The organism is Grimontia sp. SpTr1, assembly GCF_947387585.1.
Classification (GTDB): domain Bacteria; phylum Pseudomonadota; class Gammaproteobacteria; order Enterobacterales; family Vibrionaceae; genus Enterovibrio; species Enterovibrio indicus.
In genome coordinates, this window is record NZ_CANDOD010000012.1 from 114,503 (window position 1) to 172,173 (window position 57,671).

Genomic DNA, 57,671 nt, shown 5'->3' on the forward strand with positions numbered 1-57,671 from the left:
GCAGGCTTTGACGAGGAGAACTAACCCTTCTCCTTGGTTCCCAAAGAAACATTTTCTCATTTCCCACTCTTTTCCTTCTTAAACGCCAAAGACAGCTTTGACTGTTTGCGTTAATATTCATGTCATTGCGTCACCCGCCGTCATACGGACACTCCCATGGCAGAGAATTACGAAGTAGAACAACCAAGCCAAACGCACCAAACGCTGCAGGAAGTGAGTCGCGCCCTCGAAAACGGCATGTTTGTTCATGTCCGTCGCATGCTCGAAGACATGGAGCCCGAGGATATAGCGCACCTACTGGAAGCATCTCCACCGAAGAGCCGTCTGGTTCTTTGGCAGTTGACCGATCCTGAAGAGCAAGGCGAGATCCTCGAAGAGCTTTCTGAGGATGTGAAAGATGGCATTATGGTGCGGATGCAGCCTGAGCAGCTTGCTGCTGCGACAGAAGGCATGGACACCGACGACGTCGCTTACCTGCTTCGAAGCCTGCCTGATAACGTCTCCCAAGACGTCCTTTCACAGATGGATGCTCAGGACCGAGCACGCGTTGAACAGGCGCTCGCTTATCCGGAAGAAACCGCCGGTGGGATGATGAACACCGACGTGGTGACCATCCGTTCAGACGTGACTGTGGATGTGGTACTGCGCTACCTTCGTATGAAAGGCGAATTGCCAGAAGCCACTGACGCTCTCTATGTTGTCGATGAAAACAGCAGACTGATTGGTGAATTACCCATCACCGTCTTGCTCACTTCCCAGCCTGATACTGAAGTACTGGAAGTGATGGAAGATGTAGATGACGCCATCCCTGTCGATATGAGCGACAGTGACGTTGCCAGCCTCTTTGAGCGCCGTAACTGGGTTTCGGCACCTGTTGTCGATGAAGAACACCAGCTTGTTGGCCGTATCACTATCGATGACGTGGTTGATATCATCCGTGAAGATGCGGAGCACTCGATGATGAGTATGGCGGGTCTGGATGATGAAGAAGACACCTTCGCGCCGGTATTGAAATCAGCCCGAAGCCGCAGCATCTGGCTAGGCGCCAACGTACTCGCCGCCCTTGCTGCTGCCTCTGTCTCCAACCTTTTCGAAAATACTCTCGATCAGATGGCAGCCATTGCGGTCTTAATGACTATCGTTCCTTCCATGGGCGGTGTTGCCGGTAACCAAACAGTCGCCTTGGTTATCCGAGGTCTCGCTGTTGGTCACATTGGTGATTCCAATACCCGGTGGCTTCTAAACAAAGAAGCTTTGGTTGGCCTTCTAAATGGCGTGCTCTGGGCCTGTATCATCGGCGGAGTGGTCGTGCTTTGGAAAGGTAACTTGATGCTGGGTGGTATCATTGCTGCTGCCATGTTGACCAATCTAGTGGTTGCGGGTGTCGCAGGTGTGACCGTCCCGATATTGCTCAAGAAGATGAAAGTCGACCCAGCACTCGCTGGAGGAATGGCACTGACGACCATCACAGATATGGTTGGACTCTCAGTATTTTTAGGACTGGCAACGCTGTTCCTTGTTTAAGTTGCAACAGTTTGTTCACAAAGACCTCCTTCGGGAGGTTTTTTGTCACAAGTTTAACCAATTCATCTCTAAATAAATGAAGCTCTCCCCATAAATAAAACTTATACACTTTTTTAATTTTAAAACTGCAAAAAGTTCATGCTGTTTATTTTTTACGAACAATTAAAAATTAGGCTCCATTAATAACTTATCAAAAGTGAAGTATCCAGCCCTAGTGCTGGAGAAGGAGTTTATTATGTTCTTACAATCCATCCACAACTATAGGGCTGTTGCAATCATCGCGATTGTGATGAGTCATGCTTATGTTTATGGTTTTGAAGACACGACTGGATTGCTCTCAGTCATTAAAAATATATTAACTGGTGGCACCGCACTTTTTGTTTTTATCTCTGGTTACATGTTTCATCATATCTTCTATAAGAGATATCAGTACAGATCATTTATGAAAGGGAAGTTTGAAAGAATTATCGTCCCATATCTCATTCTTACTTCGCTCGCTATACCACTGGTTTATGTCATCAAGTCAGGCTTCTTCGCCCCTGATGCGGACTACTACAGAATTGTATTTTTCTCTCCAGATGACAGCGCATTTTCGACGACCATTAAATATTACCTAACAGGAAGAATGCTGACTGCTTATTGGTATATTCCATTTGCTATTCTTTTATTTCTCGTTTCTCCACTTCATTTTAAATTTATTGAGCTATCCCGACGCACTCAAATCATAATTATTGCCTTATTCTCTGTTGTTTCCATTTTCCTACACCGCTCTTATGAGAACATTAACCCTATACAGATGTTGGTTTACTTCACGCCATTTTATTTAGCTGGTATCTACATTTCACTTTACCGTGAAGAAATCAATAAAAACTGTGGTATGAAATCACTGGCTCTTCTCACCGTTGCCGTTTTATTGGCATTTTACCAATATACTCAGGGACACGAAGGGAGCTACTCAAAAAGTGTTTTCGAGTATGCTGGTATCGACATCATGTTTATCCAGAAAATGTTTTTATCTATTGGGCTTTATTTCTTACTGGAAACCTTCGTTTTCAAAACCAAATTAACGGATCTGATATCCGACACCAGCTTTGCGATTTTCTTTATCCACCCATGGGTGTTGACCACCATTAAAAGACTGCCATTCCTGAATCATCCGAAATCAACGAATATTCCGTACTATCTCGTGACATGTTTTGCTGTGATCACCCTAAGCATGTTGATTGCCATTGCCTTAAACAAACTCCTGACAGGCAAAGTGAAGTCCCGCTATATCATTGGCTATTAACCAACAAAAAAGCCACCGGACTAAGGTGGCTTTCTTCTCTCAGCATGTTCAGCGATGCGCTTACTCGCCGCCGACTTTCATTGATTCAATCAGGATTGAGCCGGTCTGGATTTGACTGCGGAACTCCGTATCTGCACCCACTGCCACAATCTGCTTGTACATATCCGTCAGATTACCTGCGATCGTGATTTCACTGACCGGATATTGGATTTCACCATTCTCGACCCAGAAGCCCGCTGCACCACGTGAGTAATCGCCAGTCACGATATTCACACCCTGCCCCATCAACTCAGTCACCATGAGGCCGGTACCCAGCTCTTTCAGCATTTGCTCAAATGACTGGCCAGTGTTTTTCACAAACCAGTTGTGAATACCACCAGCATGACCTGTCGGCTGCATGTTCAGCTTACGGGCCGCATAGCTGGTTGCCAGATAGGTTTGCAGCTCACCGCCTTTAATAATATCGAGATCGCGAGTCACCAGACCTTCGCTGTCAAACGGTGCACTCGCCATACCTTTCAAAATGTGTGGTCGCTCGTTGATCTCAAACCAATCAGGCAGGATCTGATGACCCAGCTTATCCAGCAGGAAGGAAGATTTACGGTAAAGATTCGAACCGCTGATACCCATCACCAAATGGCCAAGCAGGCCAGTTGCCACATCCGCAGCAAACATCACCGGGAACTGCCCAGTCGCCAAACGACGCGGTTCCATGCGGGAAAGAGTACGTTTCGCCGCCTCGATACCCACTTTTTCCGGTGCCCATAACTCATCTTTATCACGAGAAACGGTATAGCTGTAATCGCGTTCCATACCTTTGCTGTCTTCCGCAATCACGCTGCAGCTGATGCTATGGCGGCTAGAGGCATAGCTACCCAACATGCCATGGCTGTTGCCGTAAACGCGCACACCGTAGTGGCTGTCATAGCTCGCACCATCGCTGAACTTGATACGCTTGTCGTAATCCAGCGCAGCACGCTCAGCAGCAATCGCTTTTTCTGCCGCGTGATCCGGCTCTGGCTCGTCCGGGTGGAACAGATCCAGATCCGGATAATCAAACGCCATCAGCTCTTTCGGGCCAGGGCCTGAAAAAGGGTCTTCTGAGGTATAGTTAGCGATATCCAAAGCCGCTTCAACGGTTTGAGCTATCGCCTTTTCAGATAAATCAGAGGTAGAAGCACTGCCCTTACGGTTGCCGCGATAAACAGTAATACCCAGCGCACCATCGCTGTTGAACTCGACGTTTTCCACTTCGCACATGCGGGTCGATACACTGATGCCCGTGGTTTTGGTGATTGCTACCTCTGCCGCATCCGCTTTCTTGCCCGCCAACTCCATCGCACGGGTAACCGCCGCTTCCAGCTCAGTACGTTGCTGAGCAACCTGTTGTTTCACGTCCATAAGGTCTTAAATTAATGAGTGTTGCTGATAAGCATACCACTCGAAAGGGCCGCAATGCTTAAAAAACACCAGCAAAATTCGACATTCTTGATAAGATACGCCGTTATCGAAACCGTCAAACAACCTCGGGAAGAATTATGGGCCGTAAGAACAAACGTGAGCCTTGGGAAGAGGAAGAAGAGATCATTTGGGTCAGCAAGACCGAAATGAAACGTGACATGGAAGAACTGCAGAAGCTGGGTGAAGAGCTGGTTGCTTTAAAACCTTCTGTATTGGCAAAGTTTCCGCTGGACGACGATTTGCGTGCAGCCATTTCTGACGCACAACGCTTTGATAAAGAAGCCAAGCGCCGTCAAATGCAGTTTATCGGCAAACTGATGCGCGCCCGCGATCCTGAGCCTATTCAGGCAGCGTTGGATTTGCTGCGCAATAAGCACAGCCAACAGTCGATTGAGCTGCACAAAATGGAAAAGCTTCGTGATCGCGTCGTCGCAGAAGGTGATGCTGCCATTAACGATGTAGTTGCACAGTACCCAAGTGCTGACCGTCAAAAACTGCGTCAACTAGCCCGTCAGGCGAAGAAAGAGCAGGAAGGCAACAAGCCGCCAAAAGCTTACCGCGAAATCTTCCAGATGCTGAAAACGCTGAAAGCAGAGTCTGAAGACTAAAAAAGCCGGGGTTACCCGGCTTTTTTGTATTTCAGAGGCAGCAATTACTCTGTGCCACCGACCGTCATCGCATCCAGCTTAAGAGTTGGCTGACCCACACCAACCGCCACACTTTGACCTGCTTTACCACATACGCCAACACCACGGTCCAGCTTCAGGTCGTTACCGACCATAGACACCTGCTGCATGGCTTCAATACCACTGCCAATGAGCGTCGCGCCTTTCACTGGCGTCGTCACTTTACCGTTTTCGATGAGGTAGGCTTCACTGGTAGAGAACACGAATTTGCCAGAGGTGATATCCACCTGACCGCCGCCAAAGTTAGGGGCATAAAGGCCATATTCCACGCTACTGATGATGTCTTCCGGCGTGCTTTCACCTGCCAGCATGTAAGTATTGGTCATACGTGGCATTGGCAAATGTGCGTACGACTCACGACGGCCGTTACCCGTTGGCGCCACACCCATCAGATGAGCGTTATGCTTATCCTGCATGTAACCTTTCAGGATGCCGTTTTCAATCAGCACGTTGTACTGTCCCGGCACACCTTCATCGTCAATGTTCAGCGAGCCACGGCGATCTTGCAAGGTGCCGTCATCGACGATGGTACAAAGTGGGGAAGTCACCTGTTCACCAATCTGGCCGGTAAACACTGACGACTCTTTACGGTTGAAATCACCTTCAAGGCCATGGCCTACCGCTTCGTGTAGCAAGACCCCTGGCCAACCTGCGCCCAGTACCACAGGCATGGTACCTGCAGGTGCACCTTTGGCATGAAGATTCACCAGCGCCTGTCTAACTGCTTCATCGGCATAATTCATCGCAACGGTTTTACCGTCTTCTTCTGAGGTGAAGTAGGTATAGGCAAAGCGGCCACCACCACCGGCAGATCCGCGCTCACGGCGGCCGTCTTTTTCCACCAGTACGCTGACAGAAAAACGGACCAGCGGTCGGATATCAGCTGCGTAAGTACCGTCTGTTGCTGCAATCAATACCTGCTCATACACGCCCACAATGCTGACTGATACTTCCTGCACCAAAGGTTCTTTGGCTCGGACATAAGCATCGACTTCTTTCAGCAGTGCGATTTTTTCCTCTTTGGACATGCTCTTCAGCGGGTCAATCGCCTGATAAATCATTGGGTATTGACGTGAAGCAAACGCAGACACTTTTAGCTTTCCGCCTTTGTCTGCGATTCCGCGTGCCGCGGTCGCGCTTTGCATCAAAGCATCGGCATTGATCTGGTCTGAATAAGCAAAACCGGTTTTCTCGCCGGTGATAGCTCGGACGCCAACACCACGATCAATGTTGAATGAGCCGTCTTTGATGATCGAATCTTCAAGCACCAGCGATTCGTGCCAGCACGACTGGAAGTAAACATCACCATAGTCGATGTTTCTTGCCGCCAAATGCTCAAGCGTTTGGCTTAATTGACTTTTACTGACACCAGAAAGGTGCAGCATGGTTTCTTCCACGTGTTCCAGGCTCATGAATAAACTGCTCTTTAGCGCTAAAAAAGGAATGTCCCGCAATAAGGTGTATTGCGGGAGAGATATGGGTTCGAGACTGCGCTATTTCATCGCGCATTGCAACCGGGCATGCTGCATGACAGGCATTTTGCTCCGGATTGCACTGTTAGACGCCAAATCGACATCAGCCCATGCCGTGCCAATCTGCTCATTAAGGGTAGTGACCACCTGCCCCCAAGGGTCAACAATCATCGAATGGCCGTAAGTTTCACGCCCGCCTTGGTGACTGCCACATTGCGCTGCGGCTAACACCCAGCATTGGGTTTCAATCGCGCGGGCTCTCAGCAACACTTCCCAATGCGCCGCACCCGTGACTTTCGTAAATGCGGCAGGGACGATAATAATGTCTGCACCGCGCTGGCGAAGCGCTGAATAAAGCTGCGGGAAACGCACGTCGTAGCAGATAGAAAGCCCAAGCGTGCCAAACGGAGTGTCGACCAATACCAAGTTGTCGCCGGACTTGAAAGTATCAGACTCACGGTAACTGCGGTGATTGTCGGCAATGTCGACATCGAACATGTGCAGCTTCTCATAAGAAGCACGAAGGTTACCGGCGGCATCGTACACCAGACAAGTGGTACTCAAGGTGCCATCGTTATTACGAATGGGGAACGACCCCATGACCAGCCAGATACCGAGTTCAAACGCCAACTGGGAAAGCTTCTTTTGCAAAGGGCCATGACCCAGCACTTCAGCGTGCTTGTCATAGTCTTCTTTGGTGCCAAACACCAGACAGTTTTCCGGTGTCAGCACCAATCGCGCCCCTTGCGCTTTCAAATGCTTCAGCTGGCCTTCCAGTACTTCGAGGTTTACTTCGGGATCCATCCCTGAATTCATTTGTACGACGCCAAATTTGGTCATTACTCATTGCTCCTTCTGCTGTTCCCGCAAGCGCTTGGTGGCCTGCTCAGGTAACGTCACTTCGCCTGTACTGCGCGAAACTTCCCTGACGACGGGATCATCAATGGCCCCGGTTACCTGATATCGAACCTGTGTGAACGCGTCTACGACCGGCGAAAGCACTGTGGTGACAGCCAATACATAGAGTGCGGTTTGAGGGGTGACAGCAAATGCGGTTAAAACCGGAATCCCGGAGGTCAAATCAGGCACGAATCTGACGTCCGCATTAACCTGATTTTTCGCAAGATTTGCTATCCCTCTAATAAACATATCACCTGCGAGCGCATTCATCTGGATATTATCCGTGACAATCACCCCGTTAGTGATTGAGGCACTGCCGCTGATCTCATCAAAAGCAAGACCGTCCTCAAACACACCGGTAAAGTCGAGCTGCATTTTCCGCAAGATGGAATCCAGGCTGAACAGACCAAGCAATCGGCCTGCGCCACCCACACCGCTGATGTAACCATCCTCGATTTTGGTTTCGAGCATGCCGTCCAGAGTCTCAACATTCACCGACCATGGCGCACCGTCAAAGCTGAGTTCGCCAGAGGTTTTCACTGTCGCGTCCTGAATACCGCCAGTCACGGCAAAGCGTCCCATCAGATCGCTACTGTTTTTCGCGGATACATCGAAACTCAATTCAGAATGGTTAAACCCTTTTTCTGAGATGGACCAATCACCATTGGCACGAATACGGGTACCACCGCTGTCGATGGAAAACTTCGGCATGGTGATGGTTTGACCGCGCTTAAGCAGCTGGGTTTCAACTTTGCCGACACGATATCCCTGCAGCCAAAGCTCTTTCACTGTCAAATCGGTTGAAGGGATATAATGCATCAGAGCACGGTCGACATCATTGGCTAACCGGGTACCTTTGCGTTCACGCTCTTCTTCCGGTTGCTCTTTATCTAGGTCGATATTGAGGAATAAGTGCTCGATAGAGACAGTGAGAAATTTATCTTCATCCCACCATGCGTCACCCGCCAACTCTTCACTGCCTACCAAAACATGAAAGCCATCGCTTTTCTTACGTGCCGCCATCGAGAAGTTATTGAACACCAACTCTCCCGCCTTCACCTGTTCGGCTTTGACGTTAAGTCGTGAAGGATTGGGCAAAACAACAGGGAACGAGCCCTTCGATTCACGATGCGCCGCTTCGGCTTTTGCCACCACATCTTTCCATGCATGGAGATCCAGAACAGGCACATCAATACTGACCGCATTCCCCGTCAGTGGCTGCAGAGAAAGTTCCCCATCACCAATCACAGTGCGGCTTTTGGTCACAACGGGCAGCTCGCCGCTGATATCAATATTGGCCTGGTATTTCACGTTTGGCAGCTCTACCTGTCCAACCAGACTTTGTGCATCGCCAGAGGCTTTCATGCTCCCCTGGCCTTTGATGAAAGAAGGCTTATCCAGTGGAGACGGCAAGTTGAAATCTAAGGTCGTCAGATCGGCATCCAACTTCACGTCATAGGTAAAGCCGACATCTTTCAGTGCAATACCAACATTCAGATCCCAAGCAGATTTCCCTTCAATAAAGGACATATCTGGCTGATCCAACGCGGCCTTCAGCTTGTCTGCTTCCCAGTTACCATCAATATCAATGTTTACCAGATAGTTATCGGACTCGGTTTCACCTTTAAACCCGATATTGATAGGCTGCTTCAACAAGTTGGCTTTGAGCTTTTTCGCCCACACCACATCATTATCAAATTCGATGGTGCCGCTGACTTTCTCAAAGGTCATTTCAGGGCTAACGATGGAGACGGTGCTGTTTTTCAGCGACGCCTTTCCTTTGGCAAGCACATCATCACCATTGAGCGGGATGTTCAGTGCAATTTTGCCATTCACCTTTCCCTCGACCTGGACATGGGTCAGTGCAGCACCGACAGAATCGACAAGCGGTGTTGCCAGCATATAGTCACGCAGATCAGTCCCACTTGAGGCGATATTGGCGTCAATCAAGAGCACACTGTTGTCTTCGCTGAAAGAGGGGATTTCCCCTTTCAAACCGTAACCGCGGGCCCCCATCAGTCCGACGTTGGACGCATCAAGATACAGAGCATCGTTTTGGAACAGCAGATCCAGTTCCAAATCTGTCAGCGTCGGCCACTGGGTATCAAAGCTGAACTGCCCATTTTTGAGCGGCACATAAGCCTGAAAAATGCCTTGATGTTCGAGGTACGGGAAGGTTTCAAAGTCGCCATACCACACCAGCTTGGCGTGATCAGCCTGCCCTCCACGAATCGCCGCAGAAAGATAGTCGGTAAGCTCTTCATCAAGTGCCAAAGCGGGTAAATACCGCCATGTCTGGCCAGCATTGTTCAAGCTGGCTTCGGCATAGAAAGCTAGCCAGGAACTGCGGTCATCAAACGGGATATCCAGACGGAACTCGCCCACTACATCCAGATGAGGCGAGCGCACAGCCACGCTGTCAGACCAGATAGTCACGCTATCTTCATGCATCTGCCAGTAGCCAACCACATTACCCTGTTCAATGTTGAGCGGTGCCTGAAAGAAGTCGCCATACGGCAGGATGTCGTCAGTCATTGCCAGCGTGACCTTGCCGTTTTGACCCACACCTGCCACGGTCAAATCCAGTTTGTGCACTTCCGGCAAGTAGGTCCAATGCTTGAAGCCAACGTTTTTTAGGACTGCAGAGTAGTGAACCTCACCGCCTTTTTGTTGCTCAATACGAATATCCTGCGCCATGCCTTTCGGCGCCAATTCATTGATGGCGTTTTCCACCCCTTTGGGCAGCGCGACCAGCTCTCGAAGGGGGAGCAACAACTGCATGTCAAAGTAGCCAAGGTTGACCCGCCAAGCATCATCGTTGATATCTGCTCGCAGGTTCGGCTCTGGCCAGAGTTTGCCATCGGTTTTAATCGCGAAGTTATCAGTGGCGATATGCCAACCATCGCCGGATTGCTCGACCAGAAGCTGTCCGCGCTGAATATTGACCGATTGCGTACTGCTGCCCTGGCTTTGTAGTGCTGGAGCATTCGGGAACCACGCGATATCACTGTTATTCACACTGATAAGTGCAGAACGGGCTTCGCCTTTTTCTACTGTCAGCCAGGCTTCACCGCCGACTTTTGCCATCGCCAGCGATACGTCTGGGTTAACGAATTTGCTGATCCAGCTTTTCAGCGAGACATCATCCGCCTTAACGTAAAACTCACCATCGAGTGAGCCCAGCCCATTGTTTTCAGTAAACACCCCTTGAACATCAAGCTTATTGAGTGATGTCCCCTGAACACTCACCACACCTTGAACATGGTGAGTCCCTGTGCGGTTGTCCCAAAGCAGGGAGTTAATATCAATGGTTTTGCGCTCTTCAGACGGCGACAGCAGGGTCAATTTGGCGTCGTGAATAGCAAACTGACCCAGCCCGACCAGAAACAGACGCTCCAGCTGAGATTTCAGACTCTCATTACTTTTGTTGTCACGCTCTGGAAGTTGAGTGAGATCGACGTTAAGCCCGGTGATCGTCACGTTAGAGAACGTCGGCTCCCGGCGCTGTAATGTCGCCCAAAGATCGAACTGCATGTCGATGCTTTCAGCCGTCAGAATTTCCAGATGGGACGTTTCGGTAGAAAGTGTCAGATCGTGTAAAGACAAAGAAGGCGCCAGATAACGCCAGTGCCCTTTGAAGGTAGAAAAGTCGACAGTAAAGTCGGAAGCTTCACTTGCCCAACGTTGTATCGGTGCTTTGGCCGAATCCAAGTTGGGCAATACAACACGCATGGCCGCGGTAAATACCGCTGCACACACCAGTAAAACAACGAGGAGCCATTTCACCGTCACTGCTAAGCGTTGAGCAAATTTCGCCATGAAAAGAACGGTCTCGCTTACATCATCACTACATCAAACTGCTCTTGGGTATACAGCGGCTCTACATGCACTTTTACTTGTTTACCGATGAAGACTTCAAGCTCCGCCACTGCGTGAGATTCTTCACCTTCCAACGCTTCACCCACAGACGGTGACGCATACACCACAAACTTATCGGCATCATAGGCGCGGTTCACCCGGGTTATTTCACGCAGGATTTCGTAGCAAACTGTTTCCACCGTCTTCACTGAACCACGACCTTCACAGGTTGGACATTGGCCACAAAGGACGTGCTCAATGCTTTCACGGGTGCGCTTACGGGTCATCTCCACCAAACCGAGCTGAGTGAAGCCATTGATGTTGGTCTTCACACGATCTTTCGACAACGCTTGCTCGAGTGATTGCAATACGCGCTGACGGTGTTCTTCCGAGCTCATATCGATAAAGTCGATGATGATGATGCCGCCGAGGTTACGAAGACGAAGTTGGCGCGCAATGGCACGGGTCGCTTCGGTGTTGGTGTTGAAGATGGTCTCTTCGAGGTTACGTCGACCCACAAACGCGCCGGTGTTGATATCCACCGTGGTCATGGCTTCGGTTTGGTCGATAATCAGGTAGCCACCAGATTTCAGCTCCACTTTACGGTCAAGCGAGCGCTGAATTTCATTCTCGGTGTCATACATATCGAAGATGGGCTGCTCGCCGGTGTAGAGCTCAAGCTTGTCAGACAGTTCTGGCACAAACTCTTCAGTAAACTCCCGAAGCGCTTCCATTGCCGTACGGGAATCGACACGGATAATGTTGAGCTCAGTACCAACGAAATCACGTAAAATACGCTGGGCCAAACCCAACTCACCATAAAGCATCGACTTGGAAGGGCGCTTGGCACGACGCTCCAGTACCTTGTTCCAAAGACGTTTTAGAAAAGCCGCATCCTGAGCCATTTCCTGATCAGACGCGCCTTCTGCCGCGGTGCGGATAATAAAGCCGCCGAGGTCATCACAGTAGTCAGACACGATATTTTTCAGGCGCTCACGCTCTTCTTCACTTTCAATACGCTGAGACACGCCCACATGCGCCGCTCCCGGCATAAACACCAAGTAGCGGGAAGGTAAGGTGATGTCTGTGGTCAGACGCGCGCCTTTGGTACCCAGTGGGTCTTTTACCACCTGCACCACAATATCCTGCCCCTGGCGAACCAGCTCAGATATATCTCGCACCTGAAATTGCTGCTTTTCGTTTTCAGCCACACATTCAGTGTGAGGAACAATGTCAGAGGCGTGCAGGAACGCTGCTTTATCAAGACCGATATCGACGAAAGCCGCCTGCATACCTGGCAGTACGCGGCTCACTTTGCCTTTGTAGATGTTGCCAACAATGCCGCGCTTCGCTTCGCGCTCAATATGCACTTCCTGCAGATTACCCGCCTCAATCATGGCGACACGGGTTTCTGAAGGCGTCACGTTAATCAATAACTCTGCGTTCATAGGTTTTTACCGCTTAATTTTTGGAATTCTTTTAACAGAGTATCTGTTTCGTAAAGTGGCAGACCGACCACAGCATGATAACTGCCGTCAATTCGGGTTACGAACCGGCCGCCAAGCCCCTGAATCGCATAGCTTCCTGCTTTGTCGCAAGGTTCGCCGCTATGCCAGTAGGTTTCGATTTCTTCGTCACTCAGAGGTTTAAACCATACATTAGTTGTGACCAGAGTGGTCAGGGAATGGTTCCGATCTGCCAGCGTCACAGCCGTCATCACCTGATGTTGGCGATCAGACAACTGGCGCAGCATGGCGCGCGACGCATCAAGATCTGCGGGCTTTTCCAATACCTTGCCGTCACAGACAACGATGGTGTCTGAGCCCAGCACTGGCAGGTCAACAGGTGCGACATTGACGCCGGCTTTTGCCTTATCGAGGGATAAACGGCGGACATAGTCCGCCGCTTGTTCATGAGGCTGGCGCTGTTCTTCAACGTCAACACGTAAAATCTCAAACTGGACAGAGAGTTGTTCCAGCAGCGCCTTTCTTCGAGGTGAGGCAGACGCGAGATAAAGTTGAAGATCTGCCATGGTTTCTCCAGATTACTTAATCGAAAACTGACGGCGTACCCGTCGTAGCAGCAAAAACAGCCAAGGCCATAATAAGAAGTTAAGCAGACCCGCCCATAGCTGCGCCGGATCGAACTGGACATTGGACACCAAGTACTCCGCCCAAAACTCCAGCACTTTTCCTGCCAACGTCAGCAAAGACAAGAGTGCTGCCTGTTGCCAGAGTGACATATTCCGCAGCATCTGGAAGTTCAGTGCGACGATATAAACCAGCACTGACATCATCAAGCCACGCACACCGAGTGTAGAGCCCAACATCAAATCCCAGAGCAAGCCGACTACCAGCGCCGTACCGACATTCACGCGGTGCGGCAACGCCAGTACCCAGTAGAACGCCACCAGCAACACCCAAGACGGGCGGAATGGCGCAAGCTCACCAGGCCACGGCGCAGCCTGAAGAATCAATGCGATAATAAACGATAGCCAGATAAGCGCACGGCCACGCATGCTTGAATTAGCCATTGCTTACCTCTTCGGTTTGTTCTTCAGCCGTTGATGGTTGGGCATCTTCACTTGCAGGTGTTTGCCCTTCCTCTTCAAGCACTTCTTGTTTCTCAACGTCAGTTGGCCACACCAGCAGCAAATATCTCAAACGGTCAAACTGCACCTCTGGCTTGGCATCTACCTGCGCAAATGGGCGTTTGTTGTCAAAAGAGAACGACGTAACTCTCGCCACCGGATAGCCTTCAGGGAATACACCACCCAAGCCAGACGTGACCAGCATGTCGCCCGGTTCAATGTCCGTGCTACTTGGAATGTTTTCCAACTGGATATTATCGTTATCACCGCGACCTGAAGCGATAACACGAATATCGTTGCGCACCACCTGTACCGGAATCGCATGGGTTGGGTCAGTGATAAGCAATACGCGGCTATTGTGTGCGCCTACGTAAGAAACTTGCCCTACGATGCCTCGCTCGTTAATCACTGGCTGGCCTTCGTACACACCGTTTGTGCGCCCTTTATCAATCATCACCTGATGTTTGTAAGGGTCAGAGTCTACCGCCATCACTTCTGCCACCATTTTGCGCTCATCACGCACAAACGGTGAACCCAGTAGCTCGCGCAGACGCTGATTTTCTTGCTCTAACTGATCCAGAATCAACTGCCCGCTTCGCAGCAGAAGCACTTCTTCTTTGAGCTTGGTATTGTCAATCAACAGTTGTTGGTGCGAAGTGAACTGACGGAAGACGTTATCGAGCAGATCACGCGGCACGTTCGACGCATATTGCAATGGCGCGACCAGCGAGTTCAGCAAATAACGGAAATTGGTGAAGGCACCCAAACGACTATCAGCCAGCATAAGGCTGGCTGATATTAAAAGAGCGAAGAACAGGCGTAATTGTAGCGATGGCCCACGGCCAAAAATTGGTTTCATTCAGTTACAACCTGTTTGTTGATGGAAGAAGATCAATCTTCGCTGAACAGATCGCCACCGTGCATGTCGATCATTTCCAGCGCTTTACCACCACCACGTGCAACACAGGTCAGCGGCTCTTCAGCAACAACAACCGGAATGCCGGTTTCTTCAGTCAGCAGACGGTCAAGGTCGCGAAGCAACGCACCACCACCAGTCAGTACCATACCGCGCTCAGAGATGTCAGATGCCAGCTCTGGCGGACACTGTTCCAGTGCAACCATCACAGCAGACACGATACCTGTCAGCGGCTCTTGCAACGCTTCCAGAATCTCGTTGGAATTCAGCGTAAAGCTACGTGGCACACCTTCTGCGAGGTTGCGGCCGCGTACTTCGATTTCACGTACTTCATCACCTGGGTACGCAGAACCGATTTCGTGCTTGATGCGCTCAGCCGTTGCTTCACCAATCAGGCTGCCGTAGTTACGACGCACATAGTTGATGATGGACTCGTCGAAACGGTCACCACCGATACGTACAGAAGATGAGTAAACCACACCGTTCAGAGAGATAACGGCAACTTCCGTCGTACCACCACCGATATCGACCACCATAGAACCGGTCGCTTCAGACACTGGCAGACCTGCACCGATTGCTGCCGCCATTGGCTCGTCAATCAAATACACCTCACGCGCACCTGCACCCAGTGCAGATTCACGAATTGCACGACGCTCAACTTGAGTAGAACCACAAGGAACTGCCACCAGCACGCGCGGACTAGGGCGCATAAAACTGTGGTCATGAACGGTTTTGATGAAGTGCTGCAGCATTTTCTCGGTCACGTAGAAGTCAGCGATAACGCCGTCTTTCATTGGACGAATGGCTGCGATGTTTCCTGGCGTACGGCCCAGCATTTGTTTTGCTTCATGACCGACTGCCGCGACGCTTTTTGGTGAGCCTGCACGATCTTGACGAATTGCGACAACAGAAGGTTCATCCAGAACGATCCCTTGCCCTTTTACATAGATGAGAGTGTTAGCTGTTCCCAGATCGATAGACAGATCGTTAGAGAACATGCCACGAAGTTTCTTAAACATAATCTTCGGTTAATCCTGCAAGCGTTAAAATTCTTCAAATTCCGCTAAATGTACCAACGCTGACGGGGCGCGGCAAGGTGATGATCTACAAACCTGAATGAGATCTGTCTTTTTTTTCATTCCCCTGTCAATGTGATGTTTTTTTCACCTTTATAGATGACTCGATCACTTCCCCGGTAAAACCCAAAAGTTCCTATTGCGCTGGGATCATCATCAAATTGCGTACCCTGCCAATTATGTTGCAACCAGGTTTGTGGTGCAGCGCTGCCGATCGCCCTATCAAGCCTCTGCCAGTAACGGAACTGCTCCCGGTTTAAATTGCCATTTTGAGCCGGAGCCTTCACAACAAACTCGGAGCGGCCATTTTCGACAGTTTTCGTGTTGATGGTATTGCCTGCATCATCTTTCAGTGAAATCTGAGCTTGCTGATTCACATCGGGATTTGAGCTGAACAACACCTCTTTCTCTCCGATTGTGGTGGAGATCTGTGATGCGTTATCCCGGGTGTTGGTGACAAAGCGCTGACCATTAAACACTTCGACTACAACTGGCATGGTTTGTTCACGCGAAAGATCTTGGGTTTCAGTAAATCCTTCCATTCGCATCCGGCCAAACATAAATTCGCCTTGGGCGAACTCGGCGCCATATTCACCTTCCCCATCAGGGTTTGGTAACTTCTCGACGCACTGGGTTGTAGTACTTTCATTACAGAATCTGAAATCCGTACCATCCCTATCTGGCTGACTCGGATCTACACCCGCAACAAATTTCAACTCGGGATATGGCCCATCAGGCGAACTGCCCTTATCAACCATCATATTGCCGCTGAAGCTAAATCGACTGGCGGTCTCACCATCTCCTATCCAGCGTCCTGTCAAACGACTGCTAGGGTGCTGCCAACGCGATGTGAGGCTTTCATAACCTGTCACAACAGATGACGGTGTCATCGCCCAATCCACAAACTGGGCTTTATCAGCATCATCAAACAAATGGTAATTCTTCACTGCCTGATGCTTAGCGTTCATTGCCAAAACTGTGTATTGCCCTTCGAAAGGCTGGTTCATATAAGTAAAGCCTTCGCCGCCGCTGTCCTGGTGATCGCTGATAGCGGGTGTGATGCTTCCTGACAGAGAGAAATAAGCAGGGTAGAAGCGTCCAACTTCCAATTCTCCCGGATTCACAATCATTCCAAGGTACGGGTTTGTTAGCTTTGAGCGAATGCCGAATGAACCAACATCGCTGATTGAAAGGCCATTGAACCGGTATCGGTAGTTCGCATTCACTTGAGTATGTGCTTTGGGCTCAATCCCATTAATTTGAGCGTCTTTGCCACCTGTAGGTTTTTTTATAATGGCCGTTTCATCCAACGTGACAAACGCTTCCGGAGCACCCATTTTCCAGAAGTTAGGCGTAGCTTCTCTTTGGCAAAATGAAGATGCAAGTGGAGCCTCAGTACCGTTAGTCAAATCCGTTCCAGTCAGATCGTTTCCACCAGACCAAATCACTGGCGTTAACGCCAGACCAAAACTCTCTCCAGCCATTTTGAAAGCGTTATCGGGATTACCCGGCATACCACAGAATGCAAAAGTATATGGGCGGGAGTGAACGATTATGTCTCCGGTTAGCTCAGAAACATAATCTTTGCCTTCAGGCCCATCTGAAGCCTCAATCGCTAATCCGCCTTTATCATCTTCTTTGATATTGGCAAAAATAGGGATATTGATAGGAATGGTGATTTCACCAGCATCATTATACCGAACATCTAGGTCTGCTTTTCCTTCGGTAAAAGTTATCGCATTAGGATTGCTTCCATTCGCAGAAATACCATTTACATAAGCTCGCTTGGTGCCAGTTGAAGGCGTGTCATATTTTGTCGATGCTTCAAGGTCAAAGGTGCCATTGATATGTTTAACACTGCAGCTTTGTCCATTGCCTGCGCTTTTTACAACTTCAATAAGTACATTTTCTTCTTTTCCAGCCACAAGCTTTAATGGACTCCCCGCATTTAAGCGAAGACCTATTTTTTCAAAATGAAAAGGGCCAGCTGTATCCTCTAAAGTTCCTTCTACCTGCTCGCTGTTTTTGAAAGTCCCTTTAACTGAAACATCGCCACCGCTTCCGCCAAGCCAAAGATGAGCGACACCATTTACCACCGGAACATTGTTCATCCACTTGTTAGTACAATCGGCATTAGGCATACCATCTGTAGCCCAACAAGCGTGTTGGTTAGGTGATGTGACAGATACATCTAGCAGACCATTTACATCATCTTGAAGAACATTGTTTGAATCTAAGATAGAGAAAGTCAGAGGAATGCGGTTACAGCCACTGGCGGTGGCGGTTTTTGGTGATATTTCCAATTTATACTCAGTTGGAGAAAAACATCGGCTTTCACCTATAACAGCATTACCACCCTCAACACGTAAATGATTCGCAGTGACGCCACCGATTAGTCTCGTACTTTGTCCAGAGAGTGTGACGTTACCTTGGTTATAAACAAGAGCTTTAAACTCAGCGTTTGACTGGAAATAAAATGTACTGTTTGGATCATGGCCAACAATAGATAAGTTGTCTGGAGAGCCTAAATTATTAAACTTAGCCCCGCCATTTAACGCAAGATCCCTAATGTGAATAACAACTGGCGCTTCAGCTTCAATTATAATTTCTGACGGGACTGGTTGGTCATCGGGCCCGTTCCCCGCAGTTGTCGTTAGGCTGTTAAACCAATATTCTCCACTCCTAAACTTAACCTCAACACCATTTAATGTTACATCACGGTATTTCATTTTCTTGAGATACCCATTATCTGTTACTTCATCGAAGTTCCAGGCATAAACATCTAAATTTTCTTCAACATCCTGAAATTCAGGCAGTACAGGCGGAGAAACAATCAGGCTGGTATCTATCTCGCAAGGTCCAGTTTCGCCCAAATACGAACATGTGTCGGGTCCAATCTGAGTTCCGTCATGCTCATTTATTTCATAAAAACCTACTTTAAAATCCTTTGTGCCGGAAATTTGTCCACTTGCATTAATCCAGAGAGTGCCATTCAAACGACCTGTAAATTCATCAACATGATTTGTTTGGGCCGGACCAGGAAAAATATCACATATATTTTCTTTAAAATTGCTCGCGAGAGCTGGCAAGGACACTAAGCAAAGAGAGATAAAAAGACACCAATTAGAGACAATTGCTTTGTTCATTCAATTCCCCTTGCCCAGCTTTCCTGAATCCTAACAACCTGATGCGCATCGCTACCGCATTGCCCCTTGCTCTCAACGTGGTATTGCACAAACTCCCCTGTATCAATGGCTTCGCAGGTCACTGAAACCGAACAGCCGCGAAGACCTGCGGCACTAAAACTCGTCACAACAGGTGTTTCACTGCATGTTGCTACAGGTAGATTGTTGGCATCTTTAGCTAGCGGAAATAGCCTCGCCATCGCCATTTCAGTGCCACTGTTTGCCGCAAGCCAGGCACGGGTGCCCAACACTTCACGGGTAGTGGTATCGCTTTGTGAGGAGGTGATTTGCATCAGCGCGGCACCGAGAGCCGCCAAGGCTGTCATCGCAAATACCGCGATGATTAACATGCTGCCTTTTTGGTGTTTGGGATAAGAAAATTTAAGGTGCATTGAGAACCTGCACTTGTTGGTTATAAACCGAAGATTCGCCGGATTGGCTGAACTTGTAGGTGATATCGATCAGGTTACCGCTTGCTAAAGATGTGGTGCCCAAATTAAATCCGCTGCCGGCAGCAATGTTCATTGCCAAAGTTTTACTGTTCTGAGTGCCATTATTGATACGACGTCGAAGCTCACCGTTTTCAAAACAGAAATTGACCGAGTTTTCGTAGATATAAAATCGACGGGAGGGTGACTCGGCAGGCCAAGGGTTAGCTGCAATTTTTGATGTAGTTATTGTATTGCCAGAAACGCCCGTGATCTGGTAGCTGTTATCTCCAGTAAGGTCGGCTGGCGATGAAGGCAAGAATACAATCCGATGATTCCCATCATTTACCTTGTTCTGCCAATTGGAATCTTTGGTAGACAGCGCAACGCTTAGCGTATTTTCTCCCTCCACCAACTGATGGTAGGTGCCGGAATAGCGAATCGGTGTAAAAACCATACATTCACCACCAGCATAAACAGCAAGGCTGTTTGGCACCGCATGTCGTAGCTCTCTACCTACGCGCTCAACCGCAAAACGGGCTTCAGATTGCAAGGCTTCACGGTTTCGTGATTCCACATAGCCTGAAGCGCTGGATTCGACAAAGCCAAAAATACCAACGGAAACAATCGCCAGAATCGTCAAAGTGACGATTAGCTCGACCAGCGTAAATCCGCGGGGTTGGCGGGTAAACAAAGCCATCAGAAGTTACTCCGATAGGCCGTGAAGTCGTATCGGCCAAAACTGCCGGTATCAACATACAGGTCGATGCGTTTATAGAGTCTGGCATTGTTGGTGCTGTCAGCAAAAGTACTGCTGTCGTACTCGACATTGATATCGACAGTGAACTCTTTGTAATCCGACGCAGAGCCTCCAACCAGAGCACTCAAATCACCTCTATGGGTTCGAGTACAGGCAGAGCTTCCTCCCCAGCACCCGATATAGTCTTCGACAGCGACAAAACCCGTTCCTGCTGAAAGTGGAGAAGAACAGGTTTGGATTGGATTCGGCGCAACAATACCCTGCGCTAAAACCGCATCAGCGTCTTCATCACAGCGCCAGCGGCTGCCGTTGGGGTCGGATTCTTTATCAAACTGACGTGCCAGAATCTCGTTCATCACTGCTTGTCCTAACGCAGCTGCGCGGGCTTCATGATGCGGATTGGCAGATTTGGCGAACATAGGGAAAAGGGTGGTACTAAGCAGCACCATGGCAACACCAAACACAACGATGCCAATCACTAACTCCACCAGCGTATAGCCACACTGATGGTTTGGAATTCGATAGGTTTTTTCAGCTGCAGGCACGGAAATAGCCCTCGCTGTTTAAGCAAATTTTGGCTGAACTCGTCCCTTGTGAGAGAGTAAATACACACGCAGAAGAGGTACAAAGACGATTGCCTACTGAATTTACCGGGCGCCCCAGCAAATCAAAATAAATCGTTTGAGCGGGTGAAATGCGAACCTGAGAGTCGCTTAAATCCACCACATCACTGCGGTTGTCACCAAAACCACAGGCAGAGTTGCTACTGCCCCCCATTCGGGAGGCAGCAACGTACAGGGCATTGCAAGCAGAAGAAGGGCTCTCCTGCTGCATCGCCCTGAGCTGGACTTGTCTGGCGACAGACAAGCCCATATCCCGCGCACTGATGACTGAAAAAGCTTCAGTTCCCGACAAGCGCGGTACAGCAAATATACTAATAATGCCGAGTATGACCAAAACGGTGATGAGCTCGATTAAGGTGAAGCCGCGAACTTTCACTCGCTTTAGTTTTCTTAGCTGCAAGAGGTATTAATAGTTGTAGATGCAGCTGTAACTTCGCCAGAATCGGCATCTTTTGTTGCACCGGTATACTGAACAAAACATTTAGTCGCATCAGTTGCGCCTTTTAGACCAAACTTGATTGACGTTTTGTCGGTATCATCATCTAGTTGAGTCCAATCACCACTCTCCAGGCCAACAACGGCTTTAACAATACCTGCTGCCGAAGCTTCTGGATATGAGTTAGCCACTGTAATTCCATCAACCGAACCGTCTGTCACGCCTTTCAGTGCTGCCTTTCCTACTACAATCCCAGATGCACCGTCTACAGCGCCTTTGAGACCTTGAAGCGCAGCTGCCTTAGCATCATCCTGAAAGTTCAAAAACTTAGGCGCAGCAGTAACCGCCAGAATACCCAGAATTACGATCACAACGATCATTTCAATCAGCGTAAAACCGCCTTGACGTTTCATTTTACTTCTCCAGTTTCTCTCAATACTTCTACGCGGCCCGATGCCGGGTAGTAAGCAAAAACATGACGCGCCGAATTTGACGGGTCATCACTCCAAATACCGGCGCGCGCCGGCCTCTCAAATCGGCAATAAGGTTGGGCGTTGTTACCTTTGTCCTTCACCACTATTGCGCGAATCTTTGGCTGCGAGATTGGTTCTGCCGCAGCCTGTAATCTGTCATCCAGCCAGTAAAGCTGGTCAGTAAATTGCTCCAACAATGCACCGCAATCTTCGGCGCGTATTGCTGTCAGTGTTTTTGCGCCATTTCCCAGCGCAAAAGGAAAACCTTGTTGATGGTTACCTGTTGGGTTCAATCGGAAACTGACATCTTCAACAGTAACGATATCTTTTTGTTTACTCTCGTTTTTTAAAGCAGCTCGCAAATGCACATTCTTGGCCGAACCTTCAAACGCATTGGCGAGATAACGAAACTCCACTTCATCCGCAAACTGCATCACACGCTCAAAAGCCGGAATCGCTGCCATCACGACAATACCGGTAATCGCGGTAAGTAAAGCCCACTGGGCAGCACTGCTTTCCCTGAACCTAAAAATCCAGCGCATTTAGCCGCCGCGGATCAGGTCGAGCATGTTCCACATCGGCAGGAAAATACCCAATGCAAGGATCAACACCATGCCAGCCACAATCAGCAGAAGAATAGGCTCCATGCGGGCCGATAGGGTTTTCAGGTCGTAATCCACTTCGCGATCGTAAAAGTCGCTCGCTTCCAGCAGCAGGTTATCAATCTGGCCGGTTTCCTCGCCCACCTGAATCATCTGGTGAACCAGTGGTGTAAACAGTTGGCTGTCTGCCGTGACGGAACTGAGGTTAATCCCCGACTCTATCGCCGCTTTCATCTTGTCCACTTCGCCGCCAAGAAAGTGGTTATCCAGCGCTTCACCAGACATTTGCAGCGCAGTATTAAGCGGCACACCTGCGCGCAGCATCAGGGCGAATGTTCGCGAGAAGCGCGACATCAAGGCTCGGTTAACCAAGTTACCGACCAGCGGAATGCGCAGCTTAAATCTGTCCCACTTCACCCGCCCTTGCTCTGTGTTTTTCCACACTTGTAAGCCTGCCACCAAGCAAACCGTGCCGAAGACCAGCAGCCACCAGAAATCGACAAAGAAGCTCGATGTCGCCATCAAAATCTTGGTCGGCAGCGGCAAATCAGAGCCGAACTTGGCAAACATGCCGGCAAACTGCGGGATCACTTTGACGTTCAAAAACGCCATCGCGCCGATGATCACCATCAACACAAATGTCGGGTAACGCAGCGCCGATTTAATCCGGCGGCGGGTTTCCATTTCCTGCTCGTAATATTCAGCCAACTGGAGCATGGCATCATCGAGACGACCTGTGTTTTCACCCACCTGTACCAGCGAGACAAACAAATCACTGAACACATTTTCGTGGTCGCGCATTGCCGCCGACATAGGGCGACCGTTGGAAAGCTCATTGGCAACGCTTTCAAGCGCCGCTTTCAATGGCTTATCCGTGGTGCTTTGCGCCAAGCCTTTAATGGCACGCAGCAGCGGGACACCCGCCTTAATCAAGCTGTACGCCTGACGACTGAAAATCACCAGCGATTCCAGTTTCACCTTTGGCTGGAACAGCGGTGCATTAGCTTTTTGTGCCCGCGCCTTGGTGACTTCCAGTGACAACAACACCGCGCCAGACGCCGACACATTGGCGATCGCATCGCTCTCGCTGGCAGCTTCAATAATCGCCGAAACACGTTTTCCGTTCGGCTTGCGCGCGGTGTAGCGATACCTTGGCATCAGGCACCTATCAGCGACATCGCCGCCGCTTCAGAAAGCTTCATCGCCTCTTCCAGCGAGGTTTGTCCCTGCTTGGCAAAATCCAGCGCACTGTGAACCAATGGCTTGTAACCTGCCTGCTGTTCAGCCAGCGCAGAGAACAATTGGGTGTCATTAGCACGCAATGCATCCATCAATTCTGGGGTGATTTCCAGAAGCTCAAACACACCAATTCGGCCTTTGTAGCCGGTAAAGTTACAGCTCTGACAGCCTCGGCCCTTGTAGAAGCCATGGCCTGCCATTTCCGGGCGTGTGGTCGTCAGCCAAACCTGTTCCACATCGTCAGTGGCGTGAGGCACTTTACAGTCCGGACAGATACGGCGGATCAGCCGCTGCGCCAGCACCGCGCGAACAGCACTCGCCACCAGATAACCCGGCGCTTCCATATCCAGAAGACGTAGCGCACTGTCGATGGCGTTATTGGTATGCAAGGTCGAGAGCACCAGGTGACCGGTCAGCGCCGCGCGAAGACCAATTTCTACGGTTTCAAGGTCACGCATCTCACCGACCAGGATGATATCCGGGTCCTGACGAAGGAAAGTACGCAGCGAGGAAGAAAAGCTCAGGCCAATCTTGCTTTGAATTTGCACCTGACTGATACGCGGCAGACGGTATTCCACCGGATCTTCCGCCGTCAGGATCTTTTTGCCCGGCACATTCAGCTCATTGAGCGCGCCATAAAGCGTGGTGGTTTTACCCGAACCTGTCGGGCCGGTCACCAGAATCATGCCGTGTGGACGGCGAAGCTGGTTTCGGAAACGCGCCAGCATCTGAGCGTCCATACCGACTTCTTCCAGTTGCAGCACACCGGCCGACTGGTTAAGAAGACGCATCACCACAGACTCGCCGTATTGCACCGGAAGCGTCGACACACGCACGTCGATAGCATTGCCACGGACATTGATGTTGAAGCGGCCATCCTGCGGCAAACGCTTTTCGGAGATATCCATGCCGCTCATCAGCTTTAAGCGCAGTACCAGTGCAGAAGCAATTGCACGCTCTTTCAGCAAAGTTTCATGCAGCACGCCATCAATACGCTGACGGATACGCAGTGCGTCAGCATCTGGCTCGATGTGAATGTCCGAAGCATTCACCTGCACCGCGTCTTCAAACAGCGAATTGATCAGCTTAACGACAGTGACTTCTTCAGATTGCTCTTCTTCTGCACCAAAGCTTTGCTCAAGCTTCACACCGTGTTCGGCCTGCAAACGCTCGGCGAACGAGGCGATTTCGCTGGTGCGACGGTAGTAGCGATCAAACGCATCGATCAACGGCTGCTCTGCCGTGATCAGAAGTTCTACCTGATATTGATGAAGCTGGTTCAGCACACTTTCCTGTGAAGCCAGATCCGCAGGATCGGACATCGCCACACGAACCGTGTTACCGATACGGCCAATCACCAGCGCGCGAAGACGTCGGGCATGCACTTCTGGCAGCAAACTGACGGCACTTGGATCGACTTGCGTCAGACTGAGATCAATCAGTGGTACACCAAGCTGACGGGCAAGGAAGTCCAGCATCTGACTTTCGGTCAGAATGCCCATTTCCATCAGGGTATCGCCAAGCTTACGTCCGGTTTCAGACTGACGAGCCAGCGCAGCATTCAGATGTGCATCAGTGATGATGTGCTCTTCAACCAGCAGGTCGCCAAGACGTTTTCGAAGTTTAACGGCCATCTGTTGCTCCCTGTTTCAGGTTCTGAAGGTAAACCAGACGCTGGCGGGCAAAGTTCACTGACTGGTTACTCAAACCGCCAGATTGAACGGCTTTGCCATAAGCCTTTTCGGCTTCCGCATTGGCACCGGTTTTCTCAGCAGACACACCCAGTCCCAGCCACCAGCGACCGTCCATCGGCTCTTGCTCTGTCAGCCATTGATAGCTTTGCTTGGCTTCTAGATTCTTACCCAGCTTTTGCGCCAAGGCCGCGCGCATGGAAACGAATCGTACCTGCTCGCCATCCAGCAAATGCACTGACGAAGACAGCACATTCAGCGCAGATTCTTCACTGCCACTTTGCTGGTACATGCGCGCCAGTGTAAGTTTCAATGTTGCGGAGTTCGGGTTGGCGCTGATGCCTTTACGCAGCACGTTTTCTGCATCTCGCAATTGACTGCGACCATACAGAAGTCCCGCCAATTGGTTGGTGGCAGCAATGTGGCTCGGGTTGTATTTCACCGCATCACGCAGAAAAGCGACGGCTTTTTGTGTATCACCGACTTGGGCGCGCTTCTGCGCTTTGTCATAAGCAATATCCGCCAACTGCTCGCCAGTCAGTTCAATGGTTTCCACTGACAGGGAAGCTTCTTGTTCCACTTTTTCTTGCACAGGCGCGGCTTTAACACTCTCAACGTTCGCCATCAGCACGGGCTCAGAGACTTGTTCAGTCGCTATGGTTTCGGCTTTGGTTTCAAAGGTTGGCTCAACAGCAACAACAGGCGTCGCCTTCATCGCCACATAGCTGACCTCACTTTTCACCACTTTCTGAGTAGGAGAAGGTAAAGCTTTTGGCGCTGGCTCCACGAAAACAGGCTCCGGCGTCAGCATTGGCGTAATTAAGAAGGTTTTCTCACTGCCTACCGAGACCGCCCATGAAATACCTGTCGCGCCCACTAACGTCGCCACCAGTGCCAGCACGACACGTGCAAAGCGAAAGCCCCATACAGAAGGGATTGATGCAACAGAGAGGCGTTTCTCACTGTTTTGCTGCGACGAAAGGTCGCTCAACATGCGGTTTAATTCACTCATGATTTCCTACCCCCAAACGGCCTGAAGCACAGAGTGCTTGCGGGCGAGAGGTGTATCTTTAATGGCAAGGCGTACAGCATGCGCGCTGACGCGGCGTTTGCCCCTGCCAAAACTCAATAACAGCGATTTATGGCAAAGCTGATGCACCAGTCGCGGAATGCCCTGACTCGCGACCCAAATGCGGCGCTTAGCCCACGTAGAGAACAGTGGCGAAGCGCCCTGTTCTTGTAATCTGTGGTCGATATAAGCCGAGGTTTCGGCAAAGCTCAGCGGCGTCAACTCGGCGCTAAAACTGATACGCTGCAGTAGCTGGCGCATATTGTGCTGTGACAGGCGCTCATCAAGTTCTGGTTGGCCGAACATAATCAGCTGAATCAGCTTACGCTGCTCGGTTTCCAGATTGCCCAGCAGGCGGATCGCTTCCAGCACTTCATCTGGCATGGCCTGCGCTTCATCGCAAAGGATCACAACCGGCTTTTCATCTCGCGCTACGATAATGGCCGCCTGTTGGATTGCACCAAGTAGCTTGTCCTCTGTCACCTGGTCATCAATGCCAAGCTCATCAGCAATCAGGCGATGCAACCCTGCCACCGTATTGGCGGGGTTTGGCAGAAATACCAAGGTAAAGCTTTCGCTCAGAGCTTTGAGCACCAAACGGCACACCATGGTTTTTCCTGTACCCACCTCGCCAGTCACTTTGACCAAGCCTTCGCCCATTTCCATCGCCGACACGCAGGTATTTATCGCATCCACGTGCGAGCGCACGCCGAAAAAGCAGCGTGTGTCTGGGGTTAAGCTAAATGGCGCGGCATTGAGGCCAAAGTGCGACATATACATAGGGTTGGCTTAGTTTTCCGGGAACCAGTCGTTCAACAGCTGACGTGAACGGTTGATCTCTTCTTGCCAGGTTTGCTCACCCACCACAGAAGGTTGCAGCAAGATCACCAGTTCGGTTTTCTGCTTCATGCGGTTCACGTTGCGGAACAGATTGCCTAGACCCGGAATATCGCCGAGAAGTGGCACTTTAGAGACCATTTCTTCGTAGCTCGATTTCATCAGGCCACCAATGACGACCACATCGCCAGATTGAGCATGAATGATAGAGTCCGACTCACGGATAGAGGTCTTAGCCAGTGGCAACACATAAGGCTGTGATGAAGTGCCAAGTTGGATGGTTTTCTCTTCCGTCACCACATCAATCACCGCTGGGTGAACATGCAGCAGTACGCCATTGTCATCGTCGATTTGCGGCGTCACATCCAGGGAGATGCCCGAGAAGAAAGGTGTTAATTCGATGTTCGGGCCGGAGTCTGAGTTATCGCCTGAGGTATCGCTGGATGAAATGTCCGTGACAAAATACTCGTCACCACCGACTTTAATGACCGCTTTCTGGTTGTTGGCAGCAGTGACACGAGGACTCGACAGCACATTCACATCGCCCTGTGTATCAAGGAAGTTCATCACCGCGGAGAAATTGCCATCCGAGATGGTGATGTTGGTTTGTCCACCGATCACATTGGAAATAAAGTCGCCGGCAAGTTCTGCCGCGTCTCGTGTGATTTCCACACCACCGCTGCCAATCGATGACGTAATATCCGACCAGTTAACACCCTGCTGATAGCCATCACTCAAGGTCACTTCGAGGATTTTGGCTTCCAGAATAACCTGACGCTTCAGACGTGCTTGTGATGCATCGAGAAAACGTTTCACTTCGCGAAGTTCATTCGGGTATGCCTTCACCGTGATAAGGCTCGCCTGCGGGGAGACCACAATGCTGCGTCCATCGCCATTACCAATCATGGCCGCGACAGCGCGTTCGAGCTGCGCCCAGAAATTGCTTTCCGCACGGGTTTCAATCACGGTTCCGCCGGTTGGCACTGAGGTACGCTCAGTTTTTTCATCATCTCCGCTGCCAGAGCTGGAATCCGTTGAAACGGCACCTGTGCTGATAGAAGTCAATGACACCCCAGCGCGTTGAAGCTGAAGGTAATCCACAGGGAAAGTTTCCGTGCGCAGTACCGCCGGGAAAATCTGGATCAGGCGACCATTGGTTTCGACGTTGTAGCCGTAGATATCAGAAACCACTTCCAGCGCTTCAGGCACGGTGACATCTTTCAGGGAAACCGTGACCTTCCCGCTCACTTCCGGGTGCATCACCAAATTGAAATCCGTGCCTTGCACCAAAGAGCCAAAGAAGGCTTTGGCATCCACATTGTTGGCATTGATGCGCAGGCGTTTTTCGGTCAACACGCCACTGCCAGAGGTGTCAGAGAAGCCCCCCATCAAATCCTGAGTGACCGCATCTGGCAATTCCGTCAATGGCTGGGAAGTGCTCTGTGCATAGGCCTCGTTCAGCGCTTCCTGTATTTCAGTTGGCTTTTGATGTCCCACGCTCTGACACGCCGACAACAGCATCGCTGCGGCGAAGGTCAGTAAACCTTTGCTCAGTAATGAATGTGTCTTCACTGTACTACCTGCTCGTTAAATACGGTCAATGCCCAACGCTTACCACCTCGGCTCAGCGTTACGCGCTCTTCATTGATTTGGCTGACAACGTAGCCATTAATGCTTTGGCCTTTCCTCACGCTCTTGCCATTCAGCACGGCAGAGCAACTGCCATCGCTCGCACACAAAATGGCGTCCAGTTTTGGCAAACGGTACACCTTTTTCTTCGCAGGCTGAGAGGAAGGCGTAAAGCCTAGCGGCGCTGTCGGATCGCTCTCTGCTAAAGACGTTATCGGCAGCAAAAGCGAAAACATAATCAGAACGCTATTCAGTAATTTCATTTTTGCCCCCGATAAACACGGCACTTTCACCCAGGGTGTAAACCTCAATGGTGACTTCAGCCTTCGGGTATTCCTTCACGCTGTAGTCCACGCTTTGCCAGTAGTATTTGACGGGCAAGGCTTCCAGTGCACTCAGGTAATCGACAATATCGAAGTAACGCCCTTCCAGCGTGATTTCGACAGGATGGATGTAGTAACCCGCATCCTCAGTGTCTGTCAGTTGTTGCGGCGGCAAGGAGTTCATTGATACCAGCGTCAAACGCTCAGACTGTCTCAGCACAGCTTCCATCAATGAAGACATTTGGGCGGCAGTAACCAAACCATCCACTTTGCGCTCCATTTCGCTATCAAGGGCTGAAATCTCTTGATTGAGTGTTGCCAACTCGGCTTCAAGCTCAGTGTTTGGTGAGGTGTGCAGCTTTTCCTGCTTCAGACGATTGAGTGTCACCAAGTCTTCGGTCGTGCGCTCTGACTGAAGAATCTGCGTTTCCAGCTGTGCCAGCGTCTTACTTACAGGCTCTATAAAGAGGAACAAACCCAAGCCGAGAATCGCTATCCAGCCTGCCAGTGCAATCATCCACTGTTCGCGGATACTCAGAGCCTCAAACGCGTCTTTACCGCGGGTGAGTAGTGCATTCATTTCGCGCTCTCCCCGCTTTCACGTTTGGATACCAGATTGAAGTTCAGGCGGTTTTTCTCATCGCGGCTCAGCGCCATTTGCTCGAAAACACGATCTGCCAGTGGTGGCTGAGAATTGAATGTCTGCAGCCAAGCAGGAACAGAAGCGGGAGTGGCAGCCAGTCCGCTCAAATCGAGCGACTGTTGACTAACAGAAATAGAAGACACGGAAATATCGCGGCGAGAAAGTGAGGCCAGCGCACGGAAGGTATCTGCGTGACCTTGCTGAAGTGCAGCGTCATGCTGCTTCACCGCAGCCAACGCACGGCGCTTAGCGTCAATGGCGGCTTTTTTCTCATTCACCTCATTGGTCAGGCTTACCGATGGCAGATGCAAAGCCATTTGCTCGTTAAGCTCATCGGATAGACTCTGTGCGCTCTGTCGCTCGCTGTCTGCCAGTGAAAAAAACTTCTCGGCTTGCACCAGTGAAAATTGTTGGTAAGCAGCCACTAACACCACTAGCAGTGAGGTTGCGCCCCATACCAGCAGCATTTTTTCGAACGTCAGCAGCGGCGCTTTGGGCGACAGATCGTCGCTGAATAGGTTCACATCCGGAGAATAGTCGCGGCTTAACGCGGCCATCGCAATGTGTTGATGATGGGCACCGGTATCAAAAAGCTGCTGCGGGCGCACCGCAACAGATAAACGTGAAGACAGTTGAAACGCCAACTCGGTATCGTCGATGCCATGAACACTGACGACCAATCCTGTCACTTGCGCGCTTTTCAGTTGTGACCGCAAATAATCGAGCGAACGCTGTACTTCCAATGCTAAGTCATCAACAACCGATGGGGGCATCATTTGCCCTTCCAGCATCACACCGCGGATCTGGCGTTGAAAACAAAGACGTCCCAGATGGAATGCAGCCAACTGCAACACGCCATGGCTATCACGACTCAGTACCATCTCGGTTTTATCCAGTTGCGTCCACTGGCGCAGCGCCACATCTTCAAGGGATACGTTAGTGAGTCGGCACTGACTTTTTTCCAGCGCTTTGCTGAACTGGACAAGCGGCAGCTTGTGGCAGACAAATGCCTGAAAACGGTTTGCCACTGGCGAGCTAAAGCCATCAGCGACAATGTCCGACAGCGAATCAGAAATGAAGTCTTTCAGCTGAAATGGTAAAGCTGCGCGTTTGTCTTCATCAGATAAACCGGGATCATCAATCAACAGGGATTGATAGAGGCCATGCCCGAGCACCAGATGTACGTCTGCCTTGCTGATCCCGTGACGGGAAATCAGTTGGGTCGCTGCCGTCCAAGGGTCAGATTGGGTAACGGCCTGCGCGTCCAATTGCGTCTTTTCATTGTCATCCTGATACGCGATCACCACCTGTTCGGCAGACGCGACAAGGCTGACAATACCCCGTTGTTTTACAGGGGAAAATTTTGCAAAAAGAGTAGAAACTGCCATCTGCACCTAATAATTGCTCGGGAAATGTTAATAAAGTGTTTGAAGTACACTATATTCTATCAAATTTCCCGCCAAAAAATAAGTATGCGTGCGACAGTTTCATGACGCAATTGAGCATTTTATAAACAATGCTCGATCCATATCATTGTTTGCGCCAACGTTGCCTCTTGCGCGTGGCTGGACTGGAGGAGAGCTCTGGGCCAAGAAAACGTCCTTGGCCACCCATAACCCCAAGTTGTAAAAGCACTTTCCATTCCTGCTGGGATTCCACTCCCACCGCCAGCACTTGCGTTGGTGTCGGGTCACAGGCTCCCAGCATACTGCGCAAGTACAACTGGTTTTCCGGACGTTGATGAATGTCTCGGATAAGGCTTCGATGGAGTTTGATGTATTTCGGTTGGATATCTTTGACGTAGTGGGTACTCACCACAGAACGGCCAGCCTGATCCACCACTACCGCACAACCCAGCGCGCGAACCATGCGAAGCGTAGGTCTGACAGCATCGAAGTGCTTGACCAGCGGCGCTTCAGAGACTTCAATTTGCAGACGGTTGAGCACGCTACGTGGCGTTTGCAGCAAGGTATCTCGCAACCAGATTTGGTATGCACGCTGGCCCAGTGATTCAGCGCAGACATTAATCGACAACACTTCACGTCCGTCGCCAGTACGAAGAAGATGAAGCGCTTTACCGACCACACGCCTATCTAACGTGCTGTTCATGCCCACCAGATCAATACCGTTCATAAAGCGAGATGCTTTGATGATGAGGCCATTTTCATCTTTGATGCGCGCAAGCAGTTCAGTATGCAGCTCTTCCCCTTTGGCATCTTTCACTGCCTGACGGTAAAGATCCGGGCCACCCGCTTCAAACACACGGGTCAACAAGGTTCGCCAGCGAACACTGCCACGAGCTTCGTCTGCTACAACATCTTTTTTAAACGCATACCAACCATTGCTACCCTGAAGCACAGCGCTGCGTTTCGCCATGTCGGCCTCTTCCATCAGGCGGCCCCGGCGCTCACCGGTAGTAAAGAAGGTCATACCGAGGTGTGCCCAGTTTTCTTCTTCCAAGCATTCAGGTGGGCTCAGGCGCTCCAGTGCTTTCATTAATTGAGTAGCAAACAAACGGGCGTCTTTGGCCGACTGATGCGTGAGCAATACGGCAAATTCCGTGTCGTAGTAACGGGCAAGCACCGCGTCAGGGAAGCGGAGAATTGCGTTCGACAGCACGTTGCCGACTTCTTTGACCCACTCGTCAGCGCCTTCTTTGCCCGACTCATGGACCAGAGTGTCCCAGTCGCCAATGCGGATCATCAGCACTGCACCTTGCGCGCCTTTATCTTGCAATAGGGTTTGCAGACGGTTGTCGAACATCACGCGGTTAGCTGCACCTGTGAGTTTATCCAGGAAGGTGTTGGAGCGGATAAACGTATCAAAGCGACTGCGTTCCTGACGCGCTTCTCGAAGTTCTGCAATCATCTGGTCGAGCGCAATACTGGCCGTTGCTGGCCATTCACGTTCATCACCGGTATGCACTTCTTCCGCCCGTCCAGCCAGAATCAATCGGCCACGGTGTTCTAACAATTCTGCACCCAAGAGCTGGGTTCGCAGCCACCTTATGCCCCATGATAACGCAAGCACAATGACGAGTACCGCAAGCGACAGCGAAGACATCGCGCCTATCGAATAGGCAAAATCCGCATACGGCGGAACCGATTTAATCACAATGTAGAAGCCGGGATTACTCGGGAGATCGTAGCGGTTCACAATCAAATCCAGCGATTTGCCTACCGTTTGGATTTGTTCGTAGTGATACAAAAGGCCGGTTTTGCTGTTAATTTCCAGCTCAACGATGTCACTGGCTTTCAATAGCTGCGGAAGCCAAAGTCCGATATTTTCGTTAGAGACAGGATTGGCAATCGCATGGTCAATTTCGACCACCACTTTGCTGAGATAATGGGAGAGGAAGTCCGTTCCCAATTTACGAAAACTGATTGCACCACCAATAAAAAGTACGAACATGGCACAAACAACAATAAGCGTTACAAAAGCGACCAATCGGTTGGTCAGCTTCATCCCGGCAACTTTTCTCATGTACTATCCAAATGAAGGGTTTTGCTGATCCCTTCTCAGCAAAAATAAGTTCAGAAGGCCAATCGGCCTTGAATTAGTTATTATCGTTGTTCCCGTTATGAAAGTGAACGCAAAGTCGATACTCGGTTGATAAACCCCGGAATGAGTCAATAAATGGATTGGATTACCTGCGCGAAAAGTTATGTCACTGTGGTTGAAATGGGTTCGCTGGCTCAAGCTGCAACCAAGCTCAACACCTCGAGTTCTGCCCTTTCCAAACGGTTGGCTTGGCTGGAAAATCAACTTGGGGTTCAACTGTTAAAGCGCACTACCCGCACCCTGACCATGACCGATGCAGGACGATTGTTTTATCAACGTGGAAAACTTTTGCTGGACGATTGGACGCAACTGGTTTCTGAAACCACATCCACTTACGGCGAAGTTAGCGGCGTGCTGCGAATTGGTGCTCCGCTTGCAACTGGAAGCCGACTGTTGGTTAACAATATCGGCGAGTTTCTTTCGGCGTACCCGAACATTCAGGTGGAACTGCATACTCTCGCACCCGGGCAACTCCCAGACCCAAATCTGGATGTGGTAATCACCCGCGAACTGGCAGACTTCAACTCAGCAAGCTTTATCGCCACCAAGCTGTTTGATTTCCAGCCGCGCTTTTTTGCTTCACCGACTTATCTCGCGCAGCACCCACCGATTGTCGATCAAGAGCAGCTCTTGCATCACAACTGCCTGCTCTATGGCTCCACCAGCCACCCACAAGAACACGAGTTTGAGCATGGTCGAAAGCTACGCCTGAGCGGAAACTTTGTCTCACCCAACCCTGAAGCCTTAGTGAACGCTGCGGTGGCTGGACTTGGCATTATTCTGGTTGGAGATGTCACGGTCAGAAAGGAGTTAGATCAGGGATTACTGGTGCCCGTGCTACCGGATGTGCGTCAGCCGAAAAGTGCGGCTTATGCCTATTATCCGAAGCTTGAGTACAACCACACCAAAACGCGGCTGTTCATTGATTTTCTTAAGCAGAAAGTCGGTCACTGAAAAACACTTCTAATGCCAATCACAGTAGGTAGCTGATCAGAAATAGCGCAGGAAAAACGCTCGAGAACAAGGCGGAAAACTTCGATAAGTAGTTATTCTACAATCAAATTTTTCAACGCAGTTATCGAGCATTTTAACAAGCTAGGATGAGCAGATATTTACTACGATTGGTATAAAGTGCCAGATAAAACAAACCCCGCAAGAAGCGGGGTTGTGCAGATTCGATAATATCGCGTCGATTAAAACGGGATGTCGTCGTCGAAATCTGGCAGTTCGTTGTACTGCTGAGGTGCCTGTTGTTGAGGCGGCTGCTGGTGTGCAGGCTGTTGTTGCTGCGGCTGGTAGTTAGACTGCTGAGGTTGCTGTGGCTGACCCCAACCGCCTTGCTGTGGTTGCTGCTGCATTGGTGCACCTTGACCCATGCCACCACCGGCACGGCTGTCCAGCATTTGCATTTCGTTAGCAACGATTTCAGTCGTGTAACGGTCCTGACCGTCCTGACCTTGCCATTTACGGGTTTGCAGGCGACCTTCCAGGTACACTTTTGAACCTTTCTTCAGGTATTCACCCGCGATTTCAGCCAGGCGACGGTACATTACCACACGATGCCACTCGGTCATTTCCTTGTTTTCACCGGTGTTTTTGTCGCGCCACGTTTCTGAGGTTGCAACGGTCAAATTGGCAACCGCACCGCCATTCGGCAGATAGCGAACTTCAGGATCGTTACCCAAGTTGCCAATCAAGATAACTTTGTTTACTCCACGGCTGGCCATATTGTGCTCCCAAACCTTTATTTATTGATCACGTGGGTGACGGTAAACGGCGATGATAACAGAAGCAAAAAAAATCGTCACAATCTTTAATGCTGTTACTGTGACTGAATGCAACCTGATGAAATCTACTATGTAAGAATGAATTCTCTTACGCAGAAATCGGCGTTCGAAAACAAATTGTATTAGACTAACAATGAGTTTGGGCGCGTTTTACACACAAAGCTTCGGTTGCGAGTTCTAAAAATGATACGAATTGCTTTGTGATTGAGCTTTAGAATGCTGCGAATGCATTTTCATAAACTGGTGTACAGCCGGAAAGATGCAAATCGCACAGTTACAGGCATTTAGGGATACACATGCATAACATCGAGACCACCTCAGACAAATACACGATACTCCTCGTCTCAGAGCCGAGCATGACCATCACTGCGTTGATTTCATGCCTTGAGAAGGAAATTAAAAGCGCTGTGTCTTTGGTAGAGAAGCAAGAAATCAGTGAGAAACTCTCTACATCCTCCGGTCTGGTGTTGATTGACCTTAGCGCCTTCGAAGGTGACACCGTCAGTTTCGTCAAACAAAGCCTGGCTCCTTTTAGCGAGCAGCATGTTTTTGCTCTGTTTAACGCACACGATCTCTCCGCAAAAGAACTGGCTAGCTGGCCGTTTATTAAAGGCGTATTCAAAAAAGAAGATGATCTCGAACACCTGTGTCACGGCATTGAAAAGATGCTGTCTGGTGAATACTGGTTGCCACGTCAAAAACTGGCTGAACTCATTCACTACTATCAGCAGAATAACAACAGTGCGATTGATTACTCTGAAATTTGCCTGACTAACCGCGAGCAGCAAATCCTTCGCAAACTGGTCACTGGCGCCTCTAACAGTGAAATTGCTGACAGCCTGTTTGTGTCTGAACACACCGTCAAATCGCACCTTTACAACATCTTCAAAAAGATCAACGTGAAGAACCGCGTTCAAGCCGTATTCTGGGCCAAAAATAACCTGTCTGTCATTGGCTTGGATTACCAAGGCTAATCTCTTTACACCTTGTCTCACTCACTGCAGGTTAATTCCTCTTGTCGGGTATACCTTGCAGTGAACACTCTCCCCTCTAAGACTCGATGTTAACTGGGCTGACAGCTTAATTAGCGAGTTCTCATATTCTGTCACAACTGAGACATCTCAGTCTTCATTAGTCCTTCACAATAGAAGGTGCGATGTGAGAGTTGGCCATCTCAAAACATACCTATATTAAGCCCGCCCACTGCCGTTCGCACTGATGCGAGGACACATCTATTCACTCGTCGACGTACGCATCCCATCTGACAAAGGTAATCTCAAATACAGAGGGTTAGCACTATGAACATAATCTTAGGAACAGATCTGCCCGACGATTTTGTCGGTACGAATGATGATGATTTACTGATCGGCTTTTTCGAAGACGATGTCATCGTTGGTTTTGGTGGTGATGACGTGGTCTATGGCGGTAAAGGCGACGACTGGATAACCGGTGGTGCGGGCAATGACTTTGTCCGTGGCGGTGAAGGTAATGATTATGTCGCCGGCGGTAGCGGTGACGATATTCTCTTCGGCGGCAAAGGGGATGATGTCCTCAATGGGGGCATTGGTAACGATCTTCTATACGCCCGTGAAGGTAACAATGTGTTGTTCGGTGGTGAAGGTGACGATGCCCTGATCAGCGGCACAGGAGACGACTTCCTGTTTGGCGGAGCTGGTGCCGATGTCTTTATGTTCGACAACATCCTTGGCAACGGTACAGGTAATGATCGCATTACCGACTTTGAAATCGGGACTGACCTGATTTGGATACGGGCAACCGGTGATACCGACTTCGCCTCTCTGAACCTGACGCAGGTCGGCTTTAACACTCACCTCAGTTTGGCTGATGGCTCTACTGTGATTATCAACGGCATCGACGTTGATGACCTCTCAGCGAGCGACTTCCAAATCATCTAACACTCCTCTTACCCATCATTTCTCCGGCAGCAACTTAGGTTGCTGCCGTTTTTACATCGGGTCTTTTTCATAAAACACCTCGACACCTACCCCACATTCCAGACACATATCTGTCGTAGAGTTCAGACAGTAATCTCGCTCATCAAATCACTAATGAGACATTTTTCTCTGTCAATTTCCTGCAAAGTGATAGCGCGGCTAGTCAGGCGAGGTCATACCTGTCTGCCAGTCGCAGATGTGGTGCTCTTTTTAAGCTTCCACATCTTAGGACAAGGGTAGGTAGTATCAAAGGACGAATAAAAAATGGCTGACATTTTAGGAACAGATAATCCAGACATACTGGAAGGAACTAATGACGCTGATGTGATCAATGGCCTGGATGGTGACGATCGCATTGTAGGCTTCAGCGGCGATGATCTCATCGTTGGTGGTGCCGGTAACGATCTCTTGATCGGTGGTAAAGGCGACGACCAGCTGAGAGGCGGTGAAGGCAATGATGTATTGCGTGGCGGCGTTGGTGAAGACAATCTTCAAGGCGGCGAAGGCGACGATACACTGCTAGGCGGTGAAGGTAACGACAAGCTGTATGCAAACAGCGGTAACGACTACCTTTACGGCGGCGACGGTGATGACTGGTTGTTCAGCGGCACCGGTAATGACTTCCTCTTCGGTGGTGAAGGTGCTGATACCTTCGTTTTCCATAACCTGCTAGGCCAAGGTACAGGCTCAGATCGTGTTGTTGATTTTGAAATCGGCATCGACACTTTGCTTATCCGCTCTACTGGCGATACCTCTTTTGACACGCTGGACATTACCCAAGTGGGTAATAACACAGTGGTCAATCTGGCCGACGGTTCAAGCTTTACGCTCAATAACATCACTGCGACAGACCTGTCTGCAGACGACTTTACTATCGTCTAATTTAGGCAAGCTATACTCAAAACAACCAGTATCTTTTTATGCTGGTTGTTTTTTTTGGGGTTCACAGGGTCTGTCGATCCATAGCCTTCGCTACGTGGCTGTATCCATACGTATAGCGATGCAACGTCATCGGATATAACATGTCTCTCACTACACAAAAGCAATTAGAAACCACTCTCGGGCAATGCAAAAAAGCATTGGTGTTCGTTGTCGCCTTCAGCTTCATCATCAACTTGCTGGTGCTGTGCGTGCCCATCTACATGCTCCAAATCTATGACCGGGTGATCAGTTCACGCTCCGTCGACACCTTGTTACTGCTCAGCAGCATCACCATCTTCGCCCTGTTAACCATGGCGATATTGGAGAATGTGCGCAGCAGAATCATGGTGCGTATTGGCGCCTGGTTTGATGAAAGCCTGTCACCCGATATTCTGAGCGGCAGTATTGCCCTGCAACTGCGCCAGGGGCTTTCGGCTTCTGTGCAAAGTCTTCGTGACGTTGCTGCAGTGCGTGCCTTCATTGGTGGTAATGCCATCATTCCCGCGCTGGATGCGCCATGGACACCGGTATTCCTCGCGTTTGTATTCCTGCTGCACCCGATACTCGGCATCATTGCCACCGCCGGGGCGCTGGTCTTGTTTGCCATTGCGATCATCAATGACTTAGCGACCCGCCAAGCGCACAAAAAAGCCAATGAAGCCTCAATTGTGGCGATGCAACAGGCAGAATCTGCTGCGCGTAACGCCGATGCGATTGAAGCCATGGGTATCATGCCTAACTTTATCCGCAGTTGGACGGCCCTCAACAGCGAAAGCATTCAGGGACAAGTGACGGCGAATTCAAAAGGGGCAATGCTCACCGCAGCCTCCAAGTTCATCCGTATGCTGCTTCAGATTGCAATGCTGGGTGTGGGCGCGTATCTGGTGATTCAAAATGAACTCACCGCAGGTGCCATGATTGCAGGTTCTATTTTGATGGCACGTGCACTGGCACCGGTTGAACAATCTATCAGTGCCTGGGGTACAGCGATTTCCGCGCGCCAAAGCTATCAACGCCTCAAAGATCAGATTCCCGGCTTCCCTGAGCGTGCGAAATCGATGCCTCTACCGAAGCCAAAAGGCCAGATTTCCGTAGAGAAAGTCACTTATTTCCATCCGAGCGGCGCAGAGCCGGTGCTTCATGGCATCAACTTTAAACTTCAACCCGGTGAAGCACTTGGCATCATCGGTCCTTCGGGTACCGGCAAATCAACGCTGGCACGCCTGATGCTCGGCAACTTAACGCCAACCGCCGGGACTATCCGACTGGATAATATGGATGTCGCCAAGTGGGACCCGGACGATTTAGGCCCACACTGTGGCTATCTGCCACAGGATGTTGAGCTCTTCCCCGGCACTATTCGCCAAAACATTGCGCGGATGTCAGAAGGTGAGCCCGACATGGTGATCCATGCAGCTAAACTCGCCGGATGCCACGAACTTATCCTTCGCCAGTCAAAAGGTTATGACACGGTAGTCGGTGAACGTGGTCTCGGACTTTCTGGGGGAGAACGTCAACGTATCGCCCTTGCCCGCGCCCTTTATGGCGACCCGAGCCTTGTGGTGCTGGATGAAGCCAACGCCAACCTCGATGGCGTGGGTGAAGCTGCACTGCAACGTGCGATCGCGTACCTCAAATCACGTAAAGCCACCATTGTTTTGGTCGGTCACCGTCCCAGCATGATGCAGTCAATGGACAAACTGTTAGTGCTTCAGGATGCGCAAATCCGCGCCTTCGGTGAACGTGATGAAGTATTAAAACCGCTCCTTGAGCAAAGTGCCGCTATCGCTCAGAAAGGAGGCCAGCAATGAATGAGATCCCATCACTAAAACGCTTGATCATCTTGGGTTTCGGTTCTGTCGCCCTGTTTTTTGGCACCTTTGGTATTTGGTCTGTCTTCAGCCCACTCGAAGGCGCGTCGATTGCTCAAGGTGTGGTCACCGTCGACAGCCAGCGCAAAACGGTGCAGCACCTAGAAGGTGGCATCATCGAAAAATTGCTGGTAACTGAAGGGGCAACGGTCGAGAAAGGCCAACCGCTGATCTATCTCGACAAAACCCAGTCACACGCCCAGCTCGAACAGCTCACTTCTCGTCAGCGCAATGCCTCAGCGCGTGAAGCGCGACTTATTGCGGAACGGGACAATCTCGATGCCATTACCTTTCCGGAAGCGTTGGAGGCTGTTCGCGATAACCCTCGGGTGGAGGAACTGCTGACCAACCAGGTTCGCATTTTCGAGGCCCGCCGAGGTTTCTCTGAGTCGCAGAAAGAAATCATCACCAAGCAGCTGGCGCAGAACAAAGCAGAGCTGGAAGGCCAAAGAAAACGGCTGGAAATTGAAAAACGCCGACTTTCAATCATTGGTGAAGAAATTTCTGGCAACCGCCAACTGGCTGAAAAAGGCTTTGTCAGTAAGACCCAGGTGTTACGGCTGGAACGTGAAGAAGCCCAGATCCTCAGCACCATCAGCCAGTTGCAGGCCAATGCGAGCCGATTGGCTCAAAACGTAGCGGAAAGCCAAGCACAGCTCAAAGAGCAAGAACTTGAGCGTATCAAAGAGATTGTTGAAGGGCTGCGTGAAAGCCGTCAGGAGAGTTACGAGCTTGACGAGCAGATCTCCGCAGCCAAAGACATCCTTAACCGCACCACAATTTCTGCGCCTTTGTCCGGCACCGTACTGAATCTTCAGGTCTTTTCGGAAGAAGGGGTTATCACTCCAGGACAGCCACTGCTTGACATCGTACCCAGCAATGAAGGGCTGGTGATCGAAGCCAAGGTGGATCCTTCTGACATTGATCAGGTGCGATCCGGCATGAAAGCGCAGATCCGCTTGACAGCCCTGAGCATGCGAAGCGTGAAACCGCTGGATGGAGAGCTGATTACCGTCTCGGCAGACAGGTTGGTGGATGAACAATCCGGGCTCGCTTACTACCTTGCCCGGGTCAAACTCATTGATAACGTGAGCGATATTCTGGAAGGCATTGAGCTGTATCCGGGAATGCAGGCAGAAGTGATGCTCCTGACTGAACCACGCACGCCAATCGAATATTTGCTCAAGCCACTGACAGAAAGCTTCAATCGCGCATTTCGAGAACAGTGATCACCGTCAATCACCACTCAGTCTTTTTTCATTCTTAAGGCTGAGTGGTGATGATTGCTTTTTAAATTTCGCTGAAATGGGCCTCTTACCTTTTCATTGCGAAGTCTAAATATCGATACAGGAAGCTGGCACTTTTGGAATGAAAGTCTCGTGCTGTCTGCATTTCTCAACAGCTATTGATAGCCCACTAAATAGCGTAATGACAGGGAAGTACAAATGTCACACAACAAAATCGGACAAACTTCATCTTCTCTGACTAATCGCATACTGGTTTACTTACACCACAGAAATGGCGAGATACGCAATTGGTTGAAAGTCAAACCTTGGCTAGCGAGCTTGGAATGCGTGGTTTACTTTTTAATAAGAAGCAATGAAATAGGCTCGCTTGCATTTAGCCCTGATCACTACAGAGAACCTCATCATGGATAGTAGAAAAATCCGCACACATGGAACTGAATTTGCCATCATTTACCGACTGTGCGATTTGGCCGTTATTAGCGGCACACTGGCGATTGTTAGCCAGCTCTATCTGGGGTCGGTCAGCGAGGCTTGGCTTCACCTTGCCACACTGACTTGCATCTTCTATTTGCTGTTTGCTGAAAGTTCACACCTTTACCGCTCTTGGCGTATCAGCAACTTCCAAGGACAAATGGTCGCCACCTTGCTGCCATGGTGCGGTGCCTGCTTGCTCCTCGTGGCTTACTTCTTCTTTTCGAAAAGCGGTATCGAGTTTTCCCGGGTTGTCATGACGCTGTGGTTTACTGGCACCGCAGTGGGTCTTGTGCTGTGGCGTTTTATCGCACGGGCGGCTTTAAGCCGACTGCGCAACCATGGCTTTAACACCCGCAGTGCCGTGATCATAGGCACCACAGCAAATGGCATTGAACTAGCGCAAGAATTCCAGCGCAACCACACGCTCGGTATTACGCTGTTGGGTTTCTATGAAGACCGCAGCAGCGATCGGATTGAAGGCTCATTGCCTGCTCCTATGCTGGGTAAAGTTCATGAAGCGCTGGAACTGGCCCGTAAAGGCGAATTGCAGCATGTATACATTGCGATGCCAATGCACGCCAAAGACCGCATTGCCCGTTACCTTAACCAATTTGCCGACACCACAGCGACCACCTATCTGGTGCCTGACTTCTTTACTTACAACTTGCTGCACAGCCGTTGGCAAACCATTGGCCATGTTCACACCCTGAGTGTGCATGACACACCATTCAGTGGGATTGCAGCATGGGCAAAGCGTCTGGAAGACATCGTACTGTCTCTGCTTATCATCATCCTGATTTCACCGGTGCTGTTGGCTGTGGCCATTGGCGTGAGACTTTCTTCGCCGGGTCCCATCATTTTCAAACAACACCGCTACGGTCTGGACGGCAGCAAAATCAATGTATGGAAGTTCCGCTCCATGTCAGTGATGGACAACGGTGACGATGTGAAACAGGCCACCAAGAATGACCCTCGCGTGACTCCTTTTGGCGCTTTCATCCGCCGAACATCACTCGATGAGCTGCCGCAGTTTTTCAATGTGCTGCAAGGCCGGATGTCAATCGTCGGCCCACGCCCTCACGCAGTGGCGCATAACGAGCAGTACCGCGCCATCGTCGACCGCTACATGCTTCGCCATAAAGTGAAGCCAGGGATCACTGGCTGGGCACAGATCAATGGTTACCGTGGCGAGACCGACACGCTGGACAAAATGGAAAAACGCATCCAGTTCGATTTGGAATATATCCAGAACTGGTCACTGTGGATGGACATCAAGATTGTGTTCGCCACCGTGTTCAAAGGCTTTGTCGGCAAAACGGCGTACTAGGGAGAGATAAGTGAAAAGCCGTAACTTATTGTTTTGTTTTGTAGGTGCTATTCCCGTTTCGGCGTTGGCCATCGAACCCTTTCCTTATCAGACGGAAGATGGCATCGACATCATTCCGACGCTGGAAATCAATGCGGGTCACGATGACAACGTTCGCCGGACGGAAACGAACCCTGTCGGCTCAGCAATGTACCGTATTTCTCCCAAAGTCATGGCGCAGTTTGAAACCCGTCGCTCTGCATACCAGTTGGATTACGCGCTGGATGCAGTGAGTTTTACCGACAGCAGCGAAGACAACTACGTTAACCACAATCTGCACGGTTATGGATTCTGGCTGTTCGATATCCGCCACCGCCTGCATCTGGACTACAAATACAGCGTTACCAGTGAAGCACGAGGAACGGGGCTGACCGAAGGCTCCAGCCTCCGAGTGGATGAACCACTGCGTTTCCGCCGCCATGATGCTTATGCACGCTACGTCTATGGCGCGGCCGGTGCACCGGGTCGCTTGGTCGGCATTATTGGCTTTGAGGCGAAAGACTACGACGAAGAAGTGTTTGTTCGCACCAACGGGGTTACCGTCGACACCAAGTTCTACAACTGGGATCAACCTTATATCGCCGGTGAGTTTTATTACGCCGTCTCCAGCTATTTCCATGCTGTCACAGTGTTCAACCACGAAATCCGTAGCTACGACCATGTATTTACAGGTCCAGGTGGCACGCGCGACAGCAACAATACAGCCCTATATGGTGGACTTGACTGGGACGTGACGGGTAAGACACAGGGAAGACTCCTGCTTGGCTTCCAGAATAAAGATTTCAAAAGTGGCCAACGGGAAAACTTCCAAGGGTTCAGCTGGAAATTAAACCTCAGTTGGAAGCCAACCGATTATAGCGAGTTTCGCCTTGAAGGGCTTGATTTTGCCCGAGACCCAAACCTCGAAGCCGATTACGTAAAAGATCGATCCATCAAGATCGACTGGGAACATAAATGGACCCCATTAGTGACAACGACAGCCTCCGCTAGGTATGGAACCAATGACTATCCGGGTATCCGCGAAGATGACGACAGCCAGTTCGATGTCAGTGCGACATACAGCATTGCCCGTTGGTGGGATGTATCCGCCGGCATCGGTTGGTTTGAGCGCGATTCGACGCAGCCTGGTTACAGTTACGATCAAACACGATTCTTTATCGGCATGGAGGTAAGTCTGTGATCAGACGCTTTTTCTTTATTTGTTTAGCCCTGCTGACATTTTCAGTCACCGCATACGCTGACAACGAGCAATACGTGCTAGACGACGGTGACTGGATTTCTATCAAAGTGTATGGCGAGGAAGACCTCTCCATGGACATCCTTCTCAGCACCCGTGGGCGATTTGATTATCCCTATCTCGGCAGGTTGGAAGCAGCAGGAAAAACCGTAGGACAACTACAGGAAATCATTCAAAGAGGGCTAAAAGGCGACTACCTAATTGACCCTAAAGTAACGGTTAACGTGATGAAGTTCCGTAAGTTCTACGTGAACGGTGAGGTACATCATCCGGGCGGTTACGACTATCAGCCTGGGTTAACTATTGGCAAAGCCATTGCGATTGCAGGTGGTTTCACTGACCGCGCTTCAAGAAACAAAATTCAGCAGACAGAAGCCAAGAGCGGCAAAACAGAAAATAACGTTGGCCTGTCAAAAGCTGTTGGCCCCGGCGACATTATCGTTGTGGATCAGAGCTTCTTTTAAAGAAGCCAGCCAAACCATACAGCTCTTTTTTGCGCACGGAAGATTAAAAGGACTACTAACATCATGAAACTTATCGAGCCTAACCCGGCCAGTGAACCAGCGCGCCTCGATCTCAAGCGCTATGCCGGTGTGATTTTGCGTTATTGGCTGCCAATCGCTGTGTTTGTGGCATCGGTAACCCTTATCGCAACGATACTGATCCTTGCTATAACCCCGGTTTACCGTGCGACCGCGACACTGCTTATCGAGTCAGAAGCCAACAAAGCGGTGTCCATCGAAGAGGTGTATACCCTCGATACCAGTCAGAAAGAGTATTACCAGACTCAGTTTGAAATCCTTCGCTCCAACCATATTGCGGAGAAAGTGATTGATGAGCTGGGTATCGCCAATATCCGCGAGTTTAATAATGAGGTTGGCGAGCTTTCAGGCCGCGAAAAACTGCTCGGCTTCCTGTATCAAATTGGGCCTTTGCAGCAATTCTTGCCTACGCCCCCTTCGCCATCAGAAATGGCGGATGACGCAGCGGCACGTGAAGCCGTACTGAACAAATTCAAATCACACCTGACCATTGAGCCTATCCGCAACACTCAGTTGGTGCATGTGCATTTTGGCTCGATCGACCCAGAGCTGGCAGCGAAAGTCGCCAATGCCCTTGGTCAGGCTTACATTGAGTCCAATCTCGAAGCCCGTTTGGTGGCCACCCAAACCGCCTCATTCTGGATCACCGAGCGCCTCACCGAACTGAAAGACAATCTGGATGCCGCCGAGCTTGCCCTGACCAACTTCCTGAAAGATGAAGGGCTGATTGAGCTTGATGACATCGACCAGTTGGCAGGCTCAGAACTCACTAACCTGTCTATCCGCGTCAACGAAGCCCGTGAGCGTCGTGTTGCAGCGCAAAGCCTGTTTGACCAACTGAAGAACAACGCCAGCGGCAGCCTGATGACAGTGCCGGAAATCTCCAACCATCCACAGGTTCGGGACGTGAAAAACGCCGAAACCGATGCTGAGCGCAGGGTGTCAGAGCTTGCCAAACGTTACGGCCCAAAACACGACAAAATGATTCAGGCACAGGCGCAGTTGGACTCGGTCCGAGAGCGTATGTACTCGGTAATCAATAATCTGGCGCAAGGCATTGAAAAAGAACTGAACAGTGCACGTCAGCAAGAACGCGCGCTGGCAGCAGAGCTTGAAAGCAAGAAGAGCGATTACCAGAACATCAGTGCAAAACGTGCACAGTACGAGTCACTCAAGCGCGACGTTGACTCTAACCGTCAACTTTACGATTTGTTCCTGAACCGCCAGAAAGAAACCACAGTGGCTGGTGACTTCGATGCTGTAAACGCGCGCTTCACAGATCGTGCGACTATCCCTCAACATCCATCCAGCCCTCAGACGGGCAAATTGATCGTGATCAGCGCCGCATTCGCCCTGCTGCTCGGTATCGTCGGTGCGTTTTTAGCGGATGCTTACCGCAACACCATTGAAAAACCTGACGATGTTGAGGAGAAACTGGGATTGCAGCACCTGGGATACCTACCACGCGTGAAGGCAAAGCGTTTCAAAAACGCGCCGCTTGATCACACCATCTATCTTGATCCGGATGAAGCCCTGTTCAGTGAATCTGTCCGCACCATCCGCACCTCTATTTTGCTCTCACTGACAAACAGCCAACGCAATGTGCTGGCCGTGACCTCTTCCCTACCTTCAGAAGGGAAAACTACGGTTGCCATGAGCCTTGCCCAGTCGCTGGCAAAAATGGAACGTACGCTTCTGATTGACTGTGATTTGAGGATGCCGGCGATTGGACAACGCTACGGAATGCCGCGTAATCAGGCAGGATTGAGCAATGTACTGGTCATGGGGATGCCGGTCACCGACTGCATCTATCACGATGAAGACACGCAGCTCGATATTCTTCCTGCGGGTCTGCTTCCATCCAATCCACAGGAACTTCTGGGCTCAACCAAGTTCACGACGCTCATCAATCAGCTGAAACAAAGCTATGACCGAATCATTCTTGATACTCCACCGGTTCAGATCGTGAGTGATGGCCTGATTCTGGGGCGTCTGGCTGGCGGCATGATCCTGGTAGTAAAAGCGGAAGCGACTACCGAGAAACAGGTCAACCGTTCAATCAGCCAACTTGTTCGACATGACATCGCCATCGATGGTGTGGTGCTTAACCAACTCTCTGCGCGCTATGCGGAGGAAAAATACAAGCTGCACTATGGTTATTACAATAATAACAAACAAGATGACGAAACATTGGAAGCGAGTTAATCGCTTCCAGAACAAGGATTAACAAGACAAATGAAAACCAGTTTTGATGTTTTTAACGGCGATGCCGATGGGATTTGCGCCCTGCTCCAGCTTCGCCTCGCGACCCCTAAAGACAGTGTGCTGATCACTGGGGTAAAACGCGATATCGCCCTGTTAAAACAAGTCGACCCTGCCGTCGCGCAAGACGTGACGGTGCTGGATGTAGCGATGGAAAAAAACCGCGCAGCGCTGGATAACTTACTGACCCAAGGTGTGCGTGTGTTTTATGCCGATCACCACAACCCGGGAGAGGTGCCGGATCATCCGTCACTGACCACTCACATCAACACCGCGGCCAACACCTGTACCAGCCTGATTGTAGACAAGCTGCTAGATGGCCGTTACCGGGAGTGGGCGCTGGTCGGCGCTTACGGCGACAACATGATTGCCACCGCCGATACCCTGGCGAAAAAGTCCGGTCTGTGCGATCAGGACCGCGTCAAATTGATGCAGTTCGGTACCTATCTCAACTACAACGGTTACGGCTCATCACTCAGTGATTTGCTGTTCCCACCAGCGGAAATTTACCGCTTGATGGCGGCTTATCCTTCGCCTTTCAACTTTATTGCCGAGCGTCCGGATGTGTATGCGACGCTGGAAGATGGCTTTACTGGCGACAGCGAGAAAGCAGCAGCCATTACCCCTTATTCAGAACGCACTGGCTCACGGGTATTTATGTTGCCAGACGAAGCCTGGGCACGACGGATAAGTGGGGTTTATTCCAATGACTTAACCAACCGTGACCCGGAGGTCGCCAATGCGGTGATCACGGCAAAGGCTGACGGCAATTATCTGGTCAGTATCCGCGCACCGCTGAAAAACCGCGTCGGTGCCGATGAACTGGCAGCCGCTTTCCCAACGGGTGGCGGACGAAAAGCGGCAGCGGGGATCAACGCCCTGCCCGCTGAATTGCTTAACGATTTTATTGATGCGTTCCACCAGCGTTACCCGCTGGATACGTAAAAAAGGACTGACCATGGTGGACAAGATTTCGCTAAACCAAACCCATCTCAAGCAGCTTGAGAATGAGTCTATACACATCATCAGGGAAGTAGCGGCTGAGTTCGACAACCCCGTGATGCTTTACTCCATCGGTAAAGATTCTGCTGTCATGCTCCACCTTGCGATGAAAGCCTTTCACCCGGGTAAACCGCCATTTCCGCTCCTTCACGTCGATACGACATGGAAGTTCAAGGAAATGATTACCTTCCGTGACGAGTTCACCAAGCGTCATGGCCTTGATCTTCTGGTTCACATCAATCAGGAAGGCGTGGACATGGGCATGGGGCCTTTCACACATGGTAGTGCCAAGCATACGGATGTGATGAAAACCCAGGCGCTGAAGCAGGCTTTGGATAAATACGGCTTTGATGCCGCTTTCGGCGGTGCGCGCCGTGATGAAGAAAAAAGCCGCGCCAAAGAACGCGTTTACTCCTTCCGCGACAAACACCACCGCTGGGATCCAAAAAACCAGCGTCCGGAGCTTTGGGACGTTTACAACGGCCGCGTGAACAAAGGTGAGAGTATCCGCGTGTTCCCACTTTCCAACTGGACCGAGCTCGATATCTGGCAATACATCTATCTGGAAAACATCGACATCGTGCCGCTGTACTTTGCGGAGAAACGTCCAGTGGTTGAGCGCGATGGCACGCTGATCATGGTGGATGACGACCGTATGCCACTGGAAAAAGGCGAGAAGCCGGAAATGAAATCTGTCCGCTTCCGCACTCTGGGTTGTTATCCGCTGACTGGCGCTGTCGAATCGACTGCCGCCACGTTGCCGGAAATCATTCAGGAAATGCTGCTGACCAAAACATCAGAGCGACAAGGCCGTGTGATTGATCACGATCAGGCTGGCTCCATGGAGCAGAAAAAACGCGAAGGCTACTTCTAAAAAACATAAGCCTCGAAAACCATTTAAACATTTGCTTGCCTGCTAAAGGAGTGACTCATGAGTCATAGCTCATCGCTGATCGCATCGGACATCGAAGCCTATCTTCATCAGCATGAAAACAAGGATTTACTGCGCCTGCTCACCTGCGGCAGCGTGGATGACGGTAAGTCGACCCTGATTGGCCGACTGCTGTTTGATACCAAACTGATTTTTGAGGATCACCTCACCAGCCTGCACAAAGACAATGCCCGTGTGGGCAATGCCGGTGAGGCTCTCGATTTGGCCCTGCTGGTTGATGGCCTGCAGTCGGAGCGGGAACAAGGCATCACCATCGATGTGGCCTACCGTTATTTCTCGACCGAGAAACGCAAGTTCATCATCGCAGACTGTCCGGGACACGAGCAGTACACCCGTAACATGGCGACGGGTGCATCCAACTGTGAACTGGCGATCGTGATGGTCGACGCACGTAAAGGGCTGCTGACCCAGACCCGACGCCACAGCTATATCGTGAGCCTGCTGGGTATTCGTCATGTGGTGGTTGCCATTAACAAGATGGATTTGGTCGACTTTGACCAAACCGTGTTCGAGTCCATTCAGGCCGATTATCAGGCGATGGCTTCCCAGCTCGGTATCAAGGATGTCCGCTTTGTGCCTATTTCTGCGCTGTCGGGCGACAACGTGGTCAGCGCCAGCGAAAACATGCCGTGGTACCAGGGGCCTTCATTGATGGAGATGCTGGAAGGCGTTGAAATCAGCCGCGACCAGAACCTCGATTTGATGCGCTTCCCGGTGCAGTACGTGAACCGCCCTAACCTCGATTTCCGTGGTTACTGCGGCACATTGGCTTCCGGCATTCTGCGCAAAGGCGATACCGTCATGGCGCTGCCGTCTGGTCAGAAAAGCACAGTCACATCGATTGTGACTTATGACAGTGAACTCGATGCCGTTGCGCCGAAAAATGCGGTGACCGTGACTTTGGCAGACGAAATCGATATTTCCCGCGGCGACATGCTGGTTCATGAGGACACAGCACCGACCGTGACCGACAGCTTGAGTGCCAACATTGTCTGGATGTCGCAGGACACGATGAAGACCAAACGTGACTATGACTTCAAGTTTGCCAGTCATAACGTGACAGGTCGCATTACCAGCATTGAACACAAAGTCGATATCAACAGCTTCGAAACGCTGTCTGCCAGTGAATTGGCACTGAATGAAATCGGCAAAGTGGAATTACGTCTGAATGCGCCAGTCGCGGCAGATAACTACAGCCTGAACCAAAAAACAGGCGCGTTCATTGTGATTGACCGTCTCACCAATATCACGGTGGGAGCAGGCATGGTGGAAGCACTCCATTCACCACATGAACAAAAAGCCAAACGCACCTACACCGCGGCAGAAATCGCGTTAAATCGCTACATCCGTGAGCACTACCCGGAATGGGAAACCAAATCGGTCGAATGATCGGGGTCATGACATGGATACGTTGACGCTAAAGGCTAGGGAAGAGAGAAGCACCACCATGGCGGTAAAAGTACTGCATATCATTAACGATCTGTCACGAAACGGCGGCGCGCAGCGCTTTGTCGTTGATTTAGTCTGTCCCACTCCGTCAGGCTACGAAAGCAAGGTCGTGATACTGGACGATATCAATGATTTATCTGGCGAGCTGGAAGCCGCTGGTGTGGAATGTCTGGTCTGGAAAAAGCTTTCCCTCAAGGAAAAATGGCAAATCCTGCGTTGGCCAGACGTGGTGCATGGCCACCTCTTTCCCTCGATCTATGTGGCGTTGGCCGCCTTTGGCAAGAAGCATATTCAAACCGAACACAACTCGCATAACCGACGCCGCGACCACGTCTGGATGAAGCCTTTCGAGTGGCTCCTTTACTGGCGCTACCAGAAAACCGTGTGCATCACAGGGCAGGTACAAAATGCACTGGAAGACTTCCTCCCGCATTGGAAGAAGCACTATTCGGTGATCCTAAATGGCATCAACCTCAGCAAATTTTCCATGCAAGAGAAGCAGCCACCCGCAGAAGAAGCGCCCATCCGTATCGGCATGGCGGGTCGACTGCATCCTTATAAAGATCACCCCACACTGATACGTGCACTGGCCAAGTTACCAGCCCGTTATGAGCTTCACCTTGCAGGCGATGGCGATCGCCGCGGGGAATACGAAGCCTTGGTCAAAGAGCTTGGTCTTGAAAACAGAGTGGTCTTCCACGGTGTGCGTTCAGACATTCCGGTGTTTTTGGACAGTCTGAACATCTATGTGCAGAGCACGATTATTGAAGGGTTTGGTCTGGCTGCAGTGGAAGGGATGGCAGCAGGATTGCCAGTGCTCGCGTCAAACGTTCAAGGCATTGATGAAGTCATAGGGACTGAAGAATATCTGTTTCCTTTAGGTGACGACGACGCGCTCGCACAAAGGATTGCTTCCATCTGTGAAGACCCACAGGAGTATACCAAAGCCTCACAACGTTCTTTGTCACGCTGTCAGCTGTACAAGCTGGAGACATTCCGCGAGCAATATTATCAGGCTTATCAGGAGCTGGCGGATGACAAGATCGCTTGAGCATGCGGCTGCCCTTGCCGTTGTCCTGTTTTTTGTCCCGACGAAAATCGCTGTCGCCGGCATCAGTCTGTATCTGGCCGATTTTCTTGGTATCGCTTCGCTTGGCTTTCTTATTCTTATTGCATTGCGCGGACAATTGCTGCAGTCGACGCTAAAAGCAGGCGGCTTCATCTTTGTGTTTGTCATCTACATTGCGCTTTCAGGCATTATCAATGATGTCCCGCTGAAACTGGTGATCATTGAAATGATCCAGTGGCTTTCCGTTGCCGCCTTTCTAGGAGTTTTACATCAGGCAGGCTTGTTGGCTTCACCACGTTTTCTATCGCTGCTGGCGCTTTATACTTTTGCCGGCGCCCTTTACACCGCGGGCTGGCACTTGATGCATCCCGCGTTCAACGACTTCAAACAACTTGGAAATACCAAGTATTTCTTTGGTTTTACCTGCGCCCTGCTATACATCCTCCGTAACCAAATCCGGTTCGGTCATGTGTTATTGGCTGCGGCAGTCGTGATGCTGTTGATGTCCGGTGAACGTAAAGCCTTATTAGGTATGGCGATGCTTGTCGCCTGCGATCTGGTGTTCTGCCGGGAAGTGCATCATCCGCGTTCACGACAAACCGCTTTTGCACTGGGAACCCTCGGCTTTTTAGGCGGCATTCTGACCCTGCTTTCCATCTGGTACATGGTTGGCACTCACGCCATCCTCGATAAGTTTGAGTTTACCCAGTTCGACATCCTGTTTGCCGACCAGCACGAAGCGCGCTGGGATTCGGAGCTTTGGCGAAAACTCCTGCTCGCTAATGGTTTTGCCCTGTTTCTGGAATATCCCATTTTCGGCGTCGGCCCCAAGATGCTCCCTGTCTATATCGCCAACTATTTCCAGAACCAGGAGCTCGCGATTTATACCCATAACTTCGCCCTCGATGTAGCGGTTGAGTACGGGCTGGTAGGTCTGACGATATTGATTGGCGGATTCCTTTTAGGGCTTCGTCACCTTTTCGGGCAGCGGTTTATCAATCCAGTGGCTTTTCTACTCGCGGTCTACATCCTGGCCATGGTGCTGTTTGTGGCCGTTAATAGCACCATCATGCTGATGTTCCTGTTTCCATTTTTCATCAATACGCGCACGGCCCCTGAGCCTGTTCCCGAGGCGTCCATGTCTTCGATTGACGCTTCCTCAAACGCCGTGACGCCGCTTTCTACTATTGAGTTTCAAGAGGATAAGAAATGAAGTTCAGCCTAGCCCGACAACGCGCTTTTGACCAAACTCTGAATGCGCCGGATTTTGTCCTGGTTTACCAAATGGGTAAGGTTGGCTCATCATCTATTGAGGCATCCCTTGAACATGCTGGCATCCCGAGTTGGCACATCCACACCTTCGACGACAACGAAGAGTTTCAGATGTACCACAATACCGATGACGTGGCCTGCTTCTTCGACTGGCACATCCGTGCGGCATACAAGCTGACCCTTTCTCACCGGAAACGTATTCTGCAAAAACGTGACCACCTGAAGATCATCACGCTGGTGCGCGATCCTATCGCGACCGTCGTGTCACGCTTTTTCCAGGATCTCCATATTCAGTTCATCGCGGGTAAAAAGAACGAAGCCATTCACGGAGATATGGATTCCACACTCCGCCATCTGACTGACGCCTTTGAAACCCAGATGCGTCTTGATTACTTCACCGGCTGGTTCGACAGAGAGCTCAAACGCCACTTCGGCATTGATGTGCTTAAACACGTTCAGGATCCATCTCAAACCCATTGGCGCATCGAGCAAGGGGGCTGTGATGTGCTGTTGATGAAATGTGAAGCGATTAACCAGTCAACAGATGTGCTGGGGGAGTTTCTTGAACTACCGGACTTCAAGCTGCAATCCAGCAACGAGGCTTCGAACAAGTGGTATTCAGCGCTTTATCAACGCTTTAAAGAAACGTACCCGTTTGAGCGTTTATTCCATCTGTATGATGCACCACTGTATCGCGCCGTCTACAGTGAAGAGGAAATCACTCAATTTAAACAGAAATGGGGCCAGTGATGAAAACCGTTCTCCATATTACGGAAGCGTTTGGTGGCGGCATCCAAACCGCACTGTGCAGCTATGCGAAATCGACCCAAGGGGATCCGATTCGTCATCACCTGTTTGCCAGATTACGCCCCAATGACGATACCGGTATGGCGGTCACTACCCTGTTCGACGATGTCCAGACCATGGAGGGGGGCTTACTGTCTTTCTTCCGTGAAGCGAGAAAAGCGGTGCTTCAACTGCAGCCGGACGTGATTCATCTTCACTCCAGCTTCGCAGGATTTTTGGGCCGCTTCCTTCCCAAAAAGGGCAACACAAAAATTGTTTACACGCCACATTGCTATGCGTTCGAACGCCGCGATATTTCTGATTTGATGCAGAAAGTCTACATGCAGCTTGAAACATTCGGTCTTTCCCGCATTGATATGATCGCAGGGTGCAGCGAAAGGGAATGTGAGCTTGGGTTTGCGCTGGGCGCCCAAAAGGCCGTTCACCTCAACAACTATGCAGACTTGGACAAAGCACTCTCTTTGTCGGAGACCCAGGCTGAGCGTCCTCCTTTTAACGTCATGGTGGTTGGCCGTGTTTCTCCTCAAAAGGACCCTCAGTTTTTGCTGGATACCATTACCAGCCTGAAGACTTACCCTGAGTTCAGTCAAATTAAGCTGCACTGGCTGGGTGGCGGAGAGCCTGAAATGGAGCAAGCGTTGAGAGAGGCAGGCGTTGAGGTGACGGGAATGATCCCCCACCAGCAACTGATGGAAACGCTGAACAGTGCCGATTTGTATCTCCACACCGCAGCGTGGGAAGGCATGCCGCTGACCATTCTGGAAGCCGCAAAACTGCGCATTCCTATGGTATTGCGCATAATCGGTGCGACCCAGAACCTGCACTATCCGTTTATGGTGAGTTCGCCAGACACCATGGCAAAGCAAATCATCAATTACTGCAAACGCCCCGATCACCCGGATTACCAACAAGCCATTGATGCCTTCAACAGCGACTTCAGTGCGGAAAAACAACGCGAAGCTTTGCACCTGATTTATGAGGCCTAAGCAATGAGCGCGGTGGTGGCACTCTTAATTGCAGGCTTGCTGGGAACATTGCTGCTTACCAATCTTCGTCCGGCGCTGGTTTTTGGTGCCGTTTTCACCGCATTGCTGACATTCGATATCGTTCCGGCCGCTCAGCTTTTCAATAACTTCACCAACACGGCGCTCATTACCTTGGTGCTTTTGGTTATGGTCTCTGTGATCCTTGAGCGCACGCCTTACATCAGTGCTCTGGGCCGTTGGTGTACACAGGGGGGGCTTCGTAAAGTCACGGTTCAAACCACCCTGTCTGCTGGCCTGCTTTCTGCGATCATCAACAACACCGCTGTGGTTTCTACGCTGATGCGCAGCATGACCAAGAGTCAGCATCCTGCTGGCAAGTTATTGATCCCACTTTCATACGCAGCCATTCTTGGCGGTACCATGACGCTGATTGGCACCTCCACCAACTTGCTCGTGAACGGTTTTACCCTTAATGCCGGCTTACCCGGAATTGGTTTCTTCGATTTTTCCTTGATTGGCGTACCTGTATTTCTTGCCGGTGTCTTGGTGATTACACTGGTGTCTTTGGCGCTGCTGCCTTCGCGTCAGAGCGGCGCTCAGGAAACCTCACAAAGTTATCTTCTGGAGTCACAGCTTAACTCTGACTCTCCCCTCGTCGGCCAGAGCGTTGAACAAAGTGGACTTCGCCACCTTGAGCGCCTGTTTTTGGTGGAAATCATTCGTGCGGAGCACGTTATCTCTCCAGTTTCACCCGCAGAACAGCTTCAAGGTAACGACGTGTTGGTGTTTTCCGGTGACTTGGAAGCCACAGCATTGCTGGAAAAATTCAAAGGGCTATCTCCCCGAACGCAAGGTGAACACCTGCCTTCGGATAATCTGGTGAGTGTCGTCATCACCCCGCAGGCAGTCATTGCCGGAAAAACCATTAAGTCACTCAATTTCCGTGCACAGTTCGGCGCCGCCGTGGTCGCCGTCAAGCGCGGGGAAAACAAAATCACCGGAGGCCTCGGCCAGGTGAAGTTGCAAGGCGGGGATCTACTGGTACTGGCCGTGGGGCAGGATTTTTTCAGTCGTGGCAATCTCGCCCAGAACTTCATTCTGGTGGGGGAAAGGGAAAACAATGCCCTGCTAAGTGGCACCCAATCTTTTTTGTTCTGTGGCGGCGCTGTCTTTGCACTGATTGCCAGCTTCCTCGAACTGCTCCCATTGTATAAAGGACTTATCCTTCTCCTCGCTGGCGCTGTGGCAGCGCGCTTGGTGTCCATTCATGATCTAAGGCGACGATTTCCTTTTGAACTGGTTTTAGTGATTGGCTCTGCATTAGGTCTGGCGCAAGCCATCAGTGTGACAGGTCTGGCAGATAGTCTGGCAACGCTTATCATGGGCGTCGGTCAACACGGTGGACCTTTCGGTGCCTTGGTGATTCTTTATCTCGCCACCTGGTTGATGACTGAGCTCATTACCAACAATGCCGCTGCCGCAATAAGCTTTCCAGTAGGGCTGGCCATTGCAACGCAATATCAGGTCGATCCCATGCCCTTTATCATGACCGTTGCATTTGCAGCCAGTGCCAGCTTTCTTTCTCCATTTGGCTATCAAACCAACCTGATGGTTTATACCGCAGGTCGTTATGTGCCGAGAGACTACCTCAAAGCTGGGCTGCCTCTGAGCCTGGTTTATGGTGTGCTTGTGCTTTCTCTCATTCCTTTGGTTTTCCCCTGGTAAGGCAATTTCATGATCTCCCAAATTGTTCACCGTATTCAATCCATCGGCCCTGCCCGCCGCCAGTTTCTGTTCCACGCTGCACTTGCCGCTCTCTTCCGGGTCCTATCTGCAGCTGCGGCATTTTTACTTAGCGTGGTTGCCGCTCGGGTGCTAGGGGCGCAACAATCCGGGCTGTTTTTCCTTGGTATGAGTCTTGCCACTTTGTTGGGAACACTGAGCATGTTGGGGATGGAAAACGCCCTGCTTCGTTTTATTGGGCATGCCGGAGAGCAAGACAACACCCATTTGACCAATCAGGTGTTTACCAATGCGCTGCTTGCGGTTCTTCCCACCTCCGCCATAGTCGCAGGAATCACCTATCTCGTAGCACCTTTTCTGGCGTTGAATGTATTTAGTAAACCAGAGGCGACAGATAGCTTGCGCTATTTTGCTCTGGCGATCCCTTTCATTAGCCTGTTTTTCCTCAATGGCTATGCATTGCAGGCAACCCGCAGAGTGATTGCCTCCGTCTGCTCCATGCAGCTTGGCGTGACAATGGTTGCGCTACCCGCATTCTTGCTACTCAACCATTACGAGCCTAACCCAATGGCAGAAAGCGCTTCCGTGCTTTATGTCGTTGCTTCTGGGTTGGTGGTGTTTAGTGGCTTGTGGCTATGGTTTCGCGAACCAGATCATCGCATCGACACCAGCGATCGCAAGATGCCGACGCTTTGGAGCGCCGCCCCCAACCTTTGGTTGATTTCCGCTACCAGCCAAGCCATTCCCTGGGCTTCGGTCGTGATCGTCGGCTTGTTTGTCACATCTGAAGAAGTCGCTTATTTTTCCGCAGCGCAAAGAACATCCCTGCTTATCAGCTTCATGTTAATGGTCATCAATTTCGTCGCTGCGCCGCGATTTTCGGCCCTGTTCAAAGCAGGTAAACTGGACGAGCTCAAACGCCTTGCACAGTTTTCGACCCGATTGATGATTGTTTTTTCCATACCGGTTCTGGCTGCTGTGCTTATCTGGCCAGACACCATCATGACGCTGTTTGGCCGTGAATTTTCAGAATCAGGCCAACTTCTGGTGATCCTTGCTGTTGGCCAAACCATCAATGTCATGACAGGATCTGTCGGATTTCTTCTCACCATGTGTGGCTATGAAAGAGACTTGCGCAATATCACCCTGCTTGCCGGGATACTTACCGTGACTTTGATACTGATATTAACGTCAATATGGGGAACCGTCGGCGCAGCGCTTGCAGTGAGTATCGGTATGAGTACACAGAACATTCTGGCCGTGCGCAAGGTCGAAAAAAGACTCGGTTTCTGGCCGATTGGATAAGCGGTTCTTGTTGAAGGGTCCCTCTGGGCTCATAATCAAACAATGAGACAGATTTGCAACGATTAAATGTTAACATTCCAATAAGCCCAATTTTTAATACAGGGCGACTAGTTAGTTGGATGATGTAAATTAAGGACAAGCTATGATCAAGAAG

50 protein-coding genes (2 of these 50 running past the window's edge) are annotated in these 57,671 nt (G+C 50.6%); 24 read left to right on the top strand and 26 right to left on the bottom strand.

Annotated features, from left to right (window positions below):
• From QL223_RS17005 to QL223_RS17015, 3 genes are all read left to right on the top strand, one after another.
• Positions 1-24, top strand: the 3' portion of a protein-coding gene (locus QL223_RS17005) for an HPr family phosphocarrier protein (protein WP_002537296.1). Its footprint begins 252 nt before the window's first position; 24 of the gene's 276 nt are visible here — the last part of the coding sequence; its start codon lies beyond the left edge, outside the window; its stop codon occupies positions 22-24.
• A 132-nt stretch (positions 25-156) separates the two neighbouring features.
• Positions 157-1,524, top strand: a complete 1,368-nt coding sequence (mgtE, locus tag QL223_RS17010) for a magnesium transporter (protein ID WP_281545389.1) — start codon at positions 157-159, stop codon at positions 1,522-1,524.
• Positions 1,525-1,759: 235 nt separating this feature from the next.
• Positions 1,760-2,812, top strand: coding sequence for an acyltransferase (locus QL223_RS17015; RefSeq protein WP_281545390.1), 1,053 nt, complete (start codon positions 1,760-1,762; stop codon positions 2,810-2,812).
• Between the two features lie 60 nt (positions 2,813-2,872).
• Here QL223_RS17015 and pmbA read toward each other — a convergent pair whose 3' ends face one another.
• Positions 2,873-4,213 carry a metalloprotease PmbA gene (pmbA, locus tag QL223_RS17020; RefSeq protein WP_281545391.1) on the bottom strand — a complete coding sequence of 447 codons (1,341 nt, stop codon included), beginning with the start codon at positions 4,211-4,213 and terminating at the stop codon, positions 2,873-2,875.
• A 137-nt stretch (positions 4,214-4,350) separates the two neighbouring features.
• Between pmbA and yjgA the strand changes: the two genes are divergently transcribed.
• Positions 4,351-4,881 carry a ribosome biogenesis factor YjgA gene (gene yjgA, locus QL223_RS17025; protein ID WP_002537289.1) on the top strand — a complete coding sequence of 177 codons (531 nt, stop codon included), beginning with the start codon at positions 4,351-4,353 and terminating at the stop codon, positions 4,879-4,881.
• 44 nt (positions 4,882-4,925) lie between these two features.
• Here yjgA and tldD read toward each other — a convergent pair whose 3' ends face one another.
• The 24 genes from tldD to csrD all read right to left on the bottom strand — a co-directional run bounded on the left by tldD (position 4,926) and on the right by csrD (position 33,192).
• Complete coding sequence (tldD, locus tag QL223_RS17030) at positions 4,926-6,371, bottom strand: metalloprotease TldD (RefSeq protein WP_281545392.1); 1,446 nt, start codon at positions 6,369-6,371, stop codon at positions 4,926-4,928.
• Positions 6,372-6,452: 81 nt separating this feature from the next.
• Entirely contained in the window at positions 6,453-7,271 is an 819-nt protein-coding gene (locus tag QL223_RS17035) for a carbon-nitrogen hydrolase family protein (protein WP_281545393.1), read from the bottom strand.
• A 3-nt stretch (positions 7,272-7,274) separates the two neighbouring features.
• Positions 7,275-11,150, bottom strand: coding sequence for a YhdP family protein (locus QL223_RS17040; protein ID WP_281545394.1), 3,876 nt, complete (start codon positions 11,148-11,150; stop codon positions 7,275-7,277).
• A gap of 17 nt (positions 11,151-11,167) precedes the next feature.
• Positions 11,168-12,637 (bottom strand): ribonuclease G, encoded by a 1,470-nt coding sequence (gene rng / locus QL223_RS17045; RefSeq protein WP_002537282.1) that lies wholly within the window; start codon positions 12,635-12,637, stop codon positions 11,168-11,170.
• Positions 12,634-13,221: a Maf family protein gene (locus tag QL223_RS17050; RefSeq protein WP_046304868.1), complete on the bottom strand. Its 588-nt coding sequence runs from the start codon at positions 13,219-13,221 to the stop codon at positions 12,634-12,636. The genes rng and QL223_RS17050 overlap by 4 nt, the downstream gene beginning before the upstream one ends.
• 12 nt (positions 13,222-13,233) lie before the next feature.
• Positions 13,234-13,722 carry a rod shape-determining protein MreD gene (gene mreD, locus QL223_RS17055; RefSeq protein ID WP_039849728.1) on the bottom strand — a complete coding sequence of 163 codons (489 nt, stop codon included), beginning with the start codon at positions 13,720-13,722 and terminating at the stop codon, positions 13,234-13,236.
• The gene (gene mreC, locus QL223_RS17060) at positions 13,715-14,638 is read right to left on the bottom strand and encodes a rod shape-determining protein MreC (RefSeq protein ID WP_281545395.1); all 924 of its coding nucleotides are present in this window, start codon (positions 14,636-14,638) and stop codon (positions 13,715-13,717) included. Before mreC ends, mreD begins: the two co-directional genes overlap by 8 nt.
• A gap of 32 nt (positions 14,639-14,670) precedes the next feature.
• Positions 14,671-15,714: a rod shape-determining protein MreB gene (gene mreB, locus QL223_RS17065; RefSeq protein ID WP_002537278.1), complete on the bottom strand. Its 1,044-nt coding sequence runs from the start codon at positions 15,712-15,714 to the stop codon at positions 14,671-14,673.
• A gap of 116 nt (positions 15,715-15,830) precedes the next feature.
• Positions 15,831-18,917 carry a DUF6701 domain-containing protein gene (locus QL223_RS17070; protein WP_281545396.1) on the bottom strand — a complete coding sequence of 1,029 codons (3,087 nt, stop codon included), beginning with the start codon at positions 18,915-18,917 and terminating at the stop codon, positions 15,831-15,833.
• Positions 18,914-19,348, bottom strand: coding sequence for an MSHA biogenesis protein MshP (locus QL223_RS17075; protein ID WP_281545397.1), 435 nt, complete (start codon positions 19,346-19,348; stop codon positions 18,914-18,916). Before QL223_RS17075 ends, QL223_RS17070 begins: the two co-directional genes overlap by 4 nt.
• On the bottom strand, positions 19,338-20,084 hold the full coding sequence (locus QL223_RS17080) for a prepilin-type N-terminal cleavage/methylation domain-containing protein (protein ID WP_281545398.1): 747 nt from the start codon (positions 20,082-20,084) through the stop codon (positions 19,338-19,340). The genes QL223_RS17075 and QL223_RS17080 overlap by 11 nt, the downstream gene beginning before the upstream one ends.
• Positions 20,084-20,689: a prepilin-type N-terminal cleavage/methylation domain-containing protein gene (locus QL223_RS17085; protein ID WP_281545399.1), complete on the bottom strand. Its 606-nt coding sequence runs from the start codon at positions 20,687-20,689 to the stop codon at positions 20,084-20,086. Before QL223_RS17085 ends, QL223_RS17080 begins: the two co-directional genes overlap by 1 nt.
• Entirely contained in the window at positions 20,676-21,143 is a 468-nt protein-coding gene (locus QL223_RS17090; protein WP_281545400.1) for a type II secretion system protein, read from the bottom strand. Before QL223_RS17090 ends, QL223_RS17085 begins: the two co-directional genes overlap by 14 nt.
• A 14-nt stretch (positions 21,144-21,157) precedes the next feature.
• Positions 21,158-21,616: a prepilin-type N-terminal cleavage/methylation domain-containing protein gene (locus QL223_RS17095; protein WP_281545401.1), complete on the bottom strand. Its 459-nt coding sequence runs from the start codon at positions 21,614-21,616 to the stop codon at positions 21,158-21,160.
• Entirely contained in the window at positions 21,613-22,218 is a 606-nt protein-coding gene (locus QL223_RS17100) for a hypothetical protein (protein ID WP_281545402.1), read from the bottom strand. Before QL223_RS17100 ends, QL223_RS17095 begins: the two co-directional genes overlap by 4 nt.
• Positions 22,219-23,436: a type II secretion system F family protein gene (locus QL223_RS17105; protein ID WP_281545403.1), complete on the bottom strand. Its 1,218-nt coding sequence runs from the start codon at positions 23,434-23,436 to the stop codon at positions 22,219-22,221.
• Positions 23,436-25,151, bottom strand: coding sequence for a type II/IV secretion system protein (locus tag QL223_RS17110; RefSeq protein WP_281545404.1), 1,716 nt, complete (start codon positions 25,149-25,151; stop codon positions 23,436-23,438). Before QL223_RS17110 ends, QL223_RS17105 begins: the two co-directional genes overlap by 1 nt.
• A complete protein-coding gene (locus QL223_RS17115) occupies positions 25,141-26,220 on the bottom strand; it encodes a tetratricopeptide repeat protein (RefSeq protein WP_281545405.1) in 1,080 nt (359 codons plus the stop codon). Before QL223_RS17115 ends, QL223_RS17110 begins: the two co-directional genes overlap by 11 nt.
• 6 nt (positions 26,221-26,226) lie before the next feature.
• Positions 26,227-27,057: an AAA family ATPase gene (locus QL223_RS17120; protein WP_281545406.1), complete on the bottom strand. Its 831-nt coding sequence runs from the start codon at positions 27,055-27,057 to the stop codon at positions 26,227-26,229.
• A gap of 9 nt (positions 27,058-27,066) precedes the next feature.
• Positions 27,067-28,635, bottom strand: coding sequence for a pilus (MSHA type) biogenesis protein MshL (gene mshL / locus QL223_RS17125; RefSeq protein WP_281545424.1), 1,569 nt, complete (start codon positions 28,633-28,635; stop codon positions 27,067-27,069).
• A gap of 47 nt (positions 28,636-28,682) precedes the next feature.
• A complete protein-coding gene (locus QL223_RS17130) occupies positions 28,683-29,006 on the bottom strand; it encodes an MSHA biogenesis protein MshK (protein WP_046304843.1) in 324 nt (107 codons plus the stop codon).
• Complete coding sequence (pilO, locus tag QL223_RS17135; RefSeq protein WP_281545407.1) at positions 28,990-29,646, bottom strand: type 4a pilus biogenesis protein PilO; 657 nt, start codon at positions 29,644-29,646, stop codon at positions 28,990-28,992. The genes QL223_RS17130 and pilO overlap by 17 nt, the downstream gene beginning before the upstream one ends.
• On the bottom strand, positions 29,643-31,097 hold the full coding sequence (locus tag QL223_RS17140; RefSeq protein WP_281545408.1) for an MSHA biogenesis protein MshI: 1,455 nt from the start codon (positions 31,095-31,097) through the stop codon (positions 29,643-29,645). Before QL223_RS17140 ends, pilO begins: the two co-directional genes overlap by 4 nt.
• Before the next feature lie 142 nt (positions 31,098-31,239).
• Positions 31,240-33,192 (bottom strand): RNase E specificity factor CsrD, encoded by a 1,953-nt coding sequence (gene csrD, locus QL223_RS17145; RefSeq protein ID WP_281545409.1) that lies wholly within the window; start codon positions 33,190-33,192, stop codon positions 31,240-31,242.
• A gap of 153 nt (positions 33,193-33,345) precedes the next feature.
• On the opposite strand from csrD, the gene QL223_RS17150 reads away from it, so the two are divergent.
• On the top strand, positions 33,346-34,224 hold the full coding sequence (locus QL223_RS17150) for a LysR family transcriptional regulator (protein ID WP_046304833.1): 879 nt from the start codon (positions 33,346-33,348) through the stop codon (positions 34,222-34,224).
• 239 nt (positions 34,225-34,463) lie between these two features.
• Here QL223_RS17150 and QL223_RS17155 read toward each other — a convergent pair whose 3' ends face one another.
• The gene (locus QL223_RS17155) at positions 34,464-34,997 is read right to left on the bottom strand and encodes a single-stranded DNA-binding protein (RefSeq protein ID WP_002541246.1); all 534 of its coding nucleotides are present in this window, start codon (positions 34,995-34,997) and stop codon (positions 34,464-34,466) included.
• A 356-nt stretch (positions 34,998-35,353) separates the two neighbouring features.
• Here QL223_RS17155 and QL223_RS17160 point away from each other — a divergent pair, with 356 nt between their 5' ends.
• The 19 genes from QL223_RS17160 to galU form a co-directional block, all read left to right on the top strand.
• A complete protein-coding gene (locus tag QL223_RS17160) occupies positions 35,354-36,031 on the top strand; it encodes a LuxR C-terminal-related transcriptional regulator (RefSeq protein WP_002541248.1) in 678 nt (225 codons plus the stop codon).
• 324 nt (positions 36,032-36,355) lie between these two features.
• Positions 36,356-36,973, top strand: coding sequence for a calcium-binding protein (locus tag QL223_RS17165; protein ID WP_281545410.1), 618 nt, complete (start codon positions 36,356-36,358; stop codon positions 36,971-36,973).
• Positions 36,974-37,276: 303 nt separating this feature from the next.
• Entirely contained in the window at positions 37,277-37,894 is a 618-nt protein-coding gene (locus QL223_RS17170) for a calcium-binding protein (protein WP_281545411.1), read from the top strand.
• Between the two features lie 140 nt (positions 37,895-38,034).
• Positions 38,035-39,744, top strand: coding sequence for a type I secretion system permease/ATPase (locus QL223_RS17175; protein WP_281545412.1), 1,710 nt, complete (start codon positions 38,035-38,037; stop codon positions 39,742-39,744).
• On the top strand, positions 39,741-41,033 hold the full coding sequence (locus tag QL223_RS17180; protein WP_002541252.1) for an HlyD family type I secretion periplasmic adaptor subunit: 1,293 nt from the start codon (positions 39,741-39,743) through the stop codon (positions 41,031-41,033). Before QL223_RS17175 ends, QL223_RS17180 begins: the two co-directional genes overlap by 4 nt.
• Before the next feature lie 421 nt (positions 41,034-41,454).
• Positions 41,455-42,852 carry an undecaprenyl-phosphate glucose phosphotransferase gene (locus QL223_RS17185; RefSeq protein WP_281545413.1) on the top strand — a complete coding sequence of 466 codons (1,398 nt, stop codon included), beginning with the start codon at positions 41,455-41,457 and terminating at the stop codon, positions 42,850-42,852.
• Positions 42,853-42,862: 10 nt separating this feature from the next.
• Positions 42,863-44,071 carry an outer membrane beta-barrel protein gene (locus tag QL223_RS17190; protein ID WP_281545414.1) on the top strand — a complete coding sequence of 403 codons (1,209 nt, stop codon included), beginning with the start codon at positions 42,863-42,865 and terminating at the stop codon, positions 44,069-44,071.
• Positions 44,071-44,592, top strand: coding sequence for a polysaccharide biosynthesis/export family protein (locus QL223_RS17195; RefSeq protein ID WP_152442410.1), 522 nt, complete (start codon positions 44,071-44,073; stop codon positions 44,590-44,592). Before QL223_RS17190 ends, QL223_RS17195 begins: the two co-directional genes overlap by 1 nt.
• A gap of 63 nt (positions 44,593-44,655) precedes the next feature.
• The gene (locus QL223_RS17200; protein ID WP_281545415.1) at positions 44,656-46,875 is read left to right on the top strand and encodes a polysaccharide biosynthesis tyrosine autokinase; all 2,220 of its coding nucleotides are present in this window, start codon (positions 44,656-44,658) and stop codon (positions 46,873-46,875) included.
• A 30-nt stretch (positions 46,876-46,905) separates the two neighbouring features.
• Complete coding sequence (locus tag QL223_RS17205; RefSeq protein WP_046307786.1) at positions 46,906-47,877, top strand: DHHA1 domain-containing protein; 972 nt, start codon at positions 46,906-46,908, stop codon at positions 47,875-47,877.
• A gap of 13 nt (positions 47,878-47,890) precedes the next feature.
• A complete protein-coding gene (cysD, locus tag QL223_RS17210; protein ID WP_002541258.1) occupies positions 47,891-48,808 on the top strand; it encodes a sulfate adenylyltransferase subunit CysD in 918 nt (305 codons plus the stop codon).
• Positions 48,809-48,865: 57 nt separating this feature from the next.
• A complete protein-coding gene (cysN, locus tag QL223_RS17215; protein WP_281545416.1) occupies positions 48,866-50,275 on the top strand; it encodes a sulfate adenylyltransferase subunit CysN in 1,410 nt (469 codons plus the stop codon).
• A 58-nt stretch (positions 50,276-50,333) separates the two neighbouring features.
• Positions 50,334-51,386 carry a glycosyltransferase gene (locus QL223_RS17220; protein WP_281545425.1) on the top strand — a complete coding sequence of 351 codons (1,053 nt, stop codon included), beginning with the start codon at positions 50,334-50,336 and terminating at the stop codon, positions 51,384-51,386.
• Positions 51,370-52,617 carry an O-antigen ligase family protein gene (locus tag QL223_RS17225; protein ID WP_281545417.1) on the top strand — a complete coding sequence of 416 codons (1,248 nt, stop codon included), beginning with the start codon at positions 51,370-51,372 and terminating at the stop codon, positions 52,615-52,617. Before QL223_RS17220 ends, QL223_RS17225 begins: the two co-directional genes overlap by 17 nt.
• Positions 52,614-53,426 (top strand): putative capsular polysaccharide synthesis family protein, encoded by an 813-nt coding sequence (locus tag QL223_RS17230; protein ID WP_281545418.1) that lies wholly within the window; start codon positions 52,614-52,616, stop codon positions 53,424-53,426. Before QL223_RS17225 ends, QL223_RS17230 begins: the two co-directional genes overlap by 4 nt.
• The gene (locus QL223_RS17235) at positions 53,426-54,469 is read left to right on the top strand and encodes a glycosyltransferase family 4 protein (protein ID WP_281545419.1); all 1,044 of its coding nucleotides are present in this window, start codon (positions 53,426-53,428) and stop codon (positions 54,467-54,469) included. Before QL223_RS17230 ends, QL223_RS17235 begins: the two co-directional genes overlap by 1 nt.
• 3 nt (positions 54,470-54,472) lie before the next feature.
• Positions 54,473-56,194, top strand: coding sequence for an SLC13 family permease (locus tag QL223_RS17240; protein WP_348651396.1), 1,722 nt, complete (start codon positions 54,473-54,475; stop codon positions 56,192-56,194).
• A gap of 9 nt (positions 56,195-56,203) precedes the next feature.
• Positions 56,204-57,517, top strand: a complete 1,314-nt coding sequence (locus tag QL223_RS17245; protein WP_281545421.1) for a flippase — start codon at positions 56,204-56,206, stop codon at positions 57,515-57,517.
• A gap of 142 nt (positions 57,518-57,659) precedes the next feature.
• Positions 57,660-57,671 carry the 5' end (the start) of a UTP--glucose-1-phosphate uridylyltransferase GalU gene (gene galU, locus QL223_RS17250; RefSeq protein ID WP_002541270.1) on the top strand. It continues 855 nt past the right edge of the window, so 12 of the gene's 867 nt are visible here — the first part of the coding sequence; its start codon is at positions 57,660-57,662; the stop codon falls past the right edge of the window.

Coding starts and splice junctions, on each gene's coding strand:
- cysD (WP_002541258.1), top strand. CDS start 47,891: ATGGTGGACAAGATTTCGCTAAACCAAACCCATCTCAAGCAGCTTGAG.
- QL223_RS17205 (WP_046307786.1), top strand. CDS start 46,906: ATGAAAACCAGTTTTGATGTTTTTAACGGCGATGCCGATGGGATTTGC.
- QL223_RS17230 (WP_281545418.1), top strand. CDS start 52,614: ATGAAGTTCAGCCTAGCCCGACAACGCGCTTTTGACCAAACTCTGAAT.
- rng (WP_002537282.1), bottom strand. CDS start 12,637: ATGAACGCAGAGTTATTGATTAACGTGACGCCTTCAGAAACCCGTGTC.
- QL223_RS17080 (WP_281545398.1), bottom strand. CDS start 20,084: ATGGCTTTGTTTACCCGCCAACCCCGCGGATTTACGCTGGTCGAGCTA.
- mreB (WP_002537278.1), bottom strand. CDS start 15,714: ATGTTTAAGAAACTTCGTGGCATGTTCTCTAACGATCTGTCTATCGAT.
- QL223_RS17100 (WP_281545402.1), bottom strand. CDS start 22,218: ATGCGCTGGATTTTTAGGTTCAGGGAAAGCAGTGCTGCCCAGTGGGCT.
- QL223_RS17155 (WP_002541246.1), bottom strand. CDS start 34,997: ATGGCCAGCCGTGGAGTAAACAAAGTTATCTTGATTGGCAACTTGGGT.
- mreC (WP_281545395.1), bottom strand. CDS start 14,638: ATGAAACCAATTTTTGGCCGTGGGCCATCGCTACAATTACGCCTGTTC.
- cysN (WP_281545416.1), top strand. CDS start 48,866: ATGAGTCATAGCTCATCGCTGATCGCATCGGACATCGAAGCCTATCTT.
- QL223_RS17170 (WP_281545411.1), top strand. CDS start 37,277: ATGGCTGACATTTTAGGAACAGATAATCCAGACATACTGGAAGGAACT.
- mreD (WP_039849728.1), bottom strand. CDS start 13,722: ATGGCTAATTCAAGCATGCGTGGCCGTGCGCTTATCTGGCTATCGTTT.
- QL223_RS17240 (WP_348651396.1), top strand. CDS start 54,473: ATGAGCGCGGTGGTGGCACTCTTAATTGCAGGCTTGCTGGGAACATTG.
- mgtE (WP_281545389.1), top strand. CDS start 157: ATGGCAGAGAATTACGAAGTAGAACAACCAAGCCAAACGCACCAAACG.
- QL223_RS17075 (WP_281545397.1), bottom strand. CDS start 19,348: ATGCACCTTAAATTTTCTTATCCCAAACACCAAAAAGGCAGCATGTTA.
- QL223_RS17095 (WP_281545401.1), bottom strand. CDS start 21,616: ATGAAACGTCAAGGCGGTTTTACGCTGATTGAAATGATCGTTGTGATC.
- QL223_RS17165 (WP_281545410.1), top strand. CDS start 36,356: ATGAACATAATCTTAGGAACAGATCTGCCCGACGATTTTGTCGGTACG.
- csrD (WP_281545409.1), bottom strand. CDS start 33,192: ATGAGAAAAGTTGCCGGGATGAAGCTGACCAACCGATTGGTCGCTTTT.
- pilO (WP_281545407.1), bottom strand. CDS start 29,646: ATGAATGCACTACTCACCCGCGGTAAAGACGCGTTTGAGGCTCTGAGT.
- QL223_RS17160 (WP_002541248.1), top strand. CDS start 35,354: ATGCATAACATCGAGACCACCTCAGACAAATACACGATACTCCTCGTC.
- QL223_RS17070 (WP_281545396.1), bottom strand. CDS start 18,917: ATGAACAAAGCAATTGTCTCTAATTGGTGTCTTTTTATCTCTCTTTGC.
- QL223_RS17035 (WP_281545393.1), bottom strand. CDS start 7,271: ATGACCAAATTTGGCGTCGTACAAATGAATTCAGGGATGGATCCCGAA.
- QL223_RS17175 (WP_281545412.1), top strand. CDS start 38,035: ATGTCTCTCACTACACAAAAGCAATTAGAAACCACTCTCGGGCAATGC.
- pmbA (WP_281545391.1), bottom strand. CDS start 4,213: ATGGACGTGAAACAACAGGTTGCTCAGCAACGTACTGAGCTGGAAGCG.
- tldD (WP_281545392.1), bottom strand. CDS start 6,371: ATGAGCCTGGAACACGTGGAAGAAACCATGCTGCACCTTTCTGGTGTC.
- QL223_RS17115 (WP_281545405.1), bottom strand. CDS start 26,220: ATGAGTGAATTAAACCGCATGTTGAGCGACCTTTCGTCGCAGCAAAAC.
- QL223_RS17225 (WP_281545417.1), top strand. CDS start 51,370: ATGACAAGATCGCTTGAGCATGCGGCTGCCCTTGCCGTTGTCCTGTTT.
- QL223_RS17140 (WP_281545408.1), bottom strand. CDS start 31,097: ATGGCAGTTTCTACTCTTTTTGCAAAATTTTCCCCTGTAAAACAACGG.
- QL223_RS17105 (WP_281545403.1), bottom strand. CDS start 23,436: ATGCCAAGGTATCGCTACACCGCGCGCAAGCCGAACGGAAAACGTGTT.
- QL223_RS17235 (WP_281545419.1), top strand. CDS start 53,426: ATGAAAACCGTTCTCCATATTACGGAAGCGTTTGGTGGCGGCATCCAA.
- QL223_RS17120 (WP_281545406.1), bottom strand. CDS start 27,057: ATGTATATGTCGCACTTTGGCCTCAATGCCGCGCCATTTAGCTTAACC.
- QL223_RS17220 (WP_281545425.1), top strand. CDS start 50,334: ATGGCGGTAAAAGTACTGCATATCATTAACGATCTGTCACGAAACGGC.
- QL223_RS17185 (WP_281545413.1), top strand. CDS start 41,455: ATGGATAGTAGAAAAATCCGCACACATGGAACTGAATTTGCCATCATT.
- QL223_RS17040 (WP_281545394.1), bottom strand. CDS start 11,150: ATGGCGAAATTTGCTCAACGCTTAGCAGTGACGGTGAAATGGCTCCTC.
- QL223_RS17015 (WP_281545390.1), top strand. CDS start 1,760: ATGTTCTTACAATCCATCCACAACTATAGGGCTGTTGCAATCATCGCG.
- QL223_RS17110 (WP_281545404.1), bottom strand. CDS start 25,151: ATGGCCGTTAAACTTCGAAAACGTCTTGGCGACCTGCTGGTTGAAGAG.
- QL223_RS17150 (WP_046304833.1), top strand. CDS start 33,346: ATGGATTGGATTACCTGCGCGAAAAGTTATGTCACTGTGGTTGAAATG.
- QL223_RS17180 (WP_002541252.1), top strand. CDS start 39,741: ATGAATGAGATCCCATCACTAAAACGCTTGATCATCTTGGGTTTCGGT.
- QL223_RS17130 (WP_046304843.1), bottom strand. CDS start 29,006: ATGAAATTACTGAATAGCGTTCTGATTATGTTTTCGCTTTTGCTGCCG.
- QL223_RS17050 (WP_046304868.1), bottom strand. CDS start 13,221: ATGGCAGATCTTCAACTTTATCTCGCGTCTGCCTCACCTCGAAGAAAG.
- QL223_RS17245 (WP_281545421.1), top strand. CDS start 56,204: ATGATCTCCCAAATTGTTCACCGTATTCAATCCATCGGCCCTGCCCGC.
- yjgA (WP_002537289.1), top strand. CDS start 4,351: ATGGGCCGTAAGAACAAACGTGAGCCTTGGGAAGAGGAAGAAGAGATC.
- mshL (WP_281545424.1), bottom strand. CDS start 28,635: ATGCTGTTGTCGGCGTGTCAGAGCGTGGGACATCAAAAGCCAACTGAA.
- QL223_RS17200 (WP_281545415.1), top strand. CDS start 44,656: ATGAAACTTATCGAGCCTAACCCGGCCAGTGAACCAGCGCGCCTCGAT.